The organism is Modestobacter sp. VKM Ac-2982 (assembly GCF_026967935.1).
Classification (GTDB): Bacteria; Actinomycetota; Actinomycetes; order Mycobacteriales; family Geodermatophilaceae; genus Modestobacter.
Window position 1 is genome coordinate 56,367 of record NZ_JAPVBL010000003.1, and the last position, 56,321, is coordinate 112,687.

General features: G+C 74.7%; 54 protein-coding genes and 1 riboswitch (2 of these 55 cut by a window edge). Of the genes, 29 read left to right on the plus strand and 25 right to left on the minus strand.

Going from position 1 to position 56,321, the window contains the following annotated elements; genetic code table 11:
* Nucleotides 1-233, minus strand: partial view of a long-chain fatty acid--CoA ligase gene (locus tag O2W20_RS11005; protein ID WP_269172583.1) — the beginning only. 1,384 nt of this gene lie to the left of the window's left edge; 233 of the gene's 1,617 nt are visible here — the first part of the coding sequence; the start codon lies at nt 231-233; its stop codon lies off the left edge, out of view.
* A gap of 84 nt (nt 234-317) precedes the next feature.
* Here O2W20_RS11005 and O2W20_RS11010 point away from each other — a divergent pair, with 84 nt between their 5' ends.
* Nucleotides 318-1,784, plus strand: a complete 1,467-nt coding sequence (locus O2W20_RS11010) for an aldehyde dehydrogenase family protein (protein WP_269172582.1) — start codon at nt 318-320, stop codon at nt 1,782-1,784.
* Here the strand turns inward: O2W20_RS11010 and O2W20_RS11015 are convergent.
* The 3 genes from O2W20_RS11015 to O2W20_RS11025 all read right to left on the minus strand — a co-directional run bounded on the left by O2W20_RS11015 (nt 1,705) and on the right by O2W20_RS11025 (nt 4,133).
* Nucleotides 1,705-2,739, minus strand: coding sequence for an NAD(P)-binding domain-containing protein (locus O2W20_RS11015; protein WP_269172581.1), 1,035 nt, complete (start codon nt 2,737-2,739; stop codon nt 1,705-1,707). The two genes, O2W20_RS11010 and O2W20_RS11015, sit on opposite strands and share 80 nt — an antisense overlap.
* 52 nt (nt 2,740-2,791) lie before the next feature.
* Complete coding sequence (locus tag O2W20_RS11020; RefSeq protein WP_269172580.1) at nt 2,792-3,433, minus strand: O-methyltransferase; 642 nt, start codon at nt 3,431-3,433, stop codon at nt 2,792-2,794.
* A 109-nt stretch (nt 3,434-3,542) separates the two neighbouring features.
* The gene (locus O2W20_RS11025; protein ID WP_269172579.1) at nt 3,543-4,133 is read right to left on the minus strand and encodes a hypothetical protein; all 591 of its coding nucleotides are present in this window, start codon (nt 4,131-4,133) and stop codon (nt 3,543-3,545) included.
* Nucleotides 4,134-4,296: 163 nt separating this feature from the next.
* On the opposite strand from O2W20_RS11025, the gene O2W20_RS11030 reads away from it, so the two are divergent.
* The 13 genes from O2W20_RS11030 to araA all read left to right on the plus strand — a co-directional run bounded on the left by O2W20_RS11030 (nt 4,297) and on the right by araA (nt 20,376).
* Nucleotides 4,297-5,901 (plus strand): class I adenylate-forming enzyme family protein, encoded by a 1,605-nt coding sequence (locus O2W20_RS11030; RefSeq protein ID WP_269172578.1) that lies wholly within the window; start codon nt 4,297-4,299, stop codon nt 5,899-5,901.
* Nucleotides 5,898-6,425: a PaaI family thioesterase gene (locus O2W20_RS11035; RefSeq protein WP_269172577.1), complete on the plus strand. Its 528-nt coding sequence runs from the start codon at nt 5,898-5,900 to the stop codon at nt 6,423-6,425. Before O2W20_RS11030 ends, O2W20_RS11035 begins: the two co-directional genes overlap by 4 nt.
* The gene (locus tag O2W20_RS11040; RefSeq protein WP_269172576.1) at nt 6,419-7,789 is read left to right on the plus strand and encodes a condensation domain-containing protein; all 1,371 of its coding nucleotides are present in this window, start codon (nt 6,419-6,421) and stop codon (nt 7,787-7,789) included. Before O2W20_RS11035 ends, O2W20_RS11040 begins: the two co-directional genes overlap by 7 nt.
* Complete coding sequence (locus O2W20_RS11045; RefSeq protein WP_269172575.1) at nt 7,786-9,024, plus strand: cytochrome P450; 1,239 nt, start codon at nt 7,786-7,788, stop codon at nt 9,022-9,024. Before O2W20_RS11040 ends, O2W20_RS11045 begins: the two co-directional genes overlap by 4 nt.
* A 75-nt stretch (nt 9,025-9,099) precedes the next feature.
* Nucleotides 9,100-10,641, plus strand: coding sequence for a class I adenylate-forming enzyme family protein (locus tag O2W20_RS11050; protein WP_269172574.1), 1,542 nt, complete (start codon nt 9,100-9,102; stop codon nt 10,639-10,641).
* Nucleotides 10,638-10,922, plus strand: coding sequence for an acyl carrier protein (locus O2W20_RS11055; RefSeq protein ID WP_269172573.1), 285 nt, complete (start codon nt 10,638-10,640; stop codon nt 10,920-10,922). The genes O2W20_RS11050 and O2W20_RS11055 overlap by 4 nt, the downstream gene beginning before the upstream one ends.
* 227 nt (nt 10,923-11,149) lie before the next feature.
* On the plus strand, nt 11,150-12,301 hold the full coding sequence (gene chvE / locus O2W20_RS11060) for a multiple monosaccharide ABC transporter substrate-binding protein (RefSeq protein WP_269172572.1): 1,152 nt from the start codon (nt 11,150-11,152) through the stop codon (nt 12,299-12,301).
* A 199-nt stretch (nt 12,302-12,500) separates the two neighbouring features.
* Nucleotides 12,501-14,039 (plus strand): multiple monosaccharide ABC transporter ATP-binding protein, encoded by a 1,539-nt coding sequence (mmsA, locus tag O2W20_RS11065; protein ID WP_269172571.1) that lies wholly within the window; start codon nt 12,501-12,503, stop codon nt 14,037-14,039.
* Nucleotides 14,036-15,289: a multiple monosaccharide ABC transporter permease gene (mmsB, locus tag O2W20_RS11070; RefSeq protein WP_269172570.1), complete on the plus strand. Its 1,254-nt coding sequence runs from the start codon at nt 14,036-14,038 to the stop codon at nt 15,287-15,289. The genes mmsA and mmsB overlap by 4 nt, the downstream gene beginning before the upstream one ends.
* Nucleotides 15,290-15,409: 120 nt before the next feature.
* Nucleotides 15,410-16,417: a LacI family DNA-binding transcriptional regulator gene (locus O2W20_RS11075; RefSeq protein WP_269185500.1), complete on the plus strand. Its 1,008-nt coding sequence runs from the start codon at nt 15,410-15,412 to the stop codon at nt 16,415-16,417.
* Between the two features lie 109 nt (nt 16,418-16,526).
* Nucleotides 16,527-18,176, plus strand: a complete 1,650-nt coding sequence (locus tag O2W20_RS11080) for a xylulokinase (RefSeq protein WP_269185501.1) — start codon at nt 16,527-16,529, stop codon at nt 18,174-18,176.
* Nucleotides 18,173-18,856 carry an L-ribulose-5-phosphate 4-epimerase gene (locus O2W20_RS11085; RefSeq protein ID WP_269172567.1) on the plus strand — a complete coding sequence of 228 codons (684 nt, stop codon included), beginning with the start codon at nt 18,173-18,175 and terminating at the stop codon, nt 18,854-18,856. The genes O2W20_RS11080 and O2W20_RS11085 overlap by 4 nt, the downstream gene beginning before the upstream one ends.
* Nucleotides 18,853-20,376: an L-arabinose isomerase gene (gene araA / locus O2W20_RS11090; RefSeq protein ID WP_269172566.1), complete on the plus strand. Its 1,524-nt coding sequence runs from the start codon at nt 18,853-18,855 to the stop codon at nt 20,374-20,376. Before O2W20_RS11085 ends, araA begins: the two co-directional genes overlap by 4 nt.
* Nucleotides 20,377-20,500: 124 nt before the next feature.
* On the opposite strand, the gene O2W20_RS11095 is transcribed toward araA, so the two are convergent.
* Nucleotides 20,501-21,271: a LysM peptidoglycan-binding domain-containing protein gene (locus O2W20_RS11095; RefSeq protein ID WP_269172565.1), complete on the minus strand. Its 771-nt coding sequence runs from the start codon at nt 21,269-21,271 to the stop codon at nt 20,501-20,503.
* 123 nt (nt 21,272-21,394) lie between these two features.
* A riboswitch (cyclic di-AMP (ydaO/yuaA leader) is annotated at nt 21,395-21,493 on the minus strand.
* Nucleotides 21,494-22,041: 548 nt separating this feature from the next.
* A complete protein-coding gene (locus O2W20_RS11100; RefSeq protein WP_269172564.1) occupies nt 22,042-23,253 on the minus strand; it encodes a cytochrome P450 in 1,212 nt (403 codons plus the stop codon).
* A 110-nt stretch (nt 23,254-23,363) separates the two neighbouring features.
* Here O2W20_RS11100 and O2W20_RS11105 point away from each other — a divergent pair, with 110 nt between their 5' ends.
* From O2W20_RS11105 to O2W20_RS11115, 3 genes are all read left to right on the plus strand, one after another.
* Entirely contained in the window at nt 23,364-24,296 is a 933-nt protein-coding gene (locus tag O2W20_RS11105; RefSeq protein ID WP_269172563.1) for a DUF5926 family protein, read from the plus strand.
* 114 nt (nt 24,297-24,410) lie between these two features.
* A complete protein-coding gene (locus tag O2W20_RS11110; protein WP_269172562.1) occupies nt 24,411-25,376 on the plus strand; it encodes a cytochrome c oxidase assembly protein in 966 nt (321 codons plus the stop codon).
* A 68-nt stretch (nt 25,377-25,444) separates the two neighbouring features.
* Nucleotides 25,445-26,233, plus strand: a complete 789-nt coding sequence (locus O2W20_RS11115) for a DUF4184 family protein (protein ID WP_269172561.1) — start codon at nt 25,445-25,447, stop codon at nt 26,231-26,233.
* A 26-nt stretch (nt 26,234-26,259) separates the two neighbouring features.
* On the opposite strand, the gene O2W20_RS11120 is transcribed toward O2W20_RS11115, so the two are convergent.
* Nucleotides 26,260-26,814 carry a sigma-70 family RNA polymerase sigma factor gene (locus tag O2W20_RS11120; RefSeq protein ID WP_269172560.1) on the minus strand — a complete coding sequence of 185 codons (555 nt, stop codon included), beginning with the start codon at nt 26,812-26,814 and terminating at the stop codon, nt 26,260-26,262.
* A gap of 47 nt (nt 26,815-26,861) precedes the next feature.
* On the opposite strand from O2W20_RS11120, the gene O2W20_RS11125 reads away from it, so the two are divergent.
* Together O2W20_RS11125 and O2W20_RS11130 are read left to right on the plus strand one after the other, a co-directional pair.
* Complete coding sequence (locus O2W20_RS11125) at nt 26,862-27,632, plus strand: zf-HC2 domain-containing protein (RefSeq protein ID WP_269172559.1); 771 nt, start codon at nt 26,862-26,864, stop codon at nt 27,630-27,632.
* A 69-nt stretch (nt 27,633-27,701) separates the two neighbouring features.
* Complete coding sequence (locus O2W20_RS11130) at nt 27,702-29,639, plus strand: alpha/beta hydrolase (protein ID WP_269172558.1); 1,938 nt, start codon at nt 27,702-27,704, stop codon at nt 29,637-29,639.
* A gap of 9 nt (nt 29,640-29,648) precedes the next feature.
* Here O2W20_RS11130 and O2W20_RS11135 read toward each other — a convergent pair whose 3' ends face one another.
* On the minus strand, nt 29,649-30,875 hold the full coding sequence (locus O2W20_RS11135) for an arginine deiminase (protein ID WP_269172557.1): 1,227 nt from the start codon (nt 30,873-30,875) through the stop codon (nt 29,649-29,651).
* A 102-nt stretch (nt 30,876-30,977) separates the two neighbouring features.
* Between O2W20_RS11135 and O2W20_RS11140 the strand changes: the two genes are divergently transcribed.
* Nucleotides 30,978-31,232 (plus strand): hypothetical protein, encoded by a 255-nt coding sequence (locus O2W20_RS11140; protein ID WP_269172556.1) that lies wholly within the window; start codon nt 30,978-30,980, stop codon nt 31,230-31,232.
* 109 nt (nt 31,233-31,341) lie between these two features.
* The gene (locus tag O2W20_RS11145; RefSeq protein ID WP_269159376.1) at nt 31,342-31,632 is read left to right on the plus strand and encodes a DUF1540 domain-containing protein; all 291 of its coding nucleotides are present in this window, start codon (nt 31,342-31,344) and stop codon (nt 31,630-31,632) included.
* A gap of 31 nt (nt 31,633-31,663) precedes the next feature.
* Here the strand turns inward: O2W20_RS11145 and O2W20_RS11150 are convergent, their stop codons facing one another.
* Nucleotides 31,664-32,092 carry a hypothetical protein gene (locus tag O2W20_RS11150; RefSeq protein ID WP_269172555.1) on the minus strand — a complete coding sequence of 143 codons (429 nt, stop codon included), beginning with the start codon at nt 32,090-32,092 and terminating at the stop codon, nt 31,664-31,666.
* A gap of 75 nt (nt 32,093-32,167) precedes the next feature.
* Nucleotides 32,168-32,542, minus strand: coding sequence for an STAS domain-containing protein (locus tag O2W20_RS11155; protein ID WP_269172554.1), 375 nt, complete (start codon nt 32,540-32,542; stop codon nt 32,168-32,170).
* Between the two features lie 142 nt (nt 32,543-32,684).
* Between O2W20_RS11155 and O2W20_RS11160 the strand changes: the two genes are divergently transcribed.
* The gene (locus O2W20_RS11160; protein ID WP_269172553.1) at nt 32,685-33,479 is read left to right on the plus strand and encodes a methyltransferase domain-containing protein; all 795 of its coding nucleotides are present in this window, start codon (nt 32,685-32,687) and stop codon (nt 33,477-33,479) included.
* A gap of 16 nt (nt 33,480-33,495) precedes the next feature.
* Here the strand turns inward: O2W20_RS11160 and O2W20_RS11165 are convergent, their stop codons facing one another.
* The 3 genes from O2W20_RS11165 to O2W20_RS11175 form a co-directional block, all read right to left on the minus strand.
* Nucleotides 33,496-34,743: an MFS transporter gene (locus tag O2W20_RS11165; RefSeq protein WP_269172552.1), complete on the minus strand. Its 1,248-nt coding sequence runs from the start codon at nt 34,741-34,743 to the stop codon at nt 33,496-33,498.
* A 57-nt stretch (nt 34,744-34,800) separates the two neighbouring features.
* Nucleotides 34,801-35,892 carry an FUSC family protein gene (locus O2W20_RS11170; protein WP_269172551.1) on the minus strand — a complete coding sequence of 364 codons (1,092 nt, stop codon included), beginning with the start codon at nt 35,890-35,892 and terminating at the stop codon, nt 34,801-34,803.
* 120 nt (nt 35,893-36,012) lie between these two features.
* Nucleotides 36,013-36,771, minus strand: coding sequence for a MerR family transcriptional regulator (locus O2W20_RS11175; protein ID WP_269172550.1), 759 nt, complete (start codon nt 36,769-36,771; stop codon nt 36,013-36,015).
* A 134-nt stretch (nt 36,772-36,905) separates the two neighbouring features.
* Between O2W20_RS11175 and O2W20_RS11180 the strand changes: the two genes are divergently transcribed.
* Nucleotides 36,906-37,805 (plus strand): haloalkane dehalogenase, encoded by a 900-nt coding sequence (locus O2W20_RS11180; RefSeq protein WP_269172549.1) that lies wholly within the window; start codon nt 36,906-36,908, stop codon nt 37,803-37,805.
* Nucleotides 37,806-37,859: 54 nt separating this feature from the next.
* Here O2W20_RS11180 and O2W20_RS11185 read toward each other — a convergent pair whose 3' ends face one another.
* Nucleotides 37,860-38,447 (minus strand): GGDEF domain-containing protein, encoded by a 588-nt coding sequence (locus tag O2W20_RS11185; RefSeq protein WP_269172548.1) that lies wholly within the window; start codon nt 38,445-38,447, stop codon nt 37,860-37,862.
* Nucleotides 38,448-38,589: 142 nt separating this feature from the next.
* Between O2W20_RS11185 and O2W20_RS11190 the strand changes: the two genes are divergently transcribed.
* A complete protein-coding gene (locus tag O2W20_RS11190) occupies nt 38,590-38,799 on the plus strand; it encodes a hypothetical protein (RefSeq protein ID WP_269172547.1) in 210 nt (69 codons plus the stop codon).
* 10 nt (nt 38,800-38,809) lie between these two features.
* On the opposite strand, the gene O2W20_RS11195 is transcribed toward O2W20_RS11190, so the two are convergent.
* The 4 genes from O2W20_RS11195 to O2W20_RS11210 all read right to left on the minus strand — a co-directional run bounded on the left by O2W20_RS11195 (nt 38,810) and on the right by O2W20_RS11210 (nt 45,496).
* Nucleotides 38,810-39,409: a TMEM165/GDT1 family protein gene (locus O2W20_RS11195; RefSeq protein ID WP_269172546.1), complete on the minus strand. Its 600-nt coding sequence runs from the start codon at nt 39,407-39,409 to the stop codon at nt 38,810-38,812.
* A gap of 164 nt (nt 39,410-39,573) precedes the next feature.
* Nucleotides 39,574-40,776 (minus strand): nickel pincer cofactor biosynthesis protein LarC, encoded by a 1,203-nt coding sequence (gene larC, locus O2W20_RS11200; RefSeq protein ID WP_269172545.1) that lies wholly within the window; start codon nt 40,774-40,776, stop codon nt 39,574-39,576.
* Between the two features lie 80 nt (nt 40,777-40,856).
* Entirely contained in the window at nt 40,857-43,622 is a 2,766-nt protein-coding gene (locus O2W20_RS11205) for a diguanylate cyclase domain-containing protein (RefSeq protein WP_269172544.1), read from the minus strand.
* Nucleotides 43,623-43,717: 95 nt separating this feature from the next.
* Nucleotides 43,718-45,496, minus strand: a complete 1,779-nt coding sequence (locus O2W20_RS11210; RefSeq protein WP_269172543.1) for a GGDEF domain-containing protein — start codon at nt 45,494-45,496, stop codon at nt 43,718-43,720.
* Between the two features lie 125 nt (nt 45,497-45,621).
* On the opposite strand from O2W20_RS11210, the gene pheA reads away from it, so the two are divergent.
* From pheA to O2W20_RS11230, 4 genes are all read left to right on the plus strand, one after another.
* Complete coding sequence (gene pheA, locus O2W20_RS11215) at nt 45,622-46,575, plus strand: prephenate dehydratase (protein ID WP_269172542.1); 954 nt, start codon at nt 45,622-45,624, stop codon at nt 46,573-46,575.
* Nucleotides 46,576-46,718: 143 nt separating this feature from the next.
* Nucleotides 46,719-47,747 (plus strand): NAD(P)-dependent alcohol dehydrogenase, encoded by a 1,029-nt coding sequence (locus tag O2W20_RS11220; protein ID WP_269172541.1) that lies wholly within the window; start codon nt 46,719-46,721, stop codon nt 47,745-47,747.
* The gene (locus O2W20_RS11225) at nt 47,744-48,571 is read left to right on the plus strand and encodes an SDR family NAD(P)-dependent oxidoreductase (protein WP_269172540.1); all 828 of its coding nucleotides are present in this window, start codon (nt 47,744-47,746) and stop codon (nt 48,569-48,571) included. The genes O2W20_RS11220 and O2W20_RS11225 overlap by 4 nt, the downstream gene beginning before the upstream one ends.
* A 10-nt stretch (nt 48,572-48,581) precedes the next feature.
* A complete protein-coding gene (locus O2W20_RS11230; protein ID WP_269172539.1) occupies nt 48,582-49,058 on the plus strand; it encodes a MerR family transcriptional regulator in 477 nt (158 codons plus the stop codon).
* Here O2W20_RS11230 and O2W20_RS11235 read toward each other — a convergent pair.
* The 7 genes from O2W20_RS11235 to O2W20_RS11265 all read right to left on the minus strand — a co-directional run bounded on the left by O2W20_RS11235 (nt 49,055) and on the right by O2W20_RS11265 (nt 54,799).
* On the minus strand, nt 49,055-49,390 hold the full coding sequence (locus O2W20_RS11235; protein WP_269172538.1) for a GroES family chaperonin: 336 nt from the start codon (nt 49,388-49,390) through the stop codon (nt 49,055-49,057). The two genes, O2W20_RS11230 and O2W20_RS11235, sit on opposite strands and share 4 nt — an antisense overlap.
* A 23-nt stretch (nt 49,391-49,413) precedes the next feature.
* The gene (locus O2W20_RS11240) at nt 49,414-49,761 is read right to left on the minus strand and encodes a metallopeptidase family protein (RefSeq protein WP_269172537.1); all 348 of its coding nucleotides are present in this window, start codon (nt 49,759-49,761) and stop codon (nt 49,414-49,416) included.
* A gap of 10 nt (nt 49,762-49,771) precedes the next feature.
* Nucleotides 49,772-51,205 (minus strand): GuaB1 family IMP dehydrogenase-related protein, encoded by a 1,434-nt coding sequence (locus tag O2W20_RS11245; RefSeq protein WP_269172536.1) that lies wholly within the window; start codon nt 51,203-51,205, stop codon nt 49,772-49,774.
* 30 nt (nt 51,206-51,235) lie between these two features.
* Nucleotides 51,236-51,745: a DUF6328 family protein gene (locus tag O2W20_RS11250; protein WP_269172535.1), complete on the minus strand. Its 510-nt coding sequence runs from the start codon at nt 51,743-51,745 to the stop codon at nt 51,236-51,238.
* Between the two features lie 119 nt (nt 51,746-51,864).
* A complete protein-coding gene (locus tag O2W20_RS11255; RefSeq protein ID WP_269172534.1) occupies nt 51,865-53,340 on the minus strand; it encodes a glycosyltransferase family 2 protein in 1,476 nt (491 codons plus the stop codon).
* Nucleotides 53,337-54,416 carry a HEAT repeat domain-containing protein gene (locus O2W20_RS11260; protein ID WP_269172533.1) on the minus strand — a complete coding sequence of 360 codons (1,080 nt, stop codon included), beginning with the start codon at nt 54,414-54,416 and terminating at the stop codon, nt 53,337-53,339. Before O2W20_RS11260 ends, O2W20_RS11255 begins: the two co-directional genes overlap by 4 nt.
* Nucleotides 54,413-54,799 carry a response regulator transcription factor gene (locus O2W20_RS11265; RefSeq protein ID WP_269172532.1) on the minus strand — a complete coding sequence of 129 codons (387 nt, stop codon included), beginning with the start codon at nt 54,797-54,799 and terminating at the stop codon, nt 54,413-54,415. Before O2W20_RS11265 ends, O2W20_RS11260 begins: the two co-directional genes overlap by 4 nt.
* Before the next feature lie 159 nt (nt 54,800-54,958).
* On the opposite strand from O2W20_RS11265, the gene O2W20_RS11270 reads away from it, so the two are divergent.
* On the plus strand, nt 54,959-56,321 hold the beginning of the coding sequence (locus tag O2W20_RS11270; RefSeq protein WP_269172531.1) for a hybrid sensor histidine kinase/response regulator. 1,385 nt of this gene lie beyond the right edge of the window; 1,363 of the gene's 2,748 nt are visible here — the first part of the coding sequence; the start codon lies at nt 54,959-54,961; its stop codon lies off the right edge, out of view.

The following is a 56,321-nucleotide window of genomic DNA, read 5'->3' on the forward strand; positions in this document are numbered from 1 at the left end:
TCCAGGTGGCGTGCGGAGTTCCAGGCGAACGTGCCCACCCGGCCGTCGGCGCTGATGCCGAGATCGTCCAGCACCCCGCCCAGCCGCCGGGTGCGGACGGCCCACTCGGCGTAGGTGGTGCGCACCTTGCCGCTGGGGTTGTTGGTGACGATCGGGACGTCGCCGTGGTGCTGCTCGGCGTGCCGGAAGATCGTGTCGATGGTCAGGGGGACGTCCTGCATCAGCCCGCGCATGCGGGCATCGTGCCAGTGACGGAGGTCACCGGCCAGCCTGTGGCCGAGGCCGTCCACGGTCCGCTGCGGACCCGAGGAGGAGACATGGACGTCGCCGACGCCGGCCCGGTCGAGGACGCGGTCGCGGCCGCCCGGCGCGCCTTCCCGGGGTGGTCGACCACGCCGGCGGCCGACCGCCAGGCGCGGCTGCGGGCACTGCGCCAGGTCGTCCTGGACCGGGCCGAGGAGATCGTGGCCACCGTGCGCGCGGAGACCGGCCGGCACCCGGCCGACATCGCGGTGGCGGAGGTGCTGCACGCTGCGGCGCACCTGGACTGGCTGGCCCGGCACGCCGCCGGTGCGCTCGCCGGCCGGCGGACCACCGTCTGGCCGCTGGTGCACAAGCGGACGGAGGTGCACGCCCGGCCGCGCGGGGTCGCCGCCGTGCTGGCGCCGTGGAACTACCCCTTCCTGCTGGCGCTGCTGCCCGCGACGACCGCGCTGGCCGCCGGGTGCACCGTCGTCCTCAAGCCCTCCGAGCACACCCCGGACGCGGCCCGGCTCCTCGAGCGCCTGGTGACCGAGGCCGGCTTCCCCCCGGACGTGCTGCGGGTCGTGCCGGGCGGGGCAGAGGTGGGCGAGCTGCTGGTCACCGCGGACGTCGACGTCGTCTCGGTGACCGGGTCGGCGGCGACCGGCCGCCGGGTCGCCGCGCTCGCCGCGGACCGGCTGACGCCTGTCGTGGCCGAGCTGGGGGGCACCGACGCCATGATCGTGCTGGCGGACGCCGATCTGCGGCGGGCGGCCCGGGCGGCGGCCTGGGGTGCGTGCTTCAACGCCGGGCAGTCCTGCGTGTCGATCGAGCGGCTGTACGTCGTCGCCGCCGTGCACGACCGGTTCCTCGCCGAGCTGGAGCGGGCCTTCGACGACCTCACGGTGGGGGGCGGGGGCCGCCGCGACATCGGGCCGATGGTCCTGCCGGCCACGCTGGCGACCGTCCAGCGGCAGGTCCGGGAGGCGGTGGCCGCGGGTGCGCGGGTGCACCGCGGTGGCCGGCGGGTCCGCGTCGGGTCCCGGGACCACCTGGAGCCGACGCTGCTCTCCGCCGTCCGGCAGGGCTCCGACCTGGTGCAGCAGGAGACCTTCGGCCCGGTCCTGCCCGTGCTGTCGGTGCCGGACGAGGAGACGGCGGTCCGGCTGGCCAACGACTCGGCGTACGGGCTGCAGGCCTCGGTCTGGACGGCCGACCGGGCCCGCGGGCGGTCGCTGGCCGGGCGGCTGCGGGTCGGCGCCGTGGCGGTCAACGACTGCCTGGTCAACTACGCCGCGCCCGGGCTGCCGTTCGGCGGCCGGGGAGCGTCCGGGACCGGCCGGCAGGGTGGGGTGGAGGGACTGCGGGCGTACTGCTACACCCAGACCCTCACCGACAGCCGGCTGCGGCCGCCGCGGGAACTGCAGTGGTTCCCCCGGATCGGTGGCGCCGGGACGTGGATCAGAGTGGCTCGGCTGCTGTACGGCCGGCCACGTCGGGCTCCCCGAGCTCCTTCCGGACCCGCTCCTCAGCGGCCGTGAGCGGGTTGTCGCTGTCGGTGACCGCGTTGATCAGCTCGACGATCGGGTAGCCCTGGGCCTCCTCCTCCTGGAGCTTCTGCGCGAACCCGCCGGACCGGATCTGCGCCAGGACCTCACGGAAGTGCCGCTCCATGCCCTCGGCGTCCTGGCCCATCGTGCCCAGGAAGCCGCCGTACATGGCCACCAGACCGTGCGAGCGGACCGACTCGAAGAACCCCGCGCTGGCCATCGTGCTGATCACCCGGGACATCTCCCCGGACAGGTAGAGCTCGCTGACCAGGGCCTCGGCGGGGAGCCCGGCCTCCAGGCCCAGCCGGAACGCCAGCTGGAAGGTGGTGCCCAGGTAGGAGCCGACGCTCTGCTCGATGAACAGGTCGAGGGTGGCCTCCTGCTCGGCGCTCAGCCGGATCGCGCCCCGCCGCAGCGAGCCGATCGCCGAGGCCAGCGCGAGCAGCCGCTCCTGGGCCCGGCCGGTGGCGTCCTGCTCGACGTTGACGTAGCTGAGGAAGCCGCTGCCCTCGACGAACGTCGTCCGGACCTCCTCGCCGAGCATCCGGGGCGCCAGCAGCAGGACGTCGACCCCCGCCGGTGGCTGCACCAGCCCGAAGGCGAGCACGTAGCCCGACGCGAAGCAGATCGCCGACCCGGGGGTGAGCCGCGGCGCGACCTGCTCGCGGAAGACCTGGGGGATCGCCTCGTCGGGCAGCAGCAGGTACACGACGTCCGCGCCCACCACGGCCTCGCCGAGGTCGCGGACCTCGAAACCCTCGGCCACCGCGCGCAGGCGGTTCTCGTCGTCGATGTTGCCGACGGTGACCGCCAGCCCCTGGTCGCGCAGGTTCAGCGCGACCGACCGGCCCAGGTTGCCGTACCCGAGCACCGTCACGGCGGCGCCGGCGAGCGCCGCGGGGTCGGCGTCGGTCTCGCGGTAGAACACCGTCTCCTGCTGAGTCATGCGGTCGGCTCCGTCTCTGGTCGTGTCGTCCCGGTCGGGCGTCGCCCGGCGGTCACCGCTTGCGGGCCAGGGTGAGGCCGTCGGCCATCGGCAGCACGACCACCTCCACCCGGTCGTCGGCCATGAGCCGGCTGTTGAAGGCCCGGAGCGCCGCGGCGTCCCCGGACGCGGCCGGGTCCAGCACCCGACCGCCCAGCAGCGTGTTGTCGAACACCAGCAGCCCACCCGGCCGGAGGCGGGGGAGCAGCTCGTCGTGGTAGGTGGCGTAGCCGGCCTTGTCCGCGTCGACGAAGGCGAGCTCGAAGCGCTCCTCCCGGGGGAGCGCGCGGAGGGTGTCCGCAGCCGGGCCGAGCCGCAGCTCGATCCGGTCGGTGAGCCCCGCCTCGGCCCAGGCGTGGGCGGCCGTGGTGGTCGCCGCCGCGCTGATGTCGCAGCACAGCAGCCGCCCTCCCGGTGGCAGGGCGCGGGCGATCGAGATCGACGAGTACCCGGTGAACGTGCCGACCTCCACCGCCTGCCGGGCGCCCACCAGGTGGGTCAGGAGGGTGAGCAGCGGGCCCTGCTCGGGGGCGATCTGCATGGTCGCGTGCCGCGGGTACTGCTGGCGGGTCCGCGCGACCAGCCGCTCCTGCACCGGGTGGGCCGGGGTGCTGTGCGCGAGGACGTAGTCGACCACGCCCGGGGTCGGTGCCACCCGGCGTGGCTCCCCGGGGGCCCGGGGCACCGCACCGGCCGTGGCCGGTCCGGACGGCGTCGGGGGCCGGTCGTGGTCCCCGACGCCCCCCGGTGCGCTCACCGGCAGGTCAGCGGCGGAAGCGGGACTTGTGCGACGTCTCCCGCATGTCCTGCTTGAGGTGGGAGAACATCAGCGCCCCGACCGCCGCGGGCACGACGACGTGCCAGGCGTGCCCGATCCGCTCGAGGCGTTCGGCCCGTTCCTTCTCCTCGGGGGCGAGCGTCACCACCGTGCCGGTCGCGGTGCCGGCGGGGGTGCCGACCGCGGTCACGGTCGAGGCGCGCTTCGCGTAGATCTCGTTGCCCTTGTTGCGGGCCTTCATGGCGGCCACGGCCGCGCCGAGCGCCACCCCGGTCAGGGTGGCCCGCATCGCGTTCTCGGGGCCGTCGTTGATCCACTTCGGCACGCCGTTGTCGAACGGGGCGCCGTCGTAGCGGACCATGCTGGTGCCCCACACGTAGGCGGTCACCGCGCCGGCGGTCAGGCCGCGGGACGCCTTCCAGCCGGCGTCGAGCACCCGGGCCCGCTCGGCCGGGTCGTCGATCGCCCCGCCGACCCCCCGGAGCAGGGAGCCCAGCCCGGCGAGCGAACTGCCCCACCAGGCCGCCAGACCCATGTCCCGGATCGCCCGGTAGTTCCTGTCGGACCTCTCGCTCACGTCTCCTCCTGGGATGCCTGTCGCGTCGGCCGTGGCCTCGTCGGCCGGGAACCCTGGATCGGACGCCGGACCGGCTCGCTCTCCGAGTGCGACCGCTACCGGGGCTGGGTACGGTGGGCCTACGGATGTGACGATCGTCTCAATCCCGGGTGGGGGGCGCATCTTGAGCTCGTCCCGGGACGGGGCCGTCCGCACCCCCGGTGACGACCGGGACGCCGCGCTCCGCTGGCTCTACGAGGACGTGCTGGGTGTCGTCGGCGTCGGCGCCGAGGACGGGTTCTTCGTGCTCGGCGGGTCGTCACTGCTCGTCGAGGTGCTGCTGGAGCGGGTGGTGGCCGAGTTCGGCGTGACGGTGCCCGTGGAGGACTTCTACGCCGAGCCGACGCTGGCCGGCCTGCAGACACTGGTGTTCCCCGCGACGGGTGGTGATCCGGGGCGGGGCGAGCCCGCCGCGGAGGCGGACCTGCTGGCGCTGCTGACCGAGGCGGCCGGCGACGACCCGGCGCGCGCGGCCGTCACCGGCCCGGACGGCACCCTGTCCTACGCCGACGTGCTCGCTGTGGTGGCCGAGGCCCGTGACGCCGCGGGGGACCGGCCGGGCCCGCGGGTGGTCCGGCTGCCGACGACGGCCGCGGGTGCCCGGACCGCCCTCGCCGCACTGGCCGGGCCGGAGCCGGTGCTGCTGCTGGACCCCGCCGCCACCGCGGCCGAGGAGCAGCAGGCCTGGACGGCCCTGACCGGTGAGCTCGCCGAGGGCCGCCGGCTCCCGATGGCGGTCCACGCCGTCACGACCTCGGGGTCCACCGGACGGGCGAAGGTCGTGCTCACCCCGAACGACGGCACCGTGCGCCTCCGGCTGAGCCAGGCCCGGGACCTGGGGGTGCACCCCGGGGACCGGTACCTGGTGACCGCACCGCTGCACTTCGGCTACGGGCTCGGGGCCGGCCTGCTGACCGGCCTGCTCGGCGGGGCCACCGTGCTGCTCCCGCCGCAGCCGCTGACGCCGGAGGGGCTGCGGACCTGGGCCGAGCAGCACGCGATCACCCTGCTGATGGGCGTCGGGCTGCCCTACCGCTTCCTGCTGGCCGCCGGGGCGTCCCTGCCCTCCCTCCGGCTGGCGATGGTCGGCGGCGAGCCGCTGGTACCGGCGCTGGCCGACGCGTGGCGGGAACGCACCGGCGTCCCGCTCGCCGACGCATACGGCACCAGCGAGACCGGGCACGTCAGCACGAACGTCGACGGGGTCCCCGGCTCGGTGGGCCGGGCGCTGCCGGGCGTGGAGCTCCGGGTGCTGCCCGCGGGCGGGGCGGCGCAGCCGACGGGCACGGGGGAGCTGCTGGTCCGGTCCCCGGCGCTGGCCCTGGGCTACGCCGGGGACCCGGAGCTGACCGCCGACCGGTTCCGGGACGGCTGGTACCACACCGGCGACCTCGCGGAGGTGCGCTCCGACGGGCAGCTGTTCCTGCGCGGTCGCCTGGACGACCAGCTCAACGTCGGCGGTGCGAAGGTCGACCCGCGCGAGGTGGAGGCGGCGTGCCGGGCGGGGCTGGAGCTGCGGGACTGCGCCGTCGTCGGGCAGCCGCTCCCGTCGGGGCGCACGGAGATCTGTGCCTACGTCGTCGCCGACCGTCCGGTGAGCCGGGCCGACCTGGTGCAGGCGCTCGGCGGCCGGCTCAGCAGCCACAAGATCCCCACCCGGGTGGTGCAGCTGGACGCACTGCCCCGCGGCAGCAACGGCAAGCTCGCCCGCCAGGAGCTGCCCCGATGACCGTCACCGGTGGGCGGCCGGAGCCGTCGCCGGCCGGGGACCCGGCGGTGGCGGCCCGGCTGGCCGAGGGCTCGCTGGCCGACGTGCCGCTGGCGGTGCTGCAGGCCGGTCTGCGGCTGCCGTTGCACGACCACCTCGGGCTGGAGCTGACCGGGCTGCGGCCGGTGGTGGTCGAGCTGCCGCTCACCGACCGCTGCCGCACCCAGGCCGGTCCGCTCCACGGCGGTGCGCTCGCCACGCTCGTCGACGTGGCCGGCAACGTCGCCGTCGCCACCAGCGGCGCGGTCGACGTCTCCCGCTACGGCCTGGTCACCGTCCGGGCCGAGATCGACTTCCGGGCCCAGCCGACCGGTGAGCGGGTCCGGGCCGAGGCCGAGGTGGTCGAGGTCGGCCGGCGGTCGGCGCGGACCGAGTGCGTCGTGCGGGACGACGCCGGGCGGGTCGTCGGCCGGGCCACGCTGACCACCCGGATGCTGCCCCGCGCGGGGCTGCCCGGGACCGGCCTGGCGGGCGCCGGGTGCTGACCGCGACGGGGCCGGCGAGTGGACCCACGGCTGGGGGACCACCGCTGTCCTGGCCGCAGGAGGTGCTGTGGCTGGCCGAGCGGATGCGCCCGGGCACCGTGCTGGACCCGCGCTGCGCGGTGCACCGGGCCTTCTCCTTCCCCGAGCCGCCGGACCTGGAACTGCTCGGGCGGGCGCTCACCGCGGTGGTGGCGCGGCACGACGCCGTCCGCACCGTGCCGGTCCCGGAGGACGACGGGGTGCACCTGGTGGTGTGCCCCCCGTCGGCGGTGCCGGTCGAGATCGCGCCGCTGCCCCCGGGCGCCGGGGACGACGAGGTCCGCCGCGGCGTCCTCGCCGCCGCCACCGCCCCCTACGACCTGGTGGCCGGTCCGCTGCTGCGGGCGGCCTGGCTGCCCCGCGACCGCGGCGGGACCCTGGTCCTCGCCCTGCACCACTGGGCCGGCGACGTCGCGGCCCTCGACGCGCTGCAGCAGGAGGCCGCCGAGCTGTACGCGTGCCTCCGCGACGGCCGCCCGGCATCCCCGGCGCCACCGGGCTACGCCGCCCTGGCCGCGGCCCGGCGGGCGGCGGACCCGGCCGGGCACGAGGAGCTCTCGGCCTGGTGGCGGACGGAGCTGGCCGGGGCCCGTCGGGGTGCCCTGCCGGGCAGCGGGGCGGGCCGGACCGGCGGTGCGACCGGGCTGCTGGCCCGGCCGCTCGGCGGCCCGGCGTCGGCCGCGCTGCTGCAGCTCACCGCCGTCCACCGGGCCTCGCCGTACATGGTGCTGCTCGCCGCGATCGGCGCGTTGCTGGACGACGGGCGGGGCGAACCGGACCACCTGGACGCGATCGTCTTCACCGTCGACGGCGGCCGGTCGGGGTCGGAACGCCGGGTGGTCGGCTTCCTGTCCGAACCGCTGCCGCTGCGGCTGCGGCTGGACCGCACCCAGCCGTTCGGTGTCGCGGTCGCCGCCGCGCGGACCACGGTGCTGGCTGCGATGGGGCACCGTGACGTGCCGTTCGTCCGGCTGCTGCAGACCGCGCCCCGCCTGGCGGTCGCCCTGCTCCGCGGTCGCCGGCCGGCCACGCTGGTGCAGTACTTCTCGCCGGCCGACCTCGACCTCGGCGGCCGGCGGGGACACGTCCTGCCGACCTTCCCGGCCACCGGCGCGGTGGAGGCGCACCCGTGGGCGGTGCCGGTCGACCTGGACGTCACCGTGGAGCGGCGCGGCGACGAGCACAGCGTGGCGGTCCTCTTCGACCCCGGGCTCTGGGACCGGGTCGACCTCGAGTCCGCCCTGGACCGGCTGGAGGCCGTGCTCACCGGCGGCCTGGCCGACCCGGCGCGGCCACTGGCCCGGCTCGCCGGCGGACCGCGATGACCACCGGCGAGGCCGCGACGACCACCGGCGGGGCCGCGATGACCACCGGCGCGACGGCGCCGGGCCCGGTGGACTGGTTCCCGCTCCAGCTGCCCGGCGTGCCGGCCGGCCCGACGGCCGCCCGTGCGGCCGCCCTGGCGGGCAAGCGCGCCCGGACCCCCGTCGAGCCGATGGCCGCCTTCGGCGAGGACGGGACGGTGTGGACGGTCTACCGGTACGACGACGCCGCTGCGGTGCTGGCCGACGACGCCGGGTTCTCCCTCGGGGTGGTCGAGGAGAGGTACGGCGCCGTCCTCGGCCGGTCGATGCTCACCGTGGCGCCGCGGGCCCGGCGGGCGTTGCGCCGGGTGCTCGCCACGCACCTGCACCCGGACGACCCAGCGGTGGCGGAACTGGTCGAGTCGGTCGTCACCGAGCGGGTCACGGCGCTGGCGCCGGCCGCGGACGGCCCGGTCGACCTGGCACCGCTGCTGGCCGCCCAGGTGCCGGCGCGGGTGCTCGTCCGGTTGCTGGGGCTGCCGGAGGAGGAGTGGGCGGCGGTCGCCGGGCTGGCGTCGGCCGCGGCCGGCTTCCTGTCCGATCCGCGGGGCGCGCTGCGGGCGGCCCGGGCGCTGCGCCGGTCCTTCGCCGGGCGGCTGCACGCCACCGGCCCCGGGGACGACGTGGTCACCGCGCTGGCACAGGTGGAGGTCGACGGGGAGCGGCTGGCCGGGGCCGAGGTGGTCGCGTCCCTGTTGCTGCTGGCCTGGGCCGGCACCGAGACCGCGCACCCGGCGGTCCTGACCTGCCTGTACGCCGTCCTCGCCCACCCCGGGTCGGCGGCGGCGGTCCGCGCCGACCCGGCACTGGCCCTGGCGGCTGTCGACGAGGCGCTGCGCTGGGAGGCGCCGGTCCAGGTGACCTCCCGACGGGCCGAGCGCGCGACCCGGATCGGGGACACCGTCGTCCCGGCGGGCGCCACGGTGCTGGTGCACCTGGGCTCGGCCAACCGGGACGAACGCCGCTTCCCCGACCCGGACCGCTTCGACCTCGCCCGCACCGGCAGCCCGGGCCATCTCGCCTTCGGCACCGGCGTGCACCGCTGCCTCGGCTGGCAGCTGGCCCGGACCGAGGTCGCGACGTGCGTCCGGGTCCTGCTGGACCGCTGGCCGGACCTGCGGCTGGCCGAGGACTCCCCGCCACCCGAGGGCGCGGTGCTGCGCAGCCCCCGCCGGCTGCTCGTGCACCTGCGCTGAGACCGCCCCCATCCCCACCGAGCCCGATCCCCAGCCACCGGAGGACACGTGCGACAGGTCCCGCTCCGTCCCAGCATGACCCTCGGTGAGGTCCTCGCCGCGGCCGCCGCAGCGGCCGGGGACGCCCGGCTGGTCGCCGACGGCACGCAGGTGACCCTGCGGGAGCTCGCCGACCGGGCGGCGGACCGGGCGGCGGAGCTGCGCGGCGCCGGCCTCGGGCCCGGGGACGCGGTGGGCCTGCTGCTGCCCAACGGGATCCGGTACGCCGAGGCCTTCTTCGCCACGGTCCTGCTCGGGGGCGTGGTCGTCCCGCTGGACAGCCAGTCGACCGACCGGGAGCTGGCCGAGGTCGGCCAGGTGGTCGACCTGCGGGCGACGGTCGGCGAGCGGGACCGTCCGCCGGCGGCCGGCCGGGTCGACGTCCTCGTCACCGGCGAGGGCTGGCGGGTCCCCGGCGACCCACCGCCGGTGCCCGGGCCGCCGGCGGTGCGCCGGCGGGACGACACGGCCGCCGTCTTCTTCACCTCCGGGACCACCGGGGCCCCCAAGCCGGTGCCGCTGACCCACCACGCCGTCGTGCGTCCGTTGATCGCCCTGCAGCGGCTGCACGCCGCCTTCTTCGGCGGGTCCCCGGTCACCCGGGTGCGGAAGGTGGCGACGGTGACGGCACGGCACGGCACCAAGCTGCTGCGGGCCAGCGGCCGGCAGACCTGGCTGACCGCCAGCCCGTTCCGGGCGATGGCGGGACACCAGGTGCTGACCGGGTCGCTCCTGCTGGGGCACGACCTGGTGACGACCCCCGGCTTCGTCCCCCGCCGAGTCCTGGAGCTGGTCGACGCCCACGGGGTGAACGTGCTGGCCGGGACGCCGGCGATGCTGGAGCTGCTGCTCCGCGTCGAGGACCTCTCGCCGTACGACCTGTCCTCGCTGCTGGTGATCGGGCTGGGCGGCGGGCCGGCGGCCCCCGACCTCGTGGAGCGGGCGCGCGACCGGTTCGGCTGCGCGGTCACGGTGGGCTACGGCTCCACCGAGCTGGGCGGTGGGGTGCTGGCGACCCGCCTGGAGGACCCGCTCCGGGCCCAGGCGGAGACCGTCGGCCGACCGTTCCCCGGCACGGAGGTGCGGATCGTCGACGAGTCGGGTGCCGAGGTGCCCGCCGGCACCCCCGGGGAGCTGCTGTGCCGCCCGCCGGGCGCGGCCGGGGACTCGCCCTGGGTCCACACCCGTGACCTGGGGGTCCAGGACGACGCCGGCAACATCCGGATCCTGGGGCGGGTCGACGACCTGATCGTCCGCGGCGGGCAGAACGTCCACCCCTCGGAGGTCGAACGGGTGGTCGCCGAGCTGCCGGACGTGGACCGGTGCGCGGCGGTCGGCGTGCCGGTGCACGGCGACCAGCAGGTGTGGCTCTTCGTCGTCCCCGCCGGGGAGCGGGAGCTGGCTGCCCAGGACGTCCGCCGGCACTGCCGTGCGCAGCTCGCCCCGGCCAAGCAGCCGGACCGGGTCCGTTTCGTGGCGGAGATCCCGGTGAACGAGTACGGCGAGGTGCGGCGGAACCGGCTGCGGGAACAGGCGGTCGCAGAGCTGACGGACGACCGGGAAGGGGCCACGCAGTGACCGACGGACGACTGTCCCTGGAGGCGTTCCGGGACCGGCTGGCCGAGGAGCTCGAGGTGGACCTCGCCGACGCCGGAGCCGGCAGCCGGCTGGGTGACGACCTGGAGCTGGACTCGGTCCAGCGGCTGGAGGCCCTCGTCGCCGTGGAGGACCTGGGGGTCCACCTCCCCGACGACAGCGTCGGGCCCGAGCAGACTCTCGGGGGCCTGCACGAGCTCTACCTCCGCGGTGGCCGGCCCGGCCCTGAGCCGTTGCCCCCGCAGCTGGGCCCGGTCCCCTGACGACTGACGGTCACCCGCGACTCGCCCAGTGCGACCGCCGTCCCGGGTGCGTCGTCGCTGGATCACCTGGTCGAGCGACAGGTGAACGCGTCGTTACGCGACCGTGACGCTCAACTTGGGCGACGGGCTTGACGGACCGGGGTTGTTAGCGCTCACACTGTCTCAGCCCGCACAGCGGCGGGCCTGCGCCATCAAGGGGGCAGATGTCTCGAAGGAGAGATGTGGCAGTGAACAAGAAGCTCGGTCTGACCGCCCTGGGCGCCTCGCTGGCGCTCACCCTCACCGCCTGTGGTGGCGAGGGCGCCGGCAGCACCAACGACACCGAGAACGCAGCTCCTGAGGACCTCACGATCGGCGTCTCGATGCCGACCGAGACCTCCGAGCGCTGGATCGCCGACGGCGCCAACGTCGAGGACCAGCTCGAGGGGGCCGGGTACCAGGTCGAGCTGCTGTACGCCGGTGACGACATCCCGACCCAGTCGCAGCAGATCGACCAGATGATCGCCCAGGGCGTCGACGCACTGATCGTCGCGGCGATCGACGGCACCGCGCTCAGCGCGCAGCTGCAGAACGCGGCGGACCAGGACATCCCGGTGATCAGCTACGACCGGCTGATCCGGGAGACCGAGAACGTCGACTTCTACGTCAGCTTCGACAACTTCAAGGTCGGCGTCGCGCAGGGCACCGCCCTGCTGACCGGCCTGGGCATCACCGACGAAGAGGGCAACCCCACCGGGGCCACCGGGCCGTTCAACATCGAGCTGTTCGCCGGCTCGCTGGACGACAACAACGCCGGCTTCTTCTTCAACGGCGCCATGTCCGTCCTGCAGCCCTACATCGACAACGGCACGCTCGTCGTCAAGTCCGGCCAGACCGGCATCGAGCAGGCTGCCACGCTGCGCTGGTCGCAGGAGACCGCCCAGCGGCGGATGGAGGACCTGCTCACCTCCAGCTACAACGACGGCTCGGTCGTCAACGGCGTCCTGTCGCCCTACGACGGCATCTCCCGCGGCATCATCACCGCGCTGCAGAACGCCGGCTACGGCCCGACGCAGGACGCGCAGCCCAAGCCGATGCCGGTGATCACCGGTCAGGACGCCGAGATCGCGTCCGTCAAGCTGATCGCCGACAACGTCCAGGACTCCACGGTCTTCAAGGACACCCGGCTGCTGGCCGAGCAGGCCGTCGCCGCCGCCACGGCCTACCTCGAGGGCGAGGAGCCGGAGGCCAACGACACCGAGACCTACGACAACGGTGTCAAGGTCGTCCCGTCCTACCTGCTCCCGATCGAGACGGTCTACCAGGACGACATCCAGTCGGTCCTGATCGACTCCGGCTACTACACCGCCGAAGAGGTCGCCGCAGGTCAGACGGACTGACGTCCGTCCCCCAGTCCCGGCCGGGTCCGGCAGCACGCTGTCGGACCCGGCCGGTTCCACCCCACCTGCCGGACACCGGCCCGTGGGGTTCCACCCCACCTGCCGGACACCGGCCCGGTGGGGTGACCGCAACTCCACATCCCGAGTGACCCGCACTCGGTGCACCCACCCCTTGTGAATGACGAGGACGACGGAGTCCATGGACGACAACATCCTGGAGATGCGCTCCATCACCAAGACCTTCCCCGGGGTCAAGGCCCTGGAGGACGTGTCGCTGACCGTGCGACGCGGCGAGGTCCACGCGATCTGTGGTGAGAACGGCGCGGGCAAGTCCACGCTGATGAAGGTGCTCTCCGGCGTCTACCCGGCCGGCAGCTACGACGGTGAGATCGTCTTCGACGGCGACGTCTGCCGGTTCTCCGGCATCCGCGACAGCGAGCACGTGGGGATCGCGATCATCCACCAGGAGCTCGCGCTGGTGCCCTACCTGTCGATCGCGGAGAACATCTTCCTGGGCAACGAGCGCCGCGGCCGCGGCGGCCTGATCAACTGGCACAAGGTCAACGCCGAGGCCAGCGAGCTGCTCGAGTCCGTGGGCCTGCACGAGAACGCGATCACCCCCGTCGGGCAGCTCGGCGTCGGCAAGCAGCAGCTCGTGGAGATCGCGAAGGCGCTCTCCAAGGACGTGAAGCTGCTCATCCTGGACGAGCCCACCGCGGCGCTCAACGACACCGACTCCGCGCACCTGCTCGGTCTGATCCGCAAGCTCCAGGAGCGCGGGATCACCTCGATCATCATCTCGCACAAGCTGAACGAGATCACCGCGATCGCGGACAACGTGACGATCATCCGGGACGGGAAGACCGTCGAGACGCTGAGCCTGCACGCCGGCGAGGTCACCCAGGACCGGATCATCCGCGGCATGGTCGGCCGCGACCTGGAGTCCTACTACCCCGAGCGCGAGTCGCACCCGGGCGAGGAGGTCCTCCGCGTCGAGGACTGGACGGTCAAGCACCCGACCCAGGACCGTCTGGTGGTCGACCACGCCGACTTCTCGGTGCGCGCCGGTGAGGTCGTCGGGATTGCCGGGCTGATGGGCGCCGGGCGCACCGAGCTCGCGATGAGCATCTTCGGCCGCTCCTACGGCCGGCTGGTCTCCGGCAAGGTCTTCATGCACGGCAAGGAGGTGAAGACGCGCTCGGTCACCGAGGCGATCGACAACGGCATCGCCTACGCGACCGAGGACCGCAAGAAGTACGGCCTCAACCTGATCGAGGACATCCGGCGGAACGTCTCCGCCGCCGGCCTCGGCAAGCTCTCCCGCCGTGGCTGGGTGAACAGCAACGAGGAGACCAAGGTCGCCGAGGCCAGCCGGAAGAGCATGAACATCAAGGCGCCCAGCGTCTCGTCGATCGTGGGCAAGCTCTCCGGCGGCAACCAGCAGAAGGTCGTCCTGTCCAAGTGGCTCTACACGGACCCGGACGTGCTCATCCTCGACGAGCCCACCCGCGGCATCGACGTGGGCGCCAAGTACGAGATCTACACGATCATCAACGACCTCGTGGCGGCCGGGAAGGCCGTCGTCGTCATCTCGTCCGAGCTGCCCGAGCTGCTCGGCACCTGCGACCGCGTCTACACGCTGTCCGCCGGCCGGATCACCGGTGAGGTGCCGGTGCGTGAGGCCACCCAGGAGAGCCTGATGGCGCTCATGACCAAGGAGAGGGAGCTCGCAGCATGACCAGGACCGTTCCCCCAGAGGCGGGTCAGACCCCACCGAACGCCGACTTCACGCCCAAGCCCGCCGGGCAGAGCGGTTCGGGCAGCATGCGCGAGTTCCTCCGCAGCAACCTGCGCCAGAGCGGCATCTACGTCGCCTTCATCGCGATCGTCGCGCTCTTCACGTTCCTGACCGACGGCACCCTCCTCAGCGCCGGGAACGTCACCAACCTGGTCCTGCAGTACTCCTACATCCTGGTGCTCGCCATCGGCATGGTCATCGTGATCATCGCCGGGCACATCGACCTCTCCGTGGGGTCGGTCGTCGCGCTCACCGGAGCCGTCTCCGCGGTGCTGGTCATCGACCGGGGCCTGCCGTGGTGGGCCGGCGTCCTGGCCGCCATCGCGGTGGGCCTGCTGGTCGGCGCCTGGCACGGCTTCTGGGTCGCCTACGTCGGCATCCCGGCGTTCATCGTGACCCTCGCCGGCATGCTGCTGTTCCGCGGGCTGACGCTCCAGGTGCTGGACAACGTCTCGCTGTCCCCGTTCCCGGCGGAGTACCGCGAGGTGGCCAGCGGGTTCCTCAACGGCCTGCTCGGCGGCTACGGCTACGACGCCTTCACCCTGCTGATCGGCGGCGTGGCGGTGGCCGGCTACGCGGTCAGCGGGTGGCGCTCTCGTGCCGCTCGGACCCGCTACGGGCAGCCGGTCGAGTCCCTGGCGCTGTTCATCGTCAAGGTCGTCGCCGTCGGCGCGGTCGTGATGGCCTTCGCCTGGCAGCTGGCCAACGCCCGCGGCCTGCCCATCGTGCTGATCATCCTCGGTGTGCTGGCGATCGCCTACGGCCTGATCACCAAGAACACCGTGTTCGGGCGCCAGGTCTACGCCATCGGCGGCAACCTCTCGGCGGCGACGCTGTCCGGCGTCAAGGTCAAGGCCGTCAACTTCTGGATCTTCGTCAACATGGGCTTCCTGTCCGCGGTGGCCGGGGTCATCTACTCGTCCCGGTCCAACGGTGCCCAGCCCGCCGCCGGCGAGATGTTCGAGCTGGACGCCATCGCCGCCGCCTTCATCGGTGGTGCGGCGGTCACCGGCGGTGTCGGCACCGTGGTCGGGGCCATGGTCGGTGGTCTGATCATGGCGGTCATGAGCAACGGCATGTCGCTCCTGGGCGTCGACCAGTCGATCCAGTCGGTGGTCAAGGGCCTCGTCCTGCTGCTGGCCGTCGCCTTCGACGTCTACAACAAGCGGCGCGCCGGAGCCTCCCGCTGACGTAGGTCGCGGAGCCACCAAGTCGAGGGCGGCACCGGCGCCGTCCTCATCTCGAGGACGGCATCGGCGCCGCCCTCTGCTGAAGGGGGGACCGTGCTGCCCGATGGAGCGCCGCGCGCGTTGGCACTCTCCGACGTCGCCGTGCACGCCGGCGTCTCGCACCAGACGGTGTCCCGGGTCGTCAACGGGCACCCGAACGTGGCGCCGGCGACCAGGGAACGCGTCCAGCGGGCCATCACCGAGCTCGGCTACCGGCCGAACGCGGCGGCCCGCGCCCTGGTCACCGGGTCCACCCGCTCGTTCGGGCTGGTGGTCTCGCACATCAACCAGTACGGGCCGGCTCAGACGCTGCTCGGGCTGGAGAAGGCCGCCCGCGCGGCCGGCTACTCCCTCGGGGTCGCCATCCTCGACGACGACAGCGAGGCGGCGATGCGCGAGGCGGTCGACCGCTTCGTGGCCCAGTCCGTCGACGCGGTGGTCGCGCTCTCCACCTACGGCCAGGCCGTGGAGGCGCTGCGGCGGTTCGAGGCGCCGGTGCCGCTGATCGCGGTGCAGGTGGGCCGGGACGAGTCCCGGCCCACGGTGTGGGTCGCGCAGGAGGTGGGGGCCGAGCTGGCCACGCGTCACCTGCTCGAGCTGGGGCACCGCACGGTCCACCACGTCACCGGGCCACCGGACTCGCTGGAGGCCCGCGGGCGCGTGATCGGCTGGCGCCGTGCCCTGGAGGACGCCGGTGCGCCCGTGCCCGAGCCGCTGCACGGGGACTGGTGGCCGTCCTCGGGGCACGCGGCCGGCCGGGCGCTCGCCGCGCGGGTGCGGGCCGGGCAGGAGGACGTCACCGCCGTGTTCGTGGCCAACGACCAGATGGCGCTGGGCCTGCTCAGCGCCCTGGCCGACGAGGGGCTGTCGGTGCCCGGGGACATCAGCGTGGTGGGCTTCGACGACGTGCCCGAGTGCGGGTACTTCAGCCCGCCGCTCACCACGGTGCGGCAGGACTTCGCCGAACTGGGCCGCCGGGGTGTCGAGCTGGTGCTCTCCCGGTTGCGTGGGGAACCGCTGGAGTCCCAGCCGGTGCTGCCGCAGCTGATCGTGCGGCGGTCCACCGGACCGGCCCGCCGGACGGTTTGACTGAGCTGTTGTTAACGCTAACAATCGAGCACCGTGCCGCGGCCCACAGCCGTCCGGCTCATTGCGACCACGCCCGGCACGGTGGGCGGAGAGGGCTCCTGAGATGACGATGGACGGAGGCACCGCGATCACCTCCGGTCGCACCGCCCTGGGGATCGAGTTCGGCTCGACCCGGATCAAGGCGGTGCTGATCGGCCCGGACCACGCGCCGCTCGCCGTCGGCAGCCACGACTGGGAGAACCAGCTGGTCGACCGGCTCTGGACGTACTCCCTGGAGGACGTGTGGTCCGGGGTGCAGGAGAGCGTCGCCGCCCTGACCGAGGACGTGCGGCGGCGCCACGGGGTGGAGCTGGCCGGCGTCGGTGCGCTCGGCGTCTCCGCGATGATGCACGGCTACCTGGCCTTCGACGCCGACGGTGAGCTGCTCGCGCCGTTCCGCACCTGGCGCAACACGAACACCGGTCGGGCGGCCGAGCGGCTCAGCGCCGAGTTCGGGTGCAACATCCCGCACCGGTGGAGCGTCGCGCACCTCTACCAGGCCGTCCTGGACCGCGAGGAGCACGTCGGCCGGGTCGACCACCTGACCACGCTCGCCGGGTACGTGCACTGGCAGCTCACCGGCGAGAAGGTCCTCGGCGTCGGGGACGCCAGCGGCATCTTCCCGATCGGCGCCGACGGTGGGTACGACGCCACGATGCTGGCCCGGTTCGACCAGCTCGCCGCCGAGGCCGGGGTCGAGCTGACCCTGGCCGAGCTGCTGCCCACCATCGCCGTCGCCGGGCAGCCGGCCGGCACGCTCACCGAGGCAGGCGCGCGGCTGCTCGACCCCACCGGAGCCCTGCGCCCCGGCGTGCCGCTCTGCCCCCCGGAGGGTGACGCGGGCACCGGGATGGTCGCCACCAACTCGGTCGCCCCGCGCACCGGCAACGTCTCCGCGGGGACGTCGGTGTTCGCCATGGTGGTGCTCGAGCGGGAGCTCGCCGAGGTGCACCGCGAGCTGGACCTGGTGACCACGCCGGCCGGCGACCCGGTGGCGATGGTGCACTGCAACAACGGGGCCAGCGAGCTCAACGCCTGGGCCGGGCTGTTCGCCGAGTTCGCCCGGGCGCTGGGCGCCGAGGCCGACGCCGCCCAGGTCTTCGAGACCCTCTTCGCCGCCGCGCTGAGCGGGGCGAGCGACTGCGGCGGGATGCTCGCCTACAACTACCTCTCCGGGGAGCCGATCACCGAGTTCGAGGAGGGCCGGCCGCTCTTCCTGCGCTCGCCGGACAGCCCGCTGGACCTGGGCACCTTCATGCGGACGCACCTGTTCTCGTCCCTGGCCACGCTGCGGATCGGCATGGACGTCCTGCAGAAGTCCGAGGGCGTGCGGCTGGACCGGATGTTCGCCCACGGCGGCATGTTCAAGACCGAGGGCGTGGCGCAGCGCTTCCTGGCTGCCGCGATCGACACCCCGGTCGCCGTCGGCGACGTCGCTGCCGAAGGCGGCGCCTGGGGGATCGCCGTCCTGGCTGCCTTCGCCGCCGGTCGCGCCCCGGAGCAGAGCCTCCCGGAGTACCTGGACACCGAGGTCTTCGCCGGCGCGAGCCTGACCACCGCCGAGCCCGACCCCGCCGACGTCGCGGGCTTCGACGCGTTCATGGTGCGGTACGTCGCCGCCCTCCCGGTCGAGCGGGCCGCCGTGGACCACGTGGCCGTCGGCGACCGGCAGACCGACCTGACCCCGTCCGCCGACACCACCGAGGAGCAGCCGGCATGACCGCCACCCCCACCCGCACCGAGCAGGGCACCCACCGCGCGCAGCGCGAGCACGTCGCCCACCTGCACACCTACCTCACCCGCTACGAGCTGGTCACCTGGACCTCGGGCAACGTGTCCGAGCGGGTCCCCGGCGAGGACCTGTTCGTCATCAAGGGCAGCGGCGTCGAGTACGACCAGCTGACCTGGGAGGGCATCACCGTCTGCGACCTCGACGGCAACGCCGTCGACGGCGTCCAGGCCCCCTCCAGCGACACGGCGGCGCACGCCTACGTCTACCGGAACATGCCCGAGGTGAACGGCCAGGTGCACACCCACAGCACCTATGCCGCGGCCTGGGCGGCCCGGCAGGAGGAGATCCCCTGCGTGCTCACGGCGATGGCCGACGAGTTCGGCGGGCCGATCCCGGTGGGGCCGTTCGCGCTGATCGGCGACGACTCGATCGGCCAGGGCATCGTCGCGACGCTGCAGGGGCACCGCTCGCCGGCGGTGCTGATGAAGAACCACGGCGTCTTCACCATCGGGCCCTCGGCGAAGGCCGCGGTCAAGGCCGCCGTCATGACCGAGGACGTCGCCCGCACGGTGCACCTCTCCCGGCAGCTCGGTGAGCCGGTCCCGATCGCGCAGGCGGACATCGACTCGCTGTACGCGCGCTACCAGAACGTCTACGGACAACGATGAGCACGAAGGAGCAGCAGGTGGCATTCGAGGGTTCGGAGATCTGGTTCCTCACCGGCAGCCAGGGGCTGTACGGCGAGGAGACCCTCCAGCAGGTCGCCGAGCAGTCGCAGCGGGTCGCCGCGACGCTGGACGGCGCTGACGCGGTGCCGGTCCGGGTGGTCTGGAAGCCGGTGCTCACCGACGCCGGGGCCATCCGCCGGATGATGGGGGAGGCGAACGAGGACCCGAACTGCCTCGGCGTCATCACCTGGATGCACACCTTCTCCCCAGCGAAGATGTGGATCTCCGGGCTGGACGCGCTGCGCAAGCCGCTGCTCCACCTGCACACCCAGGCCGACGCCGCCCTGCCGTGGGCGACGATCGACATGGACTTCATGAACCTCAACCAGGCCGCCCACGGCGACCGCGAGTACGGCTTCATGCTCACCCGGCTGCGTACGCCGCGCACGACCGTCTCCGGCCACGCGGGCAACCCGCGGGTGCAGGCCCGGGTCGGCTCGTGGGCCCGCGCCGCCGCCGGTGTGGCCGCCGCGCGCGGTCTGAAGCTGGCCCGGTTCGGCGACAACATGCGGAACGTCGCGGTCACCGAGGGGGACAAGGTCGAGGCGGAGATCCGCTTCGGCATGTCGGTGAACACCTGGGGGGTCAACGACCTGGTCGAGGTCGTCGAGCGCGTGGGCGACTCCGCCGTCGACGCGGTCGTCGCCGAGTACGGCGACCTGTACGAGATGGACGCCGACCTGCGCCCGGGCGGTGATCGGCACGAGAGCGTGCGCTACCAGGCACGGGTCGAGGTGGCGCTGCGCCAGTTCCTCACCGAGGGCGGCTTCGGTGCCTTCACCACCAACTTCGAGGACCTCGGCGGCCTGCGCCAGCTCCCGGGCCTCGCCGTGCAGCGGCTGATGGCCGAGGGCTACGGCTTCGGCGGCGAGGGCGACTGGAAGACCTCGGCGCTGCTGCGGGTGCTCAAGGTCGCGGCCCAGGGCCTGCCCGGTGGCACCTCCTTCATGGAGGACTACACCTACGACCTGGCCTCGGAGACCCCGAAGATCCTCGGCGCGCACATGCTCGAGGTGTGCCCGACGATCGCCGGGGAGAAGCCGCGGCTGGAGGTGCACCCGCTGGGCATCGGCGGCCGCGAGGACCCGGCCCGGCTGGTGTTCAACGCCGCCCCCGGCGCGGGCATCACGCTGGGCTGGTGCGACCTGGGCGACCGGTTCCGCTGGGTGGCCAACGAGATCGACGTCGTCGAGCCCTCCGAGCCGCTGCCGAACCTGCCGGTGGCGCGGGCGGTCTGGGAGCCCCGGCCGGACTTCGAGACGGCGACCGAGGGCTGGCTGACCGCCGGCGGTCCGCACCACACGGTGCTGTCGACCCAGCTGGGGGCCGACGAGCTGACCGACCTGGCCGAGGTCTTCGACACCGAGCTGGTGCTCATCGACGCCGACACCACCCGGCGAAGCCTGGCCAAGGAACTGCGCTGGAGCGCCGCCTACCACCGGCTCAACCAGCGCCTCTGACGCGCGACGACGCCCCGGCCGGTTGCCCGGCCGGGGCGTCGTCGTCTGCAGGTCCGGTGGCTCGGACCACCGGCGCGGGTGGGTCAGCGCGCAGCCGCGCCGACCCACCCGCGCCGCGCGTCGATCAGTACCAGTTGTGGGCCTGGGAGTGCGCCCACGCGGCACACGGGGTGCCGTAGCGGTCGGTGATGTAGTCCAGGCCCCAGGTGATCTGGGTGGCCGGGTTGGTGCGCCAGTCCGGACCGGCCGCGGCCATCTTCGAACCGGGCAGCGCCTGCGGGATGCCGTAGGCGCTGGAGTTCGGGTTGTCGGCCGTGGTCTTCCAGTTGCTCTCCTTGGTCCACAGGTTGTCCAGGCAGGTGAACTCGCCGGGACCCCAGCCCCGCTCGGCGACCATGGTCCGGCCGATGCTGCGGGGGTCACCGGTGGCGGTCCGGTCGGCACTGCGGCTGGCTGCCTGCTCGACCGGGCGGGGTGCCGGGGCCGCCGGCGCTGCCGGGGCCGCCCCGCCGCCGAGGGTGAGGGTCTGGCCGATGCGGAGCACGTTCGGGTTGCCGCCGATGGTGCCGCGGTTGGCGGCGTAGAGGGCCTGCCAGGTGGTGCCGTGCTGGGCGGCGATCTTGCCGAGGGTGTCGCCGGGGCGCACGACGTAGGTGCCGGTCGCCGCCGCGGGTGCGGCCGCCGGTGCAGCCGCCGGGGCCGAGCCGCCGCCGATGGTCAGCACCTGGCCGACGCGCAGCACGTTCGGGTTGCTGCCGATGGTGCCCTGGTTGGCCGCGTAGATGGTCTGCCAGGAGGTGCCGTGGCTGCTGGCGAGCTTGCTGAGGGTGTCCCCGGGGCTGACGGTGTGGCTGCCCGTGTGGGCCTGGGCGGGTGCGATGACCCCGAAGGACATCGCTGCAGCTGCCGCGACGACCATGGCCGGGCGCGCCGCGGAAGCGAGGGCGGATCGCCCGGTGGAGCGGTCGCGCCGTGCCGTGAAGCGATTGAGCATGGGTGTGTGTGCCTCTCGCCGCCTGCGGAGTTAGCTGTCGGGTTCGGGCGAGAGCTGCCCGGCCGCGTGCTGCGGCTTCACCCCAAGGCCCGGAGGCCTGGTCCTGCGAGGTGGGTCCCCCGCGCCTGCCCGTGGTCTCGTGACGTCCGGGCCGACGGTGGGCAGGTTCGGCGGTGTCGTCGTCCGGAGCCCGCCGTGTGGCGGACGGACCAACGTTAGGCAGGCCATCGGCCGGCAGAGCCGGTCGGCGGTGAGCTTTCCCGGGCTCCACGACGCGGTCAGCACCAGCTGTGACGGATCATGGACGCGGCGTGGACCGGTACCCCGGGGTCGTTTCCCGGTGCAACGGCATGCCGGCCGCCGCCCCGCCGCCGGGGCCGCGGCTCAGCGGCCGGTGAGTTCGGCAGCAGGGTGTGACAGATGTGCGTGAGTCCACCTGGTTCTGCTCACCGGACGGGTGGCGGCAGAACACCCCGGGCTGCGCCCGTAGGGGCGCGCTGGCCTGCTACGGCTCAGCGACACCGGCTGCCGTTCCATGCGGCTCACCAGGGTTGACCCGCATCGTCGGACGTGGAGCCGGGTCACAGCGCGGCTCCACGTCGGGCGGCGCGGCTTGACCCGCGCCGGAGCGCGCCGACTCACGCACGAAAGACCACACCCTGCTGTCGCACTCAGCGGCCGGTGAGCACGACCGGCAGGTCCTGCAGCCCGCGGATGACGAACTCCGGGCGGCGCCGGGCCGGGCGGGCCAGCTCCAGCCGGGAGGTGCGGCTCAGCAGCGCACCGAAGGAGGCCTGCAGCTCGACCCGGGCCAGCGGGGCGCCGATGCAGAAGTGCACCCCCGCGCCGAAGGAGATGTGCGGGTTCTCGGTGCGCCCCACGTCGAGGGTGTCGGGGTCGGCGAAGACGGCCGGGTCCCGGTTCGCGCTGCCCAGCAGGGCGGCGACCTTCTGCCCCCGGGCGATGGTGACCCCGCCGATCTCGACGTCGGAGGTGGCGGTGCGCTCGAACAGCTGCAGCGGCGAGTCGTAGCGCATCAGCTCCTCGATCGCGGTCGGGAGCAGGGCCGGGTCCGCACGCAGCCGGTCCAGCTGGTCCGGGTGCTCCAGCAGCGCCAGCAGCCCGTTGCCGCTCACGTTGACCGTCGCCTCGTGCCCGGCGTTGAGCAGCAGGATGCAGGTGGTGACCAGCTCGTCCTCGGTGAGCCGGTCGCCCTCGGCGTCGCGCACCGTGACCAGGTGGGTGAGCAGGTCCTCCCCCGGGGCGGTCCGCCGCTCGGCGGCCAGCTCCCGGAGGTAGGCGACGAACTCGGCGGCGGCCCGCTCGGCGTCGGCCTCGACCTCCGTCGTCCGGCCGTACTCGTACATCTTCACGATCGCGTTCGACCACGGGCGCAGCAGCGGCCGGTCGGCCGCCGGGACGCCCAGCAGCTCGGCGATGACCGCCACCGGCAGCTCCTCGGCCATCCCGGACAGCACGTCGACGCCAGTCTCCCCGGCGGAGCGCTCGACGAGGGAGTCGACGAGGGAGTCGGCCAGCTCCTGCACCCAGGGCCGCAGCCGCTCGACGTGGCCGCGGGCGAACGCCGCACTGATCAGCCGGCGCAGCCGGGTGTGCGTGGGTGGCTCCATCTCCAGGATGGCGTTGCGGTGGATCAGGTTGAAGCTTTCGAACCGCTCGGCGGGGGCACGGTCCGACCAGATCCGGCCCAGCCGCCGGTCCCGCAGGACAGCGTTGGCCTCGGCGTGGCCGAAGGCCAGCCAGATGTCCTGCTGCTCGTTCCACTGCACCGGCGCTGCGGCGCGGGCCACGGCGAAGGCCGGGTAGGGGTCGGCGACCAGGGCGGCGTCGGTCAGGTCGAACGGAGCAGGGGCCGGCGTCACCGGCAGCAGCGTAGTGAACGGCCCGTGCCTGGGTGGACGTCCCGCCGCTGCGCCGGCCGTGACCCGGTGAGGGGCGGGGGCGAGGGGGTCCTTTGACTACCCTCGCATGCATGGCCCGCACCACGACCCGCCGTCCCGCTGCCCCTGCGACAGCCGGCGAGACCAACCCGAAGGCGCCCTGCCCCTGCGGCTCCGGCCGCCGCTACAAGCACTGCCACGGCTCCGGTTACGGCCAGCCCGTGCTCCGCCCGTTCGAGGGCCTGCCCGGCGAGGTCGACTGGGTGGCGCTGCGCGAGCTCGTGCCGGCCGCCACCGCGAAGCTGACCACCACGGACGGCCGCTCGGTCACGCTGGCCAGCGTCCTGCCCGGCGGCACGCCCGCCCTGGTGCGCGCCAACGGCGAGATCCTGCTCGGCGTCCAGCTGCAGACGTCCTCCGACGACGTCAGCCGCGACCTCGGCACCGCGCTCGCCGCCGCGCTCGAGGCCCCGGCCGGCGCCCCCGTCGACCCGGGCCCGATCGGTGCCGCCGGCTCCGCCGGGCCGCGGCTACAGGAGCTGCTGGACCTCTCGGCGCCGTTCGAGGTCACCGTGCACGACGACTTCGGCTTCTGGCTCGAGGGCGCCGACGTCGACGCGGCCGCCCGGGCGAGCTTGCAGCAGGCCAACGAGATGGTGATGCCCACGGTCCGGCTGGCCGGCCTGGAGGCGGCGTACTGGTGCCGGCCGACCACCGACCGCGGGCACGTGCGCTGGGTGCGCCCCGAGCCGGAGGAGGCGCTGCTGGACGCCCTGGCCCGGCTCGGCGCGGCCGAGCAGCTCAGCCTGGGGGAGGGCACCCGCTACGCCGGTGCCTTCCGTGCGCTGGGCCTCGCCGTCCCGGTGTGGGACGTGCCGGGCGAGGTGCCCGGTGCCGAGTGGGCCGGCCCCTCGGCGGAGCTGCACTCCCGGCTGGAGGCCGCGCTGGCGGTCACCGAGCCGCTGAACGCCGACGAGCGTCGGGCCCGCGCCGGGCTGCTGTCCCGCCAGGTCACCCTGCGCTAGCCGGAACGCCCGGTCCCCCTCGCCGATCGAGGCGAGGGGGGCCGGGGCGGGCCTACCGTGGGAGCCACACAGCGGGGCTGAGAGAGGACTGACGTGGGGCACGAGCACGGCGGCATGGGTTCGATGCACGTCCCGGAGCTGCCGCCGACGACCGGCCGGGTGCTGGGGCTGGACCTGGCCGCCGCCTCGCCGGTGGCCTGGCTGGCCGTGCTGCTGGCCCTCGGCTACCTGGCCGGGCTGTGGCGGCTGCACCGCCGGGGGGTGGACTGGGCGCCGTCCCGCACCGTCGCCTGGCTGATCGGGTGCGCCGTCCTCTTCCACGTCACCGCCAGCGGCCTGCAGAGCTACGGGATGGTGCTGTTCAGCCTGCACATGGTGCAGCACATGGTGCTGAGCATGATCATCCCGCTGCTGTTGCTGCTCGGCGCCCCGGTCACCCTGATGCTGCGTGCCCTCCCCGCGGCGCAGGGGCCCGCGGGGGTGCCGCGGCGGGCGCTGCTCGGTGCGCTGCACAGCCGGCTCGGCCAGCTGGTCTCCTCACCGTTCTTCACCATCCCGCTGTTCATCGCCAGCCTCTACGGCGTCTACTTCACCCCGCTGTTCGACGACCTCATGTCGACGACGGTCGGGCACACGTTCATGCTGCTGCACTTCCTGGTCACGGGGCTGCTGTTCTTCGGCCCGATCATGGCCATCGACCCGTGGCCCCGGCGCTCCGGGCACGGCGCCCGGATGCTCGAGCTGCTGCTGCCCGCGCCGTTCCACGCCTTCTTCGGCGTGATCGTGATGATGAGCAGCTCGGTGCTGCTGACCAGCTACGCCACCCCGCCGGAGTCCTGGGGCATCGACCCGCTCTACGACCAGGGGGCGGCCGGCGGCATCGCCTGGTCGTTCGGTGAGTTCCCCACCGTGCTGGTGCTGGCGGTGGTCTTCTTCCAGTGGACCCGGTCCGAGGAGCGGGCCAACCGGGCCGCGGACCGCGTGCGGGACCGGGCGATCGCCCGCGGCGAGAGCGGCGAGGACCCGGAGCTGACCGCCTACAACGAGCGGCTCCGCCGCCTGGCGGCCCAGCACCCCTGACCGCGGGCTGACCGGACGCACGCGGTCGGGTCCCCGTCGGCGGAGTAGGCGCGCCCTACCCTGCCCGCGTGCCGTTCACCCTCGCCCACCCAGCGGTGGTGCTCCCGCTGCTGCGCACTCCCCTGGTGCCCTCCGCGCTGGTCGCCGGCGCGATGGCCCCGGACCTGCCCTACTACGTGTCGCTGCAGTGGCTCGGCGGTGACTACAACCTCACGCTGACGCACGAGTCGTCGTCCGTGCTCTGGTTGGACCCGATCATCGGGTTGGTGCTGCTGGCCACGTTCCAGCTCCTGCTCAAGAGCCCGCTGCTCGCGCTGTTGCCGCCGTCGGCCGCCGGGCGGGCGGTGCCCGCGGCCCGGGGCTTCCGCTGGCGTGGCTCGGTGGCGCTCGGTCTCATCGCCGTCTCGCTGGTCGTCGGGGCGGTGACCCACCTGGTCTGGGACGAGCTGACCCGCTTCCCCGGTCAGCCCTGGGCGCTGCGGCTGGAGGTCGCCTTCAGCGTGCTGGGCGGGGTCGCGCTGCTGGGGTGGCTGGCCCGCTGGTGGGGGACGACGCCCCCGCAGCCGGTGCCGGACGGCGTCCTGCTGCCCCGCCCACTGCGTACCGGCGTCGCCGCGCTGCTCGCCGCGGTGGCCGTGGTGGCGGGGGCGGTCGCCGCGGCGCGGCGGTTGACGGAGATCCGGGAGGCCTACCGGGTGGACGGGGTCGTCGACCGGGTCGGTGTGGCCGAGGCGGAGCTGCGGACGTTCCTGGTCGAGGGCGGCACCGCGTTCCTCGTGGCACTGGTGGTCTACGCCGTCGGCTGGCACGTGCACCGTGCGTTCACCCGCCGCGCGGAGCAGCTCACCTCGCCCTGACCGCGGGCGCGTCCGCCCGGGGCGCCTCAGGAGGGGCGGCGGGTGCGGGGGTGGTCGGCGGCGACCAGTGCCTCGACCAGGTCGGCGCGGGCCCGGGCCACGCGGGAGCGGATCGTGCCGATCGGGCAGCCCACCACCTCTGCGGCCTCGGCGTAGGGCAACCCGATCAGCTGGGTCAGCACGAAGGCCTCCCGGCGCTCGGGCTCCAGCCGGTCCAGCACGTCCTGCGCGGCGACCGACCCGCCCACCTCGTCCTCCGGCACGTCGCGGAGGAGGTCGGCGAGGTCGGTGTCGTCGGAGACCAGCACCAGGCCGCGGCGCTTCCGGGCTCGCAGGTGGTCGGCGCAGACCCGGCGGGTGATCGACAGCAGCCAGGTGCGCAGCGACGACCGGCCCTCGAAGCCCGACAGCGCCGGGAGCGCCCGCAGGAACGTCTCCTGCGTGAGGTCCTCGGCGACCTGGCGGTCGGCCAGGTGCGCGCACAGCCGCCACACGTCGGTCTGCGTCTCCCGGATCAGCGCAGCCTGAGCCTGCCTGTCGCCCTCGGCTGCGCGGGCCGCGAGACGTTCCAGCTGCCCCACGTGGACCCTCCGGGAACTCTGCGGTCGTCGGCGGCGACTATGCCACCGTGAGCTGTGCAGCCTGTCGTGAGGCGGTCTCCGCCGACCTGGACGGCGAGTCCCCGGGCCTGCCGCTGGCCTGGGTCGACGAGCACCTGGGCCGGTGCCCGGCCTGTCGTGGGTGGGCCGAGGCCGCGGCGGAAGTGACCCGGCGCGCCCGGCTGTCCCCGGTCGCGGCGGTGCCCGACGTGACCGCCGCGGTGCTGAGCAGGCTGCCCGCGGTGCAGCCGGCGGTCCGCTCCCGGGCGTGGCTGGACGCCGCCCTCCGGCTCACCCTGCTGGCCGTCGGCGCCGGTCAGCTGGCGGTCAGCCTGCCGGCGCTGCTGGGCACCGGTGGTGCGGCGGCCGCCCCGGTGCACCTGGCGCACGAGACGGGGGCCTGGAACCTGGGACTGGCCGCCTGCTTCCTCGGCGTGGCCGTGCTGCCGCGGCTGGCCGCCGGGGCCCTGCCCTTCCTGCTGCCGTTCACCGCGGTGCTCGCCTGGGTCACCGTCGGCGACCTGGGGACCGGCCACGTGCACACCGGCCGGGCGGTCGGGCACCTGCTGCTGCTCGGCGGGGCGGTGCTGGTCAGCTGGCTCGCGCTGCGCAACCGTGGCGCCCGCACCGGTCCGATCGGGGAGCGGGCCGCCCGGCCGGTGACGAGGTGGGCCGTCGCCCGGGGAGCGGAGCCCGGGCGGTGGGCCGAGCGACCTGCGGTGCCCGGCTGGCGGGCAACCGGCCCGGCCGCGCGTGCCGCGGTCCGGGCCGAAGGCGGTGGCGAGCGCGCGGCCGCCTGACCGCGTGTCCCTGGTTGACTGCCCGCGCTGACCAGCCGGTGTGACCGGCAGCTGACACGGAGGAACCCCATGGACCGTCGCCTGGCCCTGGTGCCGCTCGCCGTCCTGGTCCTGGCCGGCTGTACCGGTGACGGCGAGGACGACAGCGCGGGCGCGGCGGCGACGACGGCGACCGCCGCCCCCGGCGAGGTCGAGTGGGGCGCCTGCGGGTTCGACGTCCCGGCCGGGGTGGACATCGAGTGCGGCACCCTCGAGGTGCTGGCCGACCGCGACGATCCGGGCGCCGGCACGGTCAGCCTGGCCTTCGGCGTCGTCCCCGCGGCCGCCGAGGACCCGGCCGAAGAGCCGCTCGTCTACCTCTCCGGCGGGCCGGGCCAGGGTGCGCTGGAGATCGTGCCGCTCGCGTTCGGCGAGCTGTACGAGCCGCTCGCCCAGGAGCGCGACCTGATCCTGCTCGACCAGCGGGGGACGGGGCTGACCGAGCCCTCGCTGGCCTGCGAGGAGTACAGCTCGTGGGTGCGGGAGTCGCTGGGTTCGGACGAGCCGGTCGAGGAGCTGGCAGCCCAGGCCACCGCCGCGCTGGAGGAGTGCCGGCAGCGGCTGGTCGACGAGGGCGTCGACTTCGACGACTACGACAGCGCGGCCTCCGCCGCCGACCTCGAGGACCTGCGCCGGGCGCTGGGCCACGAGGAGTGGGACCTCTACGGGATCTCCTACGGCACGCGGCTGGCGCAGACCGCCATGCGCGACCACCCCGAGGGCATCCGGGCGGTGGTGCTCGACGCCTCCTACCCGATCGACGCCGACCTCTACGAGGAGACGCCGGGCAACGCCGCCCGGGCGCTGGAGGGGCTGTTCGCCGCCTGCGCCGCCGACGCCGGGTGTGCCGAGCAGCACCCCGACCTGGCGCAGACCGTCACCGACCTCGTCGCGGAGCTGGACGCCGAGCCGGCGACGGTCACGGTGCTCGACCCGACCACCGGCGAACGGGTGGAGGCTCCGCTGGACGGTGCCGGCCTCGTCGGGTTCCTGTTCCAGAGCATGTACTCGACCGAGCTGATCCCGTTCCTCCCGGAGGTCGTCGAGGCGGCGGCGAACGACGACTTCGGCACGATCGGGCTGCTGCTCGGCGCCTTCGCCCAGCAGCTGGACCTGGTCAGCGTCGGCCAGCAGCTGGCCGTGCAGTGCGAGGAGGAGGTCAGCTTCAGCGACCAGGAGGTGGTGGCGGCGGCCGCCGCCGAGCACCCCCTGGTCGAGAGCTTCTTCGCCAACGCGCCCACGATGGGGCCGGCTGTCTTCGACGTCTGCGCCGACTGGGACGCCGGCCAGCCCGGCCCGGCGGAGAACGAGGCGCTGACCAGCGACATCCCCACCCTCGTGCTGGCCGGGGAGCTCGATCCGATCACCCCGCCGCGGTGGGGCGCGCAGCTGGCCGAGGACCTGGGCAACAGCGTCTTCGTCGAGTTCCCGTCGACCGGGCACGGCTCGGTGGGGACCCACGAGTGCGCGGTGCAGCTGACCCGCGACTTCCTCGCCGACCCGGACAGCGAGCCGGACGCCTCCTGCGTCGACGATGTCGAGCTCCCCGCCTTCACCCCGGAGGGCGTGGAGGTGGAGATGACGGCCTGGGAGAGCGAGGAGCTGGGGATCGCCGGTCTCCGGCCGGAGGGGTGGTCCGAGGTGCTCCCCGGGGCCTTCCAGCAGTCGCCGCTGGTCTCGCTGGTGCAGCAGGTGGTGCCCGGGGCGACGGCCGACCAGGTGCTCCAGCAGGTGGCCGCGCAGCTGGGCACCGGTGAGCCCCTCGAGCCGGTGGACCAGCGCGAGACCGGTTCGGCCACCTGGGACCTGTACCGGCTCGACGACCTCGGGCAGCGGATCGACCTGGCCCTGGCCGAGACCCCCGCCGGGCTCGCCGTGGTGCAGCTGGCCACGAGCCCGGCGCGCAGCGACGTCTACCGGGAGCAGGTCTTCGACCCCGCGGTGGCGGCCTTCGACCCCGGCGCCTGACCGATCGGACTACGCGGGGACGGCGTCGCGCAGCACCGGGCAGCTCATGCACCGCGGGCCGCCCCGGCCGCTGCCCAGCTCCGAGCCGGCGATCGCGATCACCTCGATCCCGGCGGCCTCCAGGGCGGCGTTGGTGACCGTGTTCCGCTCGTAGGCGACGGCGAGCCGCGGGGCCAGCGCGAGGGTGTTGTTGCCGTCGTCCCACTGCTCCCGCTCGGCGGTCACCGGGTCGAGGCCGGTGTCGATCACCCGCAACCGGTCGATCCCCATCGCCTGCGCGGCGGCGATCAGGAACGGCTGCGGGCCCCGCACCGACAGCTCGGCCGTGTCGGGGGACGCGTCCCCGGCCGTCACGGTCCAGGCCTGCAGGTGGTCGGCGATCGCCGGGTACATGACCATCGCGTCGACGTCGACCATGGTGGCGACGGTGTCCAGGTGCATGGTCGCCCGCTGCTGGGCGATCGGGACGACGAGCACCGTGTGCGCCAGCCCCCGGTCGAGCACCCGCCGGGCCAGTCGCTCCGCGCCGCCGGGCGTGGTCCGTTCGCCCACGCCGACGGCGACGACGCCCGGGGACAGCAGCAGCACGTCGCCGCCCTCGAGGTGCTCCAGGTGCGGGCCGTAGAGCTGCTCGACACCGGCGAACCGGGGGTGGTGGGTGTACAGCGCCGCGGTCAGCGCGCTCTCCCGGTCGCGGGCCGGCATGGCCAGCGAGGTGACGGCGACCTGGCCGCCGACCCACACCGAGGAGTCGCGGGTGAACATCAGGTTGGGCAGCGGCGGGACGACGAAGTCCCCGCGCCCCATCAGCTCGTAGGCCAGCCCGCGGCCGCCGCGGAGCTCGTCGTGCGCGACCCCGGTGATCAGCGCCGTGGCGAGGTCCTCGGGCGCCAGGCCGTCCAGGTGGGCGGTCGTGGCGTGCTGCAGGGTGGCGCCCAGCCGCGGGTCGTCGACGGCGGCGGCGATGACCTCCGCACGGGCGGCCGGCAGCGCCATCACCTCGGCCAGCAGCCGGTCCAGGTGCAGCACCTCGACCCCGCGCTCGGTGAGCGCCGCCGCGAACGCGTCGTGCTCCTCCTGCGCGCGCGCCACCCAGGGGACGCCGTCGAAGAGCAGCTCGTCGTTGTTGCGGGGGGTGAGCCGGCGCAGCTCGGCGCCGGGGCGGTGCAGGAGCACGGTGCGGAGCCGGCCGACCTCGCTGGTCACGCCGGGGGTCACGGGGATCGGGGCGGGCATGGCCCGAGCCTGCTGGATCTTGCTCGGGTCGGCCAGCCCGGAACGGGTGAGTCCGTCGGTGCGGTCCCGCAGGGGAGCCGGTCGTCGTGGTGGACTGCGGCGGTGACACCTGCCGACCACCCCCCTCCGTCGGCCGCCCGGGGCGGGCAGCCGCGCTGGCTCGTCGTGCTGCTGGCCGCGGGCCTGTCGCTGCTCGTGGCCGCGCTGCTGCTCGTCCTGCTGGGTCTCTTCCAGGTGGAGCAGATCGGGTCGGCCGGGCTGCTGCTGGTGCTCGTCGCGGCTGCTGTCGTGGGGGGCTTCGCCGCCCGTGCACTGGCGGCCAGGCTCCCGCCACCGGGCCGGCGCCCGCGGGGTTGACCGGCCTGTCGGGCCGCTGATCGGAGGGCGCCTGGTCAGGGCCGCGGGCGCCGATCAGGGCAGCCTCTCCTGGCTGGCGGGCGTCCCGCGGAGCTGTCAACCTCGGGTCATGACCCAGATGCTGGACATGCCCCAGGTGCAGGACTGCTCGGTCGACAGCTGTTCGTACAACGCCGACCACGCCTGCCACGCCGGCGCCATCACCGTCGGCGGCGACCACGCCCACTGCGGCACCTTCGTCGAGATCTCGTTCCGCGCCGGGCTCGAGCGGACCGGCGTCGTCGGCGCCTGCCACCGCTCGGACTGCGTGCACAACGAGGCCCTCGAGTGCCGCGCGTCCGCCGTGCAGGTCGGCTCGGGCGCTGACGCGGCCGACTGCCTCACCTACAGCACCCGCTGACCCCCGCCGGCGTCCCTGCGGGGGTGCCGGCTCACGCGACCAGCTGCTCCAGCTCGTCGGCGCCGGCCACCGGCTCCAGGGCCAGCGCGGGCGTGCGCAGCACGGTGTTGGACACCGAGAGCGCCGCGACGGGGTCGCCGTCGTCCACGAGGACGGCGCGGCCCGCGGTCGCTACCGGCCGCAGCGCGGCGAGCACGGTGCGCCGGTCGTCGGCGGCCAGGCCATCGGTCAGGTGGTCGACCAGGACGACGGACGCCGGCCCGGTGCGCGCTCCCTCGACGTCGTCCAGCCGCTGCTGCACGCTGTCGCCGGGGGCGGCGGTCAGCCGGGTCACGGCGAGGAAGGCGTGCCCTCCGGCGCACCGGGCACTGTCCGGGTCCAGGGCGGCCATGGTCGCCGCCCGTGCGCCAGCGGGACCCAGCAGCACCGTGACACCGCCGACCGGCAGTCGCAGACCCATCACACCATCCTCGCGTCGAGTGAGGCGAGGCTAACCTGACCGGGTGGTCCGGCGCCAGTCACCGGGGCAGGGTGGTCAGGAGGGCGCTGGCCGGTCCGGGTCCGCGGCAGCTCCGGCGGTGGGGGAGGCTGCGCCGTCCCGGGACAGCAGGCGGGACAGCCCGGCTCGGGTCAGCGCCGGCTGCAGCTCGGCGGGCACGGCCAGCAGCCGCAGTCGTTCCCCGCGGCGCTCGGGCTTGCGGCTGAGGTGCACCAGCAGCTGCAGCCCCGCGGCGTCGATCGCGGTGACCGCGGAGAGGTCGACCCGATCCGGCCAGGCCGACGGCGGGACCAGCAACCGGAAGCGGCGCACGACCTCCCGGTCGATGCGGCCGGAGAGCCGCAGCAACGGACCGGTCTCGTCCTCGCCCGGGACCACCTCGCCGGCGGCAGGATCGAGGCCGCTGGACACACAGCTCCGATACCCCCGTCGAGCTGGCGAAACGTGTTCGGTCGGTGCCGACTGCCTGGTGGCGGTGCTCGTGTCACCCCGATCCTGCCCACCCAGCGGGAACGGTGTTCCACTCTCTGGTCCGACGGTGCAGGGTGACGGGGTGGACACGTACACGCACGGGCACGCCGAGCCGGTCCTGCAGGCCCACCGGTGGCGGACGGCGGAGAACTCCGCGGGGTACCTGCTGCCCTGGCTGCGCCCGGGGCTCGACGTCCTCGACGTGGGCTGCGGCCCGGGCACGATCACCGTCGACCTCGCGGCCCGGGTGGCGCCGGGGCGGGTGATCGGGCTCGACGTGTCGCCCGCGCCGCTCGCGGAGGCCCGGGCGCTGGCCGAGCGGGCCGGCGTGGCGGTGGAGTTCGGGGTGGGCGACGGCTACGCGCTGGCCGCCACCGACGACTCCTTCGACGTCGTGCACGCCCACCAGGTGCTCCAGCACCTGACCGACCCGGTCGCCGCGCTGCGCGAGATGGGCCGGGTCTGCCGGCCCGGTGGCCTGATCGCCGTCCGCGACGTCGACTACGCCGCCACCACCTGGTTCCCGGCGTCCGCGGGGCTGGACCGCTGGCTGGACCTCTACCAGCGGGTGGCCCGGGCCAACGGGGCCGAGCCGGACGCCGGCCGGCGGCTCCGGTCCTGGGCGCACGCCGCCGGGCTGCGGGACACCGTGGCCACCACGTCGGCCTGGTGCTTCGCGACCCCGGACGAGCGGGCCTGGTGGGGGCGGTCCTGGGCCGGGCGGGCGACCGCCTCGGCCTTCGCCGAGCAGGCCGTGGGCGCCGGGCTCGCGACCCCGGGCGAGCTGGAGACGATCGCGGCGGCCTGGCTGCAGTGGGCCGAGGCCGACGACGGCTGGCTGGGCATGCTGCACGGGGAGCTGATCATCCGGGTGTGACACCGCTCGGCACGGGTCAGATCGGCGCGGGCACCGGCTGTTCGTCGGCGTGGGCGATGTGCCGCAGCGAGCGCCAGATGAGCACGACGAACACGGCCGACCCGGCGAAGGCGAACCAGAACGGGGCGGTCACGCCAAAGTGCTGGGCGAGCACCCCGCCGATGCCCGAGCCGACCACCAGCCCGCCGTAGACGCCCACCACGTTGACGCTGCCCACCCGGCCCTGCAGCGCCGCCGGCACCGCCCGCTGCCGGACGGCGACCGACGTCGTCCCCCAGACGAAGGCGTGCGCCCCGAACACGAAGAAGACCGGCAGGGCGACCCACGCACTCGTGGTCAGGGCCAGCGCCAGGTGGGTCAGCGTCTCCACGATCAGGCCGATCCGCATCAGGTCGCCCAGGCTGACCCGGCGGGTGATCCAGCCGTACGTCAGGCCGCCGACGATGCCCCCGACCGCGCCCACGGTGGTCACCAGCCCGAAGCCGATCTCGCCCAGCCCGATCCGCTCGGTGGCGTAGAGCACCAGCACCGACCAGGCGGCGCCGAAGGTGACGTTGAAGATCGCGATGGTCAGCACCAGGGTGCGGACGGCGGCGTGGTGCCGCGCCCAGCGCAGTCCCTCGGCGATGTCGTGCCGCATCGCCGTCCGCCGGCCCGCGACCCGCTCCCGGGGAGGCAGCAGCACCCGGGTGACCAGCACCGCCCCGAGGGCCACCAGCACCGCCTGCACGCCCAGCGCCCACGCCGCACCGACGGTGAACAGCGCGGCGCCCAACGGTGGGCCGGCGAGCTGGTTCACCGTGATGAACCCGGTCTGCAGCCGCCCGTTGGCGACTGCCAGGTCCTCCCGGGCCACCAGCATCGGCACCAGCGTCTGCGAGCTGTTGTCGGCGAACACCTCGGCCGTGGCGAGCAGGAACAGCGCCGCCAGCACCGCGGCGATGGACACCCGGTCGGTCGCCACCGCCAGGGTCAGCACGGTGAGGACGACGGCGCGGGCGAGGTCGACGGTCAGCACGATCAGCCGCCGGTCCAGCCGGTCGGTCAGCGCTCCGGCGACGAGGCCGAACAGCAGCGGCGGCAGCCACTGCACCGTCGCGGCCAGCGCCACCAGGAAGGCGTCCCGGGTGAGCGAGGCGACCAGCAGGGGCCCGGCGGCCAGGGCGACCCCGTCCCCGAGGTTCGTCGTCCAGGACGAGGCCAGCAGCCAGCGGAAGCTGGTGCCGAGCCGCGCCGGGACCAGGACCTGACCGATGCGGCTCACGAACGCCAGACCTTAGCCGTGCTCAGGGACGGCGTCGTCCGGTTTCCGTTCCTGGCGTCAGGCAGGGGCGGGGAAGCGCACGTGCGCCTCGAGCGTCTGCAGCGACCGGTGCATCCCGACGGTGACCGCGCCGAGGGCGAAGAAGCCCTCGTCGTCGGCGATCTCGGAGCTGCGCAGCAGCGCGGTCAGCCGGTTCGACGCCGACACCGCGGTGGCGATCGCGGCGTCCCGGTCGTCGGGCTGGTCCTCGGCGGCGTGGAAGGGCAGCCGGACCACGCCGGCCAGGCCCTCCAGTGCGTCGGCGAGGACCCAGCCGGTGCCGTCGTCCACCCGGTCCAGCCCGCGCCGGTGCGGCTGGAACTCCACGACGAGCGTGGTGAGGTCGTCGACCAGGACGGCGACGCGGTCGAGCGCGCGGGACTGCGCCCGGATGCTGCCGGCCGTGCCCTGCCACCGGTTCGCCCGCGGGTTCGCCCGCCGGGCCCGCTCGACCTGCGTCTCGGCCCGGCGCATCTGGTCCAGGGCGGCGTCCAGCGCCTCGCCCTGCTCCTCCCACTCGTGCGGGGCCGGGAGCTGGCCGTTGCGCAGCGCCACGGCGATCGTCTCCAGGTGGGCGGCCAGCGTCTCCCGGGTCCGGGCGATCCGTTCGACGGCGGTGGTCAGCTGCAGCGGCGGGAACAGCGCCGTCGTCACCAGGACGCCGATCACCGCGCCCAGCAGGGTGAGCCCCGCGTAGCGGACGGCGTACTCGGCCGGGTCCGACGTCCCGACCGTCAGCATCAGGACGGCGGCGAAGCTGACCCAGTTGGCCTGTTCGCGGAACAGTGACCGCCACTGCTCGACCACGATCGCCAGGGCGACGATCAGCGCGATGGTCAGCGCGTTCGGCACCGCCCGGGTGACCTCGTAGACCACGACGGCCAAGGCGAAGCCCACCAGGATGGCGGCGAGGCTGCGCCACGCCGCCGACGCGGAGTCGGCGATCGTCGGGCTGACCGCGATGACCGCACCCAGCGGCGCGTAGTAGGCGTACTCCGACAGCATCGGCGGCAGCAGCAACGCCACCTGCCACGACAGCCCGGCCGCCAGCGCCGCCCGGACCATCCGCTGCACCCAGGGCTGCTGTAGTCGCCCGATCACCCAACCCACCCGACCAGGATGCGGCCCACCGTCCGGCCGACCGCGCTGGGGGGACGTGACGTCCCTCGCCCGAGGGGCTGTCCCTCACCCGAGGGGCCGAAGTCGCGACTTCGGCCCCTCCGGGCGAGTTCAGCCCTGGCGGGCGGCGTTGGTCTGGACGGCGGTGCTCACGTACTGCGCCAGACCCGGCGCGATCCGCTCGTAGTACGCGGTGAACCGCTCGTCCTCGACGTACATCCGGCCCAACCCGGTGTGCACCTCCGGCGAGCAGTCGTAGAAGTGCCGGCTGATCTGCTGCCGGTGCTCCTCGGCCAGGTCCATCGCCGCGGTGGAGTCGGCCGGCACACCGGCGGCCAGTGCGGCGGCGAACCGGCGCTCGACGTCGTCGGACTCGGCCTTGACCCGCAGCCAGTCCTCCTTGCTCATCGCCGCCGTCCGGCGCTGGGACTGTGCCCAGGCGTCGGTGTCGCCCCACTTCTCCTCGGCCTCCGCTGCGTACTCCTCCGGGAGCCAGTCGCCGAACACCTCGAACCGTTCCTCCGGGGTCAGGGAGATCCCCATCTGCCGTGCCTCCATCTCCTTCTCCACGGCCGCGACCATCGCCTGCGTGCGATCGAGCCGGTCCCGCAGCAGCCGGTGCTGCCGGCGCAGGTGCACCGCGGGGTCGGCGTCGGGGTCGTCCAGCAGGGTCGCGACCTCGTCGAGGGGGAACCCGAGCTCGCGGTAGAACAGCACCTGCTGAAGCCGGTCCAGGTCGTGGACGTCGTAGCTGCGGTAGCCCGCCGACGTCCGCTCGCTGGGCTGCAGCAGCCCGATCCGGTCGTAGTGGTGCAGCGTGCGCACCGTGACCCCGGCCAGCCGGGCCAGCTCACCCACCGTCCAGCTCATCGCCCCTCCTCTCTCGGTGACAGAGACGACGCAACAGCCTGACGTCGCGTCAGGCGCAACCCCCGAACCACCAAAATGGCCATTTTGGTGGTCGGGGTGGTTCGGGCGGGGGGACGGCGGGGAGACCCCAGGGCATGGCCGACGACGTCCGCACGCCCCTGTCCGCCGACGACCCGTTCCCGCGCTCGCGGGTGCAGGTCGCCGACCAGGAGATGGCCTACGTCGACGTGGGGGAGGGCGACCCGATCGTCTTCCTGCACGGCAACCCGACGTCGTCCTACCTGTGGCGCAACGTCATCCCGCACGTGCGGCAGCTGGGCCGCTGCCTCGCCCCCGACCTGATCGGCATGGGGGAGTCGAGCAAGCTGGCCGACCCCGGGCCGGGCAGCTACTCCTTCGACCGGCACGCGCAGTTCCTGGCCGAGTTCCTGGACACCGTCGGCGCCACCGAGCGGGTCACCCTGGTGCTGCACGACTGGGGCTCGGGGCTGGGCTTCGACTGGGCCGCCCAGCACCCCGACGCCGTGCGCGGGATCGCCTTCATGGAGGCGATCGTCACCCCGATGCTCTGGGCGGACTGGCCGCGGGCGGCGAAGCCGGTCTTCCAGGCGATGCGCGGGGCGGACGGCGAGCGGAAGGTGCTCGACCAGAACGTGTTCGTGGAGAAGATCCTCGCCGCCGAGGTGCGGCGCGGGCTGTCCGCGGAGGCGCACGACCGGTACCGGGCGCCGTTCCGCGAGCGGGCCGACCGCTGGCCGACGCTGGAGTGGCCGCGGCAGCTCCCGATCGAGCACGTGCCGCCGGGGGTGCACGACGTCGTCGACCGCTACGGCCAGTGGCTGGCGCACAGCGACGTGCCCAAGCTGTTCGTCAACACCGAGCCGGGGTCGATCCTGGTCGGCCGCCAGCGCGAGAAGGTCCGGCGGTGGCCGGCGCTGACCGAGGTCACCGTGCCGGGTGGGCACTTCGTGCCCGAGGACTCACCGGACGAGATCGGCCGCGCGCTGGCGGAGTGGATCCCGACGCTGCGCTGACCGACGCAGCGCTGACCGACGCAGCGCTGACCGACGCAGCGCTGACCGGGCCGTTCAGTCGTCCGAGCCGGTGCCCTGGCGGTCGTGCTGGATCGAGGTCATGGCCTCGTTGGCCGAGGCGACCAGCGACTCCGGCGTCGAGGCCCGGCCGGAGAGCGCCACCCCGACGCTGAGCCGCACGTGGTGCTCGACGCCCGGCCCCGGCCGCAGCGGCGCGTCGAACGCGGCCGCGACGCGCAGCGCGATGCCCTGCGCGTCCTCGGCGGTCTGGAGGCCGGGGCACAGCAGCACGAAGGTCTGGGCGCTGATCCGGGCGACGACGTCCCCCTGCCGCACGGCGCCGACCAGCCGGCCGGCCGCCTCGGCGCGGGCGGCGTCGGCGACGGCGGAGCCGTGGGTGTCCGCCAGGACGGCGAGGCCGTCGAGGTCGCAGGAGAGGACGGCGAGCCGGCCGGTGGTCGTGCCGGCGGCGGCCAGGGCGAGCTCCAGCCGGTCGATCAGCAGGCTGCGCACCGGCAGGCCGGTGAGCGGGTCCGCCACGGTCCGCTGCCGCAGCCGCTGCGCGAACTGGCGCTGGGCGGCGACGACCGCCGCCGTCTGCACCAGCACGTCCTGCGACTCCTCGAGCCTGATCGTCTGCATGACCTCTCCCTGCTCCGGTCCCGGCGCGCGCCGGGCGTGCAGGAGGAGTCGACGTGATCCCGACGGCGCTTGACCGTCCCGGCCGGGGTCTGCCCCCTCCGGGTGCGCCGCGGGGAGCGCCCGGCGGTTCTAGGCTGCCGGCATGGGCGAGGTGCTGCTGCTGGTGGTCATCGGGGTGCTGCTGCTCGCGCTCGTCGGCCTGGGGGTCCGGGCCACCGGTCGCGGGAGCGGGGCCGGGCGCAATGGCAACGACCCCGCGCGCCCCGACGACCCGGCTGACCCGGACGCCCGCGGCGCCGTCAACCGGAGCAGCTGGATGCTCGGCGGCGGTGGGGGAGGGGGCGGCGGCTGACCGGCGGGGCTCAGCCGGTCAGGGCCCGGACGGTCTCCACCACCGCGATGACGGCGAACACCAGGAACAGGCCGGCGGCGATCCGGTGCAGCAGCGCCACCGGGAGACGGTCGGCGAGCTTGCGGCCCAGGAACGCGGCCAGCCCGGAGATCACCAGCAGCGCCGCCCACGCCCCGACGAAGACCGACAGCGGCTCCTCGTAGCGGGCGGCCAGCCCGGCGGTGGCCAGCTGGGAGAGGTCACCCCACTCGGCGGCGAACAGCACGCCGAAGGAGATCGCCGCCGCGCGCACGAACGAGGTCTGTTCCCGTGTCTGGACGGTGGCGGCGTCCTCGTCGCCGCCCTTGCGGGACTCCCGCCACAGCAGCACCGCGCCGGTCAGGAAGAGCACCGCGACCACGGCGCTGACCACCGCCTCGGGCAACAGGGAGAGCAGGCTGCCGGCGGTCACCGCGATCGCCACCTGCAGGCCGAAGGCCAGGCCGACGCCGACGAACACCGGCAGCGGCGGGAAGCGGGTGGCCAGCACCAGGGTGGCGAACAGCGTCTTGTCGGGCAGCTCGACGGGGAGGATCAGCACGAAGGCGGCCAGGACGACGGACAGGACCACGAGTTCTCTCTCTGCTCGCGCCGACCGGCGGGGCTGAGGGGCGCCTCCGTCCGGCAGCGCACCGATGGGTGGACTGCGGGCGGAAGGTCTCGCCCACCCGCGGCGACGCGGGCCCGCTGACCGGGCGCGCGAGCGCGCCAGCATGTCGACCAGCGGTCGGGGGGCTACTCCCCTTCTCGGTCCAGGAGCGTAGCCGACGCCCCCGGGTGGACCCGGTGTGCGGCTGCGGTCGCCGCCCGCAGCACCTCTTTGGCCGGCAGGCCGAGGGAGCGGGCCAGGGCGGCCACGTCCTCGAACTCCACGCTCACGTTCACGACGCGGCCGTCGAGGCGCGCGACCTTGACGCCCACCGAGCCGCCGAGGACCGCGACGCTGTGCTCGGTCCGCTGCAGCGCGACCTTCTGCACCGGCTGCACGCGCAGCCCGATGGTCGAGGTTGCGGCCACGACGACGTCCTGCACCGAGGCGCGCACCGAGGGCGGGCACAGCACCGACAGGGTGTGCGCCGGGCGGCCCTTCTTCATCAGGATGGGGGTGAGCCAGGCGTCCGAGGCGCCGGCGGCCAGCAGGTCGGCGAGGACCCCGGGCCACAGCCGGGGGTCCAGGTCGTCGACGTTGGTCTCCAGCAGCAGCCCGGTGGCCGGCTCGTCCACCGGCTCGCCGAGCACCAGCCGCACCAGGTTGGGCAGCTGCTCCGGATCCCGGCCACCGGCGCCCGAGCCGACCCGGGCGACCCGCATCGGCGGCAGCGTCGTCCACTCCTGGACGTGCGCCGCGACCAGCGCCGCGCCCGTCGGGGTGCACGTCTCGGCCGGCACCGGCCCGGCGACCACCGGCACCCCGCGCAGCAGCTCCAGGACGGCGGGACCGGGCACCGGTACCACGCCGTGCGCCCCGCGGGCCGACCCGCTGCCCAGCGCGACCGGGGAGGCGCTCAGCCGCTCCAGCCCGAGGTGGGCGAACCCGGCGACCACACCCACCACGTCGGCCAGCGCGTCCAGCGCGCCGACCTCGTGGAAGTGCACCTCGTCGGCGGGGACCCGGTGCACCCGGCCCTCGGCGACCGCCAGCCGCTCGAAGACGGCCCGGGCACCGTCCCGGACCGCGGGGGGCAGCGCGGCGTGGGCCAGGACCGACCGGACGTCGGCCCAGGTGCGGTGGACGTCGCTGGCCGGGGCGTGCACGTGCACCCGGGTGGCGCCCAGCCCGTGCCGGCTCGTCGCCTCGGCGGTCAGCCTGACCCGCTCGACCGGCAGCGCAGCCACGGCCGAGGCGAGCACCTCCAACGGCACCCCGGCGTCGACCAGCGCCCCGAGCAGCATGTCCCCGGAGGCGCCCGCGGCGAGGTCCAGCCACCCGATGGTCACGCGCCGATCATGACCTGACCGAGTCGATCATCGGCACGTGGTCGCCCGACACGCCGGGCAGGGCAGCCGGACGCCGACGATCAACTCGGTGGGAGGGCGGCCGTCCTCCGGGCGATGCGGGCGGCGAACACGCCGGCGGACCAGCCGTTGTCGATGTTGCTGACCACGACGCCGGGTGCGGCGGAGTTGAGCATGGTGAGCAGCGCGCTGAACCCGCCGAAGGAGCTGGCGCCCTGGCCGGCCGACGTCGGGACGGCGACCACCGGCACCTCGGTCAGCCCGCTCACCACGCTGGCCAGCGCAGCGTCCAGGCCCGCCACCACGACGAGGCAGTCGACGTCGGTGAGCAGCGACCGGTCGGTCAGCAGCGGGTGGATCCGGCTGCCGCCGACGTCGTCGACCCGCACCACCTCGGTGCCGGTGACCCGGGCGACGAAGGCCGCCTCGGCGGCGATCGGGGTGTCGCCGCTGCTGGCGCAGAGCACGCCGACCCGGCCGACCGGCTCGGGCACCGGGCCGACCGCGGCGGACATCGCCGCGGCGTCCATCGTCGTGTAGGCGTCGTGCTCGGTGGCCAGCGCGACGAGGGTGTCGGCGCTGGCCCGCACCACCACCGCCGGGTGGCCGGGGTGTTCCCGGCGGGCCTCGCGCACCAGGGCGAGCACCTGCTCGGTGCTGCGACCGGTGCCCCAGATGACGTCCGGGCCGGTCGCCAGGACCGGCGCGACGGGGACCGGGGACAGCACCGGCGGCGGCACGGCCGCCGCGGCGGGGGCGGGGCTGGCCACCGGCTCGGCGACCCGGGGCGCTGCCGGGTGGGTCGGGGGGCCGCCGAACAGCTCGTCCAGCGGGCTGGGCAGCCGGGGGGACGGCTGGTCGGCCGGGGCGTCGTCGGCGGCCGGCTCGACCAGCAACGGGGCGAAGCCACCGGTGGCGTCCTCGGCCTGCTCGTGGCGGTCCTCAGGGAGCGGGGAGGTCACCTCACCCACGGTGGACGACGTCGGGACGGCCACCGGCGCCGTGTCCTCCGCGGTCGGGTCGGCCTCGGCCACGGGGGCGTCGATGGCGTCCGGGGCGGTGTCGACGGCCCGCGTCTGGGTGACGCCGGAGAGCCGGACGACCCGGTCCCGCCCGGCCCGCTTGGCGTCGTAGAGGACCCCGTCGGCGGCGGCGAACAGGGTGCGCCGGTCGTCGCCGCGGGCCGCCTGGGCGATGCCGACGCTGATCCGCACCGGCACCTCGACGCCCAGGGCGGACCAGTCGTGCGTGGCGATCGAGCGGCGGATGCGCTCCATCGCCCGCTCGGCCTGCTCGGAGGTGGTGTCCGGCAGCAGGATGACGAACTCGTCACCGGCCCAGCGGCACACCTCGTCGGTGTCCCGGCAGCCGTCGACCAGCAGCTGGCCGACCGCCCGGAGCACGGCGTCGCCGGTCGGGTGCCCGGCGGCGTCGTTGATCGCCTTGAACCGGTCGATGTCGACCACGGCCAGCGCCGGCACCGCCCCCGCCGACAGCAGCCCGTCGAGCCGGGCCTCCGCGTAGCGGCGGTTGGGCAGGTGGGTGAGCGGGTCCTCGTAGGCCTGGCGGCGCAGCTGGCCGGCGGCCCGCTCGGTCTCCAGCAGGCTCTTGCGCCGGCCGAACAGCTCGACCCAGCGGGTGCGCCGCTCGTCGACCCGGTCCAGCTCGTCGGCGAGGTAGGCCTGCAGGTAGGGCAGTGCCCGGGCCGCGTCGTCCAGCTCGGCGTGCAGCGTGCAGAGCTCGCGCAGCGCGGCCCGGCGCAGCCGCGGGAGCCCGTGCTCGGTGGCGGTGGCCAGCGCGGTGGCCAGGTGGTCGTCGGCGGCCCGCGGGTCACCCGAGCGGCGGAGCGCCCGGCCCAGGCCCAGCTCTGCGGAGGCCAGGAGCGCGAGGTCGTCCGCGCCCTTCGCGGCGGAGACGACGCTGCTCAGCAGCGACCGGGCGGCGGCGTGCTCACCCAGGCCGACCAGCGCCCAGCCGTGCACGACCTGGGCGTCCAGCAGCCCGGGGACGCCGGGGTACAGCTGCCCCAGCGCCCGGACGGCGAGGTCGCGGGCCTCGGCGAAGTGCGGGGCCGCGGCGTCGGCGCCGCCGTCGTCGAGCAGCCCCTCGCCGACCTCGGCGCAGAGCGCGGCCAGCCGGGTGGCGGCCTCGGCGGCGAGCGCGTCGACGGCGTCGTCCGCGGAGACCGGGCTGGCCGCGCTGATCGCCTCGGCGGTCAGGTCCGCGGCCCGGCGCTGGTAGTCCAGCGCCAGCGGCATGAGCTCCAGGTCGGCGAGCACGGCGGCCAGCGAGCTCAACGTGTGCACCAGCAGCGGGCTCGGCGGCAGGGCCGGGTCCAGCAGGCTGGCCGACTCGACCGCCTCGTCCATGGCCGCGTCGACCCGGCGGGACAGCAGTTCGATCCGGGCGTGCCGGACCAGCCCGGCGGCCCGCTGCAGGTCGTCGTCCTGGGCGTCGAAGGCCGCGCGCGCCGAGCGGACCAGGGAGATGGCCAGCGCCGCCTGAGTGGCCGACTCCGAGCGGCTGTCGCGGTCCACGGCCTCGTCCGGGTCGTGCTGGTCCAGCGGGCCCTCCTGCTCGGGGCCGCCCTCGACCAGGGGGTCGCCCAGCAGGGAGTAGCCGGCCCGCCGGAGGCGCCGGACCAGCAGCTCGGCGCGGAGGGTGTCCGCCCAGGCGCGGGCGAGCGAGGTGAGCGGCGCCGCCGAGTGGTCGTCGACCGGGGCGGCCGGCAGCTCGCCGTCGATCTCGCGCAGCAACGCCTCGGCCGTGTCCAGCTGCCAGTTCGTGAGCGCTGAGCTCACTTGCTGGTGCAGGAGACCGGGTGGCACCAGGGCACTGTGCCCCGGAGTCGGCGGCGTGTCACGCACCGGCGCGTCGGCCGGCCCCTCCTGCCCCACGGACCTCTCCCGGACCCGCCACGACCTCACGAGGCGACCTCCGCGCCGTCGTCGAAGGCCCAGCCGGGCCGTCGGGGGGTCGTGCCGAGCACCTCCGCCACCAGGTCGTCGACCGAGGCGTCGGCCGGCAGCACGCCGGACCGCGCGGTGGACGCAGAGGGCTGCTGCAGCCCACCGGACGCCCACACCCGGTTGCGGCCGCCCCGCTTGGCGCCGAACAGGTTCAGGTCGGCCCGGTCGAACAGCTCCCGCCAGGTCTGCTGCCCCGGGGCGCCGGCCGGGCCGGTGGTGGCCACGCCGATGCTGACGGTCACCGGTGCGGGCATCTGCAGGTCGCCCCACTCGGCGCAGGCGACGGCGCTGCGCAGTCGTTCCATCGCGACCAGGGCCTGTGCCTCGGTGGTGCTCGGCAGCACGACCACGAACTCGTCACCGGCCCAGCGGAAGACCTCGTCGCCGGTGCGGCTGTGCTGGCGGAGCAGCTCGGCGACCCGGCGCAGCACCGCGTCGCCGTGCAGGTGCGAGTTCTGGTCGTTGACGGCCTTGAAGCCGTCGACGTCCACGACGGCCAGCGACACCGGGTCGCCGTCCAGCGGCAGCTCGGCCAACCGCCGCTCGGCGCTGCGCCGGTTGCCCAGGCCGGTCAGCGCGTCCTCGAGGGCATGCCGGCGGAGCACGGCGGTCTGCCGCTCCGCCTCGCGCAACCGGCTGCGGCGCACGAACATCTCCGCCCAGAGCTCCCGCCCGCGCCGGTGCGCCCGGGTGGTCTCGGCCCGGTAGGCCTCCAACCAGTGCAGCGCCTCGGTCGTCGACCCCATCGCCGCGGTGGTCTGCCCCAGCTCCAGCAGGCACTGGCGGTACCGGCGGCGGTCGTTGACGGCAGCGAAGGCGCCGGAGGCGTCCACCAGCAGGCCGACGGCCTCCTCGCCCGCACCGCGGTCGGCGCCGGGCCGGCCGGCGCACGACCGGCTCAGCAGCCTGGCCAGGACCAGGCCGGTGTACCCGACCAGCCACATCCCGCCGTCCCCGGCGGCCAGGTGGCGGCGCACCCGACGCAGCGGCGGCAGCGCGTCGTCGAGCTGACCGGCCAGGGTCAAGGCCCAGGCCTGGACGACGTCGAGCAGGTCGGCGTCGGCGTCGCTCGGCTCCCAGGGCAGCGCGCGGGCACTGGTCGCACACTCCAGCGCGGCCTGGGCCAGCTGGTGCGAGCGGTCGGACTGGCCGCGCCGGTGCACCGTCTGGGCGAGCTCGGCGTGCTGCTGGGCGCACAGCCGGAGCAGCTGCCACTGGTCGCCGAGGTCGGGGAGGGCGGCAGCGACCCGGGCGCCGCGGAGCGACTGGGCCACGGCGAGCTCCTCGAGGTCCAGCCGGGTCAGCGCGAGGGACAGCCAGTGGTGGGCCTGGTGCAGCGGACGGCTGGGTGGCTCCCCGGACAGCTGGTCGGCGAGCAGGCTGGCGTCCACGGCCAGGTGCATCGCCGCGTCGAACCGGTCGGCGGCCACCTCCAGGTGCGCCAGGTAGGCCAGCGTCAGGGCGTGCTCGGCGGACGGGAGGCACTCCGCGAGCGCGGCCCGGGCCGCCCCCACGGCGTCCGCAGCGCCGTCCAGGTCGTCGTCGAAGAGGGCGGCGCGCGCGGTGAAGGCGGCCGACCACGCGTCCCAGCAGGGCTCGCCGGAGGCGCTCAGGTCGTCCGCGGCCCGGCCGAACTCGTCGGCGAACACCTGGGCGTCCTCGGCGGCGCTGGCGGTCAGCAGCCGCCAGCGGGCGGTCTGCAGCCGCTCGTCGGCGGGGAGCCCTGGGGTCACGCGTCCCTCCACTCAGCTGTCGGGGCACGCGAGGTGCACGTGTCCGGCCGGTGGCGAAGCAGCTCCCCCCGTACCGGTGACCCGACGGGAGTCGGGGTCCGACACGGCCGCACTACCCTCGCCGGATGCCGACTGCACCACGCAGCACAGCCCCGACGGAGTTCGCCTATCTGGGTCCCGAGGGTACCTTCGCCGAGGCCGCGCTCGGCACGGTCACCGGGGCGCTGGGAGTGGTCGGCACCCGACCGGAGGCCAGCGTCGAGGCCGCGCTGACGGCCGTGCGGACGGGGGGGTGCGCAGCCGCCCTGGTGCCGCTGGAGAACTCCGTCGAGGGCTCCGTGCCGGCCACGATGGACGGGCTGGTCGCCGGCGACCCGCTGGTGATCACCCGCGAGGTCTTCCTCCAGGTGGCCTTCGTGCTCGCCGTCCGGCGGGGGAGCACAGCGGCCGACGTGCGCACCGTGGCCAGCCACCCACATGCGCTGGCCCAGTGCCGCAGCCGGCTCGCCGAGGCCCTGCCGGGGGCCGACGTCGTCCCGGCCGCCTCCACGGCCGACGCCGCCCGCCGCGTCGCCGAGGGCGAGTTCGACGCCGCGGTCTGCGCGGCGATCGCCGCCGACCGCTACGGCCTGGACACGCTCGTCCCCGACCTGGCCGACCACCCCGGCGCCGTGACCCGTTTCGTGCTGGTGGAGCCGCCCGGCGCGCTGTCGGCCCCGACGGGGGCGGACAAGACCACGATCTGGGCCGTGGTGCACGACCGCACCGGTGCGCTGCTGGACCTGCTGGCCGAGTTCGCGGTGCGCGGCATCAGCCTGGCCCGCATCGAGTCCCGGCCGACCCGTGAACGGCTCGGCGTCTACTCGTTCTCCATCGACATCGAGGGCCACGTCACCGACCGGCGGGTGGGCGACGCACTGGCCGCGCTGCACCGGATCTGCGCCGAGGTGCGCTTCCTCGGCTCCTACCCCCGGGTCGACGACCAGCCGGGCAAGCCGGTGGAGGAGCGGGTGGGCGACCAGGCCTTCGCCGCAGCGGAGGAGTGGGTGGCCCGGCTCCGCGCCGGGACGGCGGTCTGACCGTCGTCCCGACCCCGTACCCATGATCACAGAGTGTGCCCTCTCGGGCACCCGCTGCACATCCTCTGGGCGGGACCGTCTCGTCACGTGCGCCCGGGGCAGGGCTTGCGCTGGAGTCCACTCCAGCTCCTAGCGTCCCCGGCATGAGAGCAGTCACCGGCCTCGCCGCCCACGGCCCGCACGAGCCGCTGCGGCCGATCGAGTTCACCCGTCGGGAGCTGCGGCCCGACGACGTCGCCGTCCGGGTCACCCACGTCGGCGTCTGCCACAGCGACCTGCACGCCGTCGGGTCACTCGCGGCCGGCGCCCCGCCGCTGGTGCCCGGCCACGAGTTCACCGGCGAGGTGACCGCGGTCGGGGCCGAGGTCACCCGCTTCCGGGTCGGCGACCCGGTCGCCGTGGGCAACATCGTCGACTCGTGCGGGCGGTGCGACAACTGCCTGGCCCACCGCGAGCCCTACTGTCGCGAGTTCCCCGCGACGACCTACGGCGGGCGCGACCTGCACGACGGCAGCCCCACCCAGGGCGCGTACTCGACCGAGTACGTCGTCCGCGACGCCTTCGTCTACGCCCTGCCCGCCGGGCTCGACCCGGCCGCGGTCGCGCCGCTGATGTGCGCCGGGGTCACCACCTGGTCGCCGCTGAACCGCGCGGGCGTCGGGCCGGGCACACAGGTCGGCGTCGTCGGCCTCGGCGGGCTGGGCCACCTGGCGGTCAAGTTCGCCGTCGCACTCGGCGCCCGGGTCACCGTGTTCACCACCTCGGCGGCCAAGGCGGACGCCGCCCGGGCCCTCGGCGCGCACGATGTCGTCCTGTCCACCGACGCCGCGGCGATGGACGCCGTCGCCGGCCGGCTGGACTTCGTGCTGGACACCGCCTCCGCCGCGCACGACCTCGCGCCCTACCTGGGGGCCCTCCGGCTGGACGGGACGCTGTGCGTGCTCGGGCTGCCGGAGCAGTACGTGGTCTCACCGATGAGCCTGCTGGGCCGCACGCTGACCGTCTCCGGCTCCGGGGGCACCGTGGAGACGCAGGAGATGCTCGACTTCTGCGGCGCGCACGGCCTCACCGCCGACGTCGAGGCGCTCCCGCTGGACCAGGTCGACACGGCGTGGGCGCGGCTGGCCCGGGGCGACGTCCGGTACCGCTTCGTGCTGGCGGTGGCCCCGTGAGCCGGGTGGACTGGCGCGGGCAGACGACGCTGGTCACCGGGGCCAGCGCGGGGATCGGTGCGGAGTTCGCCCGCCAGCTGGCCGCCCGGGGCTCGCACCTGGTGCTGGTCGCCCGTCGTGCCGACCGGCTGGCGGGCCTGGCGGCCGAGCTGACCGCGGCCCACGGGGTGACCGCACGCGTCGTCCCGCTCGACCTGGCCCGGCCGGCGGCCGGGCGGGCGCTCGCCGCCGAGGTCGACCGGCAGGGCATCGCGGTCACCAGCGTGGTCAACTGCGCCGGGTTCGGCACGCACGGGCCCTTCGCCGGAGAGGACGCCGACCGGCTGGCCGAGGAGATCGCCGTCGACGTCACCGCCCTGGTCGACGTCAGCCGTGCCTTCATCGACCGGCTGCGGGCAGGCAGCGGCGTGCTGGTCAACGTGGCCAGCATGGCCGCCTACGTGCCGAGCCCGGACATGGCGGTCTACGCGGCCAGCAAGGCGTTCGTGCTCAGCTTCACCGAGGCGCTGTGGCAGGAGTCGCTGGACAGCGGGCTGCGGGTGCTCGCCCTGTCGCCGGGCGCCACCGACACCGAGTTCTTCGACGTCCTGGGGAACGACGCCGCCGACGGCGGCCGGGGCCGGCAGTCGCCGCAGGAGGTGGTGGCCACTGCGTTCCGGGCGCTCGACCGGCGCGACCCGCCGCCCAGCGTGGCGGTCGGCCGGGCCAACCGGGCCTCGGTCCGGGCCGTGCGGCTGCTGACCCGGCGGCGCGCGGTGCTGCTGATGGCCGCGATCACCGGTCGGGCGGCCGAGGACGGGATGGCCCGCCGTGCCGCCGCCTAGCCTGGCGGTCATGACCGCGGTCACCCGGGAGACGTCCCTCGGCATCCGGCAGGTCTCCGAGGAGACCGGCCTGAGCATCGACACGCTGCGCTGGTACGAGCGAGAGGGGCTGCTGCCGCTCGTGGAGCGGAGCGCCGACGGCCGGCGGCGCTACCCGCCGGGGGCGCTGCGGTTCATCCGGCTCGTGCAGGCGCTCCGCCGCACCGGGATGCCGGTGGCCGACGTCCGGCGCTTCGTCACCCTCGGCGGCGGGGAGCTGGCGAACCACCCGGAGCGGATGGCGCTGCTGGAGCAGCAGTGCGCCCAGATCGAGCAGCGGATGGTCGAGCTGCGCGACGACCTGACCGTGGTGCAGGCCAAGATCGCCCAGTACCGGGAGCTGATCGCCCGCGGCGTGGACTGCGAGGACGAGCTGCCCGACGACCTGCTGGCGCAGATCTCCGCCGACCCGCGGCTGCGCGGGGTCGTGCCGGGGTTGCCCGCCTAGAGGTAGAGGCCGGTCGACTCCTCGATCCGCTCGGCGGCGACGGCGTGCACGTCGCGCTCGCGCAGGATGATCAGGTCCTCGCCGTGCACCTCGACCTCGTGCTGGTCCTCCGGGGAGAACAGCACCTGGTCGCCGACCTTGACCTGCCGCACGCTCGGGCCGATGCCCTTGGCCTCGCCCCAGACCAGCCGCTTGGCGACCTGGGCGGTCGCCGGGATGAGGATCCCGCCGCTGGACCGGCGGTCACCGTCCTCCCTGCGGAGGGAGACCAGCAGCCGGTCGTGCAGCATCTTGATCGGCAACCCGCCGGTGTTCGCGTCGTCCTCAGGCACGTCATCGAACGCTACCCGGAGGCTCACCCCCAGCCGAGGGCGTGCAGCTTCTCCTCGTCGATGCCGAAGTGGTGGGCGATCTCGTGGACGACGGTGATCGTGACCTCCTCGGCCACCTGCTCCTCGTCCTCGCAGATGTCGCAGATCGCCTCGCGGTAGACCATGATCCGGTCCGGCAGCGCCCCCGAGTGGTCCCAGCCGCGCTCGGTGAGTGCGTAGCCCTCGTAGATCCCCAGCAGGTCCGGTTCCTCGGGGTTCCGGTCCTCGACCAGCACGACGACGTTGTCCAGCAGCGCCATCAGCTCCTCGGGCACCTCGTCCAGGGCGTCGGCGACGAGCTCCTCGAAGCGGCGGAGCGGGATCGCGTCCATCAGTGCCGGTTCACCAGCTGGTCGGCAGCGGGCGGCCCTCCTCGTAGCCCGCTGCGCTCTGCACACCCAGCACCGCCCGCTCGTGCAGCTCGTCGACCGTGCGGGCGCCGGCGTACGTGCACGACGAGCGGACGCCGGCCACGACCTGGTCGATCAGGTCCTCGACGCCGGGCCGGGCCGGGTCCAGGTACATCCGCGAGGAGCTGATGCCCTCCTCGAACAGCCCGGCGCGGGCCCGGTCGAAACCGCTCTGCGTCGACGTCCGGGCCTTCACCGCCCGGGCCGAGGCCATCCCGAAGCTCTCCTTGTACCGGCGGCCGGCGCCGTCGTCGTAGAGGTCCCCGGCGCTCTCGTAGGTGCCGGCGAACCAGGAGCCGACCATCACGTTCGCCGCGCCGGCGGCCAGCGCCAGCGCGACGTCGCGCGGGTGCCGCACGCCGCCGTCGGCCCAGACGTGCTTGCCGAGCTCGCGGGCGGCGGCGGCGCACTCCTCGACCGCGGAGAACTGCGGGCGGCCGACGCCGGTCATCATCCGGGTGGTGCACATGGCGCCCGGGCCGACGCCGACCTTGACGACGTCCGCCCCGGCCTCGATCAGGTCGCGGGTGCCCTGCGCGGTCACCACGTTGCCGGCGACGACCGGGGTGGAGCCGGCCACGGCGCGCACCGCGGCCACCGCCTCCAGCGCCTTCTCCTGGTGCCCGTGCGCGGTGTCGACGACCAGCACGTCGACCCCGGCGGCGAGCAGGGCGCTGGCCTTGCCGGCGACGTCGCCGTTGATGCCGACCGCCGCGGAGGTGAGCAGGTGGCCGTCCGGCCCGGTGGCCGGGGTGTAGATCGCCGAGCGCAGGGCGCCCTTGCGGGTCACGACGCCGACCAGCCGGTCGCCCTCGACCACCGGTGCCGCGCTCACCCGTTCCCCGGAGAGGACGTCGAAGACCTTGGGCAGGTCGGTGCCGGCCGGGATGGTCAGCGGGTCGCGGGTCATCACCTCGGCCAGCTGGGTGAACCGGTCGACGCCCTGGCACTGGCCGTCGGTGACCACGCCGACCGGGGCGCCGCCCTCGACCACCACGACGATGCCGTGCGCCCGCTTGGTCAGCAGCGACAGCGCCTCGCCCACCGTGGAGGTGGGCAGGAGGGTGATCGGGGTGTCGTAGACCGGGTGCCGGTGCTTGACCCAGGAGACGACCTCGGTGACGACGTCGACCGGGATGTCCTGCGGCAGGACGGCGAGCCCGCCCCGCCGGGCCACCGTCTCGGCCATCCGCCGTCCGGAGATCGCGGTCATGTTGGCGACGACGATCGGGATCGTCGTCCCCACCCGGTCAGGCGTGGTCAGGTCGACCTCCAGCCGGGAGCCGACCGTCGAGTGCGCCGGCACCATGAAGACGTCGGCGTAGGTCAGGTCGTGGGCCGGGCGGGCGTCACCGAGGAACCGCATGGCCCCAGTGTCCCAGGCCGGGTGCCCACCTCAGCGCCCGTCCCGGGCGTCGGCATCACCGCGCCAGCGGCGCAGCAAGGGCAGGCCGAACCAGTTGACGACCAGGATGACGAAGACCGCGGTGGACACCGGCACCGATGCCCACGGGCCGAACAGGACGTCGGTGACCAGGAACACGACCGAGACCAGCGCGACACCGAGCAGCGCCAGTGCGGCCACCATCTGCCTGGTCGCCGTCTTGATGAGCAGCCCCTTGTCGTGCGGCTTCCCTCGGAGCCGGTGATAGGCGCCTTCCGCCAGGAGCAGGACGACGGCCAGTGCCGTCGAGATGAAGGCCAGGAAGAAGACGCCCTGATTCCCTGGGCTCAACCGCGGGAAGCCCGAGGCGAACGGCACGGTGAGCAAGAAGGCCAACAGCACCGTCGCGCCGGGTATCACCACGCGCAGTTCCGACGTCAGCTCGGCGAGTTCCCGGTCCAGCCTCTCTTCATCGGGCTGCTGCGGATCTGGTCGACCATCACGATCGTTCAGCTGCCCCATGCACGGCCGCTACCCCTCCGGTGTGGTCCAGCACGCATCCGTGGAGTGGAGCGGGCATGCACGTGCTGACGACGGACTCGTCCGGATCAGCGCCGCCGGCTGTCCGGTGGGTCACCGCGTCAGGTCCGGACGGCGACGAGCTGGTCACCGGAGACAGGTGCGTCCGGAAGGGGAGTCCCGCCGGCGAAGCCGACCCGGGGCATCGCCGTCCACACCGGTGCCCGGCGGGTGAGGGCGGCGACCAGGCCGCGCAGCCGGAACCAGGCGTGCACCTGGCGGTAGCCCACGTTCTCCAGCACCCCGGCGGCCAGCAGGGCGAGCACGTCCCGGCCCCGGCGGTAGCGGTGGAAGGTGAACTCCTCGACCGCGATCGTGGTCGTCGACAGCAGTGTCCCCAGCGCCAGCGCCAGGCCGACCATCAGCAGCGCCGTGCCCGGGTCGAGCAGGCCCAGGCCCGCCGACAGGGCCACCGAGGCCAGCCCCACGACCTCGACCACCGGGCCGAGCAGCTCGAAGAGCAGGAAGAACGGCAGCGCGACCGTCCCCACGACGCCGTAGCGGGGGTTGCCCATCATCCGGCGGTGCTTCCACAGCAGCTGCCCCAGGCCGTGCGCCCAGCGCGTGCGCTGCCGGCCCAGCACCTGCCACGTCTCGGGCACCTCGGTCCAGCAGACCGGCTCCGGCACGAAGACGACGCGGTGCGGACGGCGCTCGCGGCGGAGCTTCTCCTGCAGGGTGACGACCAGCTCGGCGTCCTCGGCCAGCGACCGCGGGTCCAGGCCGCCGATCTCGATGAGCAGGTCACGCCGGAACAGCCCGAAGGCCCCGGAGATGATCAGCAGCGCGTTGGCGTCGGCCCAGCCGGTGCGCCCCAGCAGGAACGAGCGCAGGTACTCCACGGCCTGGATCCGCACCAGCCAGTTCCGCGACAGCCGCGGCTCGAGCACGGTGCCCCGGTCGGTGAGCGCCCCGTTGGCGGTCCGGATCACGCCACCGGTGGCGACGACCTGGCCCGGGTCCTCCACGAACGGCCGGGCCACCCGGAGCAGGGCGTCGGACTCGAGCAGGGAATCGCCGTCGACCATGCACACCAGCGGGTGCCGGGCCAGGTTGAGGGCGGCGTTGACGGCGTCGGACCGCCGCCCGACGCTGGTCTTGCGGATCACCGTCAGCGGGTCGCCGGTGGTGGCGCGGTGCACGGAGAGGACCTCGCCGTCCACCCGCAGCGCCGCCGTCGGGTGGGGGACCACCTCACGGAGGGCGTACCGGTCGGCCACCAGCTGGAAGGTCCGGTCGGTCGAGCCGTCGTCGACCAGCACCACCTCCAGGGCGGGGTATCGCTGGCCGAGCGCGGCGGCGAGGGTGTCCAGGACGCCGGCCTCCTCGTCGTGCGCGGGCACCAGCACGGAGACGGCCGGGGTCAGCGGGCTGGCGAAGATCTCGTCGTGTCCCTCGGCGCCCTTCCAGCGGCGACCGGCCGCCACCCGCCGGGCACCAGCGAGCACGAGCAGCAGCATCGTGAGGTCGAGGACGACGACGTAGCCGAAGACCGTCCAGTTCAGGGCCAGGACGACGTCGGTGGCCAGCTCTCTCATCGGGACGTCACCGGCCGGCGCCACTGCCGTGCGGTCGCGACCGCGTCGAGCGCGGCCAGCGCGGCCCGGCCCGCCGGGCTGGTGCCGACGGCCAGCACGCGGAGCCGGCCGCGGCCCTCGTCGCCGATGGCGGCCAGCGCGTCGGCGCAGGCCGCGCGCACGCCGGGGTCGGTGGCGTGCAGCCCGGAGACGAGCGGGGTGGTCCCGGCGGGGTCGCCGATCCGGCCGAGGGCCTCGGCGGCGACGCGCTGCAGCGCGGGCACCGGGCCGGTCGCGAGCAGCTGGGTGAGCTCTGCGGTGGCCTGCGGGGAGCCGATCCGGCCCAGCGCAGCGGCGGCCGCCCGCCGCACCTCCGTGGGCTGCCAGCGGTCCCGGAGCAGGGCCAGCAGGCCGGGCGTGGCGAGGGGGTCGCCGTGCACGCCCAGCACCTCGGCGGCCAGCGCCCGGGCGGGTGCGCTGCCCTCGGTGAGGGCGGTGCGCAGCGCGGGCAGGACGGGGGTGCCGAGGTCCAGCAGGGCCATGCCGACGACGCCGACCGGCAGGGCCCGGGGACCGGCCAGGGAGACCAGCAGCGGGGTCACCGACGCCGGGTCACCGGCCTTGCCGAGGGCGCGGGCAGCGGCGCTGCGGACGTCGGCCGACCGGTCGGTCAGGCACGCCGCGAGGGCCGGGGTGTGGTCGGTGGCGGCGGCCGAGCCCAGGAGCGTCGCGGCCCGTCCCCGCCGCCACGCGGCGCGTGCGGTGAGGTCGGCGGCGGCGCGGTCGACGACCCCGCGGGCGGCCAGCACCCGCTGCAGGGCGCGCCGGTCGCTGCCGCGCAGCTGCGGCAGCAGGTCGAGCACGAGCTCGTCGAGGAGGGCGGGGGCGGAGGTGACGTGCGGGCCGGGCGCCGGGTCGTCCCCGTCGTCGTCCAGCAGCGCGTGCACGGTGGGCATCAGCTCGGCCCGGCGCCGCGCGTCGCGGGCCTGGGTGCGGGTCCGCTGCCGGTGCTGGAGCCCGACGGCGAGCAGGAGCACGACGACCAGCCCGGCCAGCACCACGCCCAGCGCCAGGGCGACGCCGGCGACGGTGGTCACACCGGGACGCTGCCCGCCGGCAGGGCGGCGGTGACCCGGCTGACCAGCTCACGGGTGCTGAACGGCTTGGTGACGAAGTCGGTGGCGCCGGCGGCGAAACCGCGCTCCAGGTCGGGCTCCTGCGCCTTGGCGGTCAGCAGCAGGACCGGGGTGCCGGCCAGGGCGGGGTCCGGGTCCTCGCGGACGGCCCGGCAGACCTCCAGCCCGTTCATCCGCGGCATCATCCAGTCGAGCACGACCAGGTCCGGGCGGAGCTCCCGGATCGCGGCCAGGCCCGCCTCGCCGTCGGTCTCGACGGTGATGCGCAGGCCGAGCCGGCTCAGCCGGAAGGCCACGAGGTCGGCGATGACGGGGTCGTCGTCGACGACCAGGACGTGGGTCATGGGGCTCCGATCAGCAGGGGAGGGTGCGTCGCTCCATCGGCAGGTCGGCCGACCGGCTGAAGCCCCACCGCCCGCCTCAAGGAACGGACGCCGCCGGTCGATCTCAGGAGGGTGACCGCCGAGCAGCACCCTCCGACGTCCCCGGGCCGACCCCTGCGCGTGCTGCTGCGGCGCCCGCTGCTGGTCGGGCTGGCCGCGCTGACCACGGTCGCGCTGACGACCCTGGGCCTCGCCGTGCTCTCCGTGGTGGTGCTCGGCGGCCGGGTCGACCGGGCCAACGCGGTGCTCAACGCCCTGCAGGACAGCCACAGCGCGATGATCAACCAGGAGACCGGCCTCCGCGGCTACCTGGTCACCCGGGAGGACCGGTTCCTGCAGCCGTACTACCAGGGCGTCGCCGACCTGGCGGAACTGGACGCCGAGCTCGCCGGCCTGGCCGCGGAGGACGACGGGCTGCGGGAGGAGCTGGCCGGCCTGCAGGCCACCGAGGCCCGCTGGACCGACACCTGGGTCACCCCGATGCTGGCCAGCCCCCCGGGGATGGCCGACATCGCCGGGCTCAGCGACCTGCTCAGCCGGGACAAGCGGTTGTTCGACGCCTACCGGGAGGTCCAGGCGGACGTGCGGGCCACCGTCGAGCACCGCCGGGACGAGGCGATCAGCCTGCAGCGCGACGTGCTGCTCGGCGGTGCCGCACTCGGGCTGGTGGTCGCCGGTGCCGTGGCGGTCGCCGTCCGGCGAGCGAACCGTCGACTGGCCGAGGAGCTCCTGCCGCCCACCCGGGAGGTCCGGGACACGCTGGCCGCGCTGGCCGACGGCGACGTCGGCCGGCGGGCGACCGAGAGCGGTCCGACCGAGTTCCGCGAGATCACCCAGGACGTGAACGCCCTGGGCCAGGCGCTCGAGGACCGCAACGCCCTGGTGGCCGAGCGGGAGCGTGAGCTGACGGACGCCCGCGACCAGGCCGAGCGGGCCGGCCAGGCCAAGACGGCCTTCCTGGCCACCATGAGCCACGAGATCCGGACGCCGCTCAACGCCGTCCTGGGGCTGACCGACCTGCTGCTGACCACGGGCCTGACCCCGGAGCAGCGCGGGCACCTGGAGACGATCGCCGGCAGTGGCGACAGCCTCCTGACGCTGATCAACGACATCCTCGACTTCTCCAAGATCGAGGCCGGCGAGCTCGACCTGGAGACCGCGCCGTTCGACCTGCACGACCTGGTCTACGACGTGGCCCAGCTGCTCGCCCCGCAGGCCGCCGGGAAGGGGCTGGACCTGCTCGTGGACGTCCCGGCCGACCGGTCGTGGCGGTTCGCCGGGGACGGGCCGCGGCTGCGGCAGGTGGTGATGAACCTGGTCGGGAACGCGCTGAAGTTCACCACCTCCGGCCAGGTGCTCATCGGCGTCACCGCGACGCCCACCGGCCGCGGTGACGAGGTGACCTGCGCGATCTCGGTCTCCGACACGGGCATCGGCATCCCCGCCGACCAGCGCCACCGGCTCTTCCGGTCCTTCAGCCAGG

Coding starts and splice junctions, on each gene's coding strand:
- O2W20_RS11010 (WP_269172582.1), top strand. CDS start 318: ATGGACGTCGCCGACGCCGGCCCGGTCGAGGACGCGGTCGCGGCCGCC.
- O2W20_RS11015 (WP_269172581.1), bottom strand. CDS start 2,739: ATGACTCAGCAGGAGACGGTGTTCTACCGCGAGACCGACGCCGACCCC.
- O2W20_RS11035 (WP_269172577.1), top strand. CDS start 5,898: ATGACCGTCACCGGTGGGCGGCCGGAGCCGTCGCCGGCCGGGGACCCG.
- O2W20_RS11045 (WP_269172575.1), top strand. CDS start 7,786: ATGACCACCGGCGAGGCCGCGACGACCACCGGCGGGGCCGCGATGACC.
- O2W20_RS11050 (WP_269172574.1), top strand. CDS start 9,100: ATGACCCTCGGTGAGGTCCTCGCCGCGGCCGCCGCAGCGGCCGGGGAC.
- mmsA (WP_269172571.1), top strand. CDS start 12,501: ATGGACGACAACATCCTGGAGATGCGCTCCATCACCAAGACCTTCCCC.
- mmsB (WP_269172570.1), top strand. CDS start 14,036: ATGACCAGGACCGTTCCCCCAGAGGCGGGTCAGACCCCACCGAACGCC.
- O2W20_RS11080 (WP_269185501.1), top strand. CDS start 16,527: ATGGACGGAGGCACCGCGATCACCTCCGGTCGCACCGCCCTGGGGATC.
- O2W20_RS11085 (WP_269172567.1), top strand. CDS start 18,173: ATGACCGCCACCCCCACCCGCACCGAGCAGGGCACCCACCGCGCGCAG.
- araA (WP_269172566.1), top strand. CDS start 18,853: ATGAGCACGAAGGAGCAGCAGGTGGCATTCGAGGGTTCGGAGATCTGG.
- O2W20_RS11095 (WP_269172565.1), bottom strand. CDS start 21,271: ATGTCCTTCGGGGTCATCGCACCCGCCCAGGCCCACACGGGCAGCCAC.
- O2W20_RS11105 (WP_269172563.1), top strand. CDS start 23,364: ATGGCCCGCACCACGACCCGCCGTCCCGCTGCCCCTGCGACAGCCGGC.
- O2W20_RS11110 (WP_269172562.1), top strand. CDS start 24,411: ATGGGTTCGATGCACGTCCCGGAGCTGCCGCCGACGACCGGCCGGGTG.
- O2W20_RS11130 (WP_269172558.1), top strand. CDS start 27,702: ATGGACCGTCGCCTGGCCCTGGTGCCGCTCGCCGTCCTGGTCCTGGCC.
- O2W20_RS11135 (WP_269172557.1), bottom strand. CDS start 30,875: ATGCCCGCCCCGATCCCCGTGACCCCCGGCGTGACCAGCGAGGTCGGC.
- O2W20_RS11145 (WP_269159376.1), top strand. CDS start 31,342: ATGACCCAGATGCTGGACATGCCCCAGGTGCAGGACTGCTCGGTCGAC.
- O2W20_RS11150 (WP_269172555.1), bottom strand. CDS start 32,092: ATGGGTCTGCGACTGCCGGTCGGCGGTGTCACGGTGCTGCTGGGTCCC.
- O2W20_RS11175 (WP_269172550.1), bottom strand. CDS start 36,771: ATGAGCTGGACGGTGGGTGAGCTGGCCCGGCTGGCCGGGGTCACGGTG.
- O2W20_RS11180 (WP_269172549.1), top strand. CDS start 36,906: ATGGCCGACGACGTCCGCACGCCCCTGTCCGCCGACGACCCGTTCCCG.
- O2W20_RS11185 (WP_269172548.1), bottom strand. CDS start 38,447: ATGCAGACGATCAGGCTCGAGGAGTCGCAGGACGTGCTGGTGCAGACG.
- O2W20_RS11190 (WP_269172547.1), top strand. CDS start 38,590: ATGGGCGAGGTGCTGCTGCTGGTGGTCATCGGGGTGCTGCTGCTCGCG.
- pheA (WP_269172542.1), top strand. CDS start 45,622: ATGCCGACTGCACCACGCAGCACAGCCCCGACGGAGTTCGCCTATCTG.
- O2W20_RS11220 (WP_269172541.1), top strand. CDS start 46,719: ATGAGAGCAGTCACCGGCCTCGCCGCCCACGGCCCGCACGAGCCGCTG.
- O2W20_RS11230 (WP_269172539.1), top strand. CDS start 48,582: ATGACCGCGGTCACCCGGGAGACGTCCCTCGGCATCCGGCAGGTCTCC.
- O2W20_RS11240 (WP_269172537.1), bottom strand. CDS start 49,761: ATGGACGCGATCCCGCTCCGCCGCTTCGAGGAGCTCGTCGCCGACGCC.
- O2W20_RS11245 (WP_269172536.1), bottom strand. CDS start 51,205: ATGCGGTTCCTCGGTGACGCCCGCCCGGCCCACGACCTGACCTACGCC.
- O2W20_RS11250 (WP_269172535.1), bottom strand. CDS start 51,745: ATGGGGCAGCTGAACGATCGTGATGGTCGACCAGATCCGCAGCAGCCC.
- O2W20_RS11255 (WP_269172534.1), bottom strand. CDS start 53,340: ATGAGAGAGCTGGCCACCGACGTCGTCCTGGCCCTGAACTGGACGGTC.
- O2W20_RS11265 (WP_269172532.1), bottom strand. CDS start 54,799: ATGACCCACGTCCTGGTCGTCGACGACGACCCCGTCATCGCCGACCTC.